The organism is Thalassospira sp. ABD4_177, from assembly GCF_056160125.1.
Genome location: NZ_JBSWWO010000003.1, coordinates 1 through 57671 on the forward strand (window position 1 = coordinate 1; position 57671 = coordinate 57671).

The 57671-nt window shown below is 56.1% G+C and carries 49 protein-coding genes and 1 tRNA gene (1 of these 50 running past the window's edge); 32 read left to right on the forward strand and 18 right to left on the reverse strand.

Translation table 11 applies throughout. The features are described 5' to 3' along the window. A partial coding sequence (locus tag ACXAF0_RS15995) for a molybdopterin-binding protein (protein ID WP_475346838.1) occupies positions 1 to 413 on the forward strand: 413 nt, incomplete at its 5' end. 70 nt (positions 414 to 483) lie between these two features. Next, a complete protein-coding gene (locus tag ACXAF0_RS16000; RefSeq protein ID WP_475346839.1) occupies positions 484 to 828 on the forward strand; it encodes a hypothetical protein in 345 nt (114 codons plus the stop codon). A 49-nt stretch (positions 829 to 877) separates the two neighbouring features. Here ACXAF0_RS16000 and ACXAF0_RS16005 read toward each other — a convergent pair whose 3' ends face one another. The 3 genes from ACXAF0_RS16005 to ACXAF0_RS16015 all read right to left on the reverse strand — a co-directional run bounded on the left by ACXAF0_RS16005 (position 878) and on the right by ACXAF0_RS16015 (position 3635). Then, complete coding sequence (locus ACXAF0_RS16005) at positions 878 to 1132, reverse strand: hypothetical protein (protein ID WP_475346840.1); 255 nt, start codon at positions 1130 to 1132, stop codon at positions 878 to 880. Between the two features lie 275 nt (positions 1133 to 1407). Next, complete coding sequence (bluB, locus tag ACXAF0_RS16010; protein WP_475346841.1) at positions 1408 to 2094, reverse strand: 5,6-dimethylbenzimidazole synthase; 687 nt, start codon at positions 2092 to 2094, stop codon at positions 1408 to 1410. A gap of 137 nt (positions 2095 to 2231) precedes the next feature. Next, positions 2232 to 3635: a hypothetical protein gene (locus ACXAF0_RS16015; protein ID WP_475346842.1), complete on the reverse strand. Its 1404-nt coding sequence runs from the start codon at positions 3633 to 3635 to the stop codon at positions 2232 to 2234. 211 nt (positions 3636 to 3846) lie between these two features. On the opposite strand from ACXAF0_RS16015, the gene ACXAF0_RS16020 reads away from it, so the two are divergent. The 4 genes from ACXAF0_RS16020 to ACXAF0_RS16035 all read left to right on the forward strand — a co-directional run bounded on the left by ACXAF0_RS16020 (position 3847) and on the right by ACXAF0_RS16035 (position 7736). Continuing rightward, a tRNA-Leu gene (locus tag ACXAF0_RS16020) sits at positions 3847 to 3933 on the forward strand. Between the two features lie 289 nt (positions 3934 to 4222). Continuing rightward, positions 4223 to 6964 carry a cation-transporting P-type ATPase gene (locus ACXAF0_RS16025; protein WP_475346843.1) on the forward strand — a complete coding sequence of 914 codons (2742 nt, stop codon included), beginning with the start codon at positions 4223 to 4225 and terminating at the stop codon, positions 6962 to 6964. Between the two features lie 75 nt (positions 6965 to 7039). Further along, positions 7040 to 7432 carry a hypothetical protein gene (locus ACXAF0_RS16030; protein WP_475346844.1) on the forward strand — a complete coding sequence of 131 codons (393 nt, stop codon included), beginning with the start codon at positions 7040 to 7042 and terminating at the stop codon, positions 7430 to 7432. Positions 7433 to 7460: 28 nt separating this feature from the next. Next, positions 7461 to 7736 (forward strand): DUF3572 domain-containing protein, encoded by a 276-nt coding sequence (locus tag ACXAF0_RS16035; RefSeq protein WP_475346845.1) that lies wholly within the window; start codon positions 7461 to 7463, stop codon positions 7734 to 7736. On the opposite strand, the gene ACXAF0_RS16040 is transcribed toward ACXAF0_RS16035, so the two are convergent. Continuing rightward, the gene (locus ACXAF0_RS16040; RefSeq protein WP_475346846.1) at positions 7733 to 8275 is read right to left on the reverse strand and encodes a GNAT family N-acetyltransferase; all 543 of its coding nucleotides are present in this window, start codon (positions 8273 to 8275) and stop codon (positions 7733 to 7735) included. The two genes, ACXAF0_RS16035 and ACXAF0_RS16040, sit on opposite strands and share 4 nt — an antisense overlap. Positions 8276 to 8318: 43 nt before the next feature. Further along, complete coding sequence (locus ACXAF0_RS16045; RefSeq protein WP_475346847.1) at positions 8319 to 9149, reverse strand: undecaprenyl-diphosphate phosphatase; 831 nt, start codon at positions 9147 to 9149, stop codon at positions 8319 to 8321. Positions 9150 to 9414: 265 nt separating this feature from the next. Here ACXAF0_RS16045 and ACXAF0_RS16050 point away from each other — a divergent pair, with 265 nt between their 5' ends. Beyond that, positions 9415 to 10845 (forward strand): NAD(P)-dependent oxidoreductase, encoded by a 1431-nt coding sequence (locus ACXAF0_RS16050; protein ID WP_475346848.1) that lies wholly within the window; start codon positions 9415 to 9417, stop codon positions 10843 to 10845. Between the two features lie 28 nt (positions 10846 to 10873). Further along, positions 10874 to 15424 carry a glutamate synthase large subunit gene (gene gltB, locus ACXAF0_RS16055; protein ID WP_475346849.1) on the forward strand — a complete coding sequence of 1517 codons (4551 nt, stop codon included), beginning with the start codon at positions 10874 to 10876 and terminating at the stop codon, positions 15422 to 15424. A gap of 113 nt (positions 15425 to 15537) precedes the next feature. On the opposite strand, the gene ACXAF0_RS16060 is transcribed toward gltB, so the two are convergent. The 4 genes from ACXAF0_RS16060 to ACXAF0_RS16075 all read right to left on the reverse strand — a co-directional run bounded on the left by ACXAF0_RS16060 (position 15538) and on the right by ACXAF0_RS16075 (position 20728). Then, complete coding sequence (locus tag ACXAF0_RS16060) at positions 15538 to 15765, reverse strand: hypothetical protein (RefSeq protein ID WP_475346850.1); 228 nt, start codon at positions 15763 to 15765, stop codon at positions 15538 to 15540. 159 nt (positions 15766 to 15924) lie between these two features. Then, complete coding sequence (locus ACXAF0_RS16065; protein ID WP_475346851.1) at positions 15925 to 16149, reverse strand: hypothetical protein; 225 nt, start codon at positions 16147 to 16149, stop codon at positions 15925 to 15927. A gap of 267 nt (positions 16150 to 16416) precedes the next feature. After that, on the reverse strand, positions 16417 to 18777 hold the full coding sequence (locus ACXAF0_RS16070; RefSeq protein WP_475346852.1) for an ATP-binding protein: 2361 nt from the start codon (positions 18775 to 18777) through the stop codon (positions 16417 to 16419). Between the two features lie 46 nt (positions 18778 to 18823). After that, positions 18824 to 20728, reverse strand: coding sequence for an ABC transporter substrate-binding protein (locus ACXAF0_RS16075; protein ID WP_475346853.1), 1905 nt, complete (start codon positions 20726 to 20728; stop codon positions 18824 to 18826). Between the two features lie 454 nt (positions 20729 to 21182). Between ACXAF0_RS16075 and ACXAF0_RS16080 the strand changes: the two genes are divergently transcribed. The 4 genes from ACXAF0_RS16080 to ACXAF0_RS16095 all read left to right on the forward strand — a co-directional run bounded on the left by ACXAF0_RS16080 (position 21183) and on the right by ACXAF0_RS16095 (position 24123). Further along, the gene (locus ACXAF0_RS16080; protein WP_475346854.1) at positions 21183 to 21482 is read left to right on the forward strand and encodes a hypothetical protein; all 300 of its coding nucleotides are present in this window, start codon (positions 21183 to 21185) and stop codon (positions 21480 to 21482) included. Positions 21483 to 21626: 144 nt separating this feature from the next. Beyond that, complete coding sequence (locus ACXAF0_RS16085; RefSeq protein ID WP_475346855.1) at positions 21627 to 22841, forward strand: hypothetical protein; 1215 nt, start codon at positions 21627 to 21629, stop codon at positions 22839 to 22841. A 99-nt stretch (positions 22842 to 22940) separates the two neighbouring features. After that, entirely contained in the window at positions 22941 to 23300 is a 360-nt protein-coding gene (locus ACXAF0_RS16090; protein ID WP_475346856.1) for a TraR/DksA family transcriptional regulator, read from the forward strand. A gap of 145 nt (positions 23301 to 23445) precedes the next feature. After that, a complete protein-coding gene (locus tag ACXAF0_RS16095) occupies positions 23446 to 24123 on the forward strand; it encodes a hypothetical protein (RefSeq protein WP_475346857.1) in 678 nt (225 codons plus the stop codon). Between the two features lie 27 nt (positions 24124 to 24150). Here ACXAF0_RS16095 and ACXAF0_RS16100 read toward each other — a convergent pair whose 3' ends face one another. The 3 genes from ACXAF0_RS16100 to ACXAF0_RS16110 all read right to left on the reverse strand — a co-directional run bounded on the left by ACXAF0_RS16100 (position 24151) and on the right by ACXAF0_RS16110 (position 27178). Beyond that, positions 24151 to 24810 (reverse strand): Crp/Fnr family transcriptional regulator, encoded by a 660-nt coding sequence (locus ACXAF0_RS16100; RefSeq protein ID WP_475346858.1) that lies wholly within the window; start codon positions 24808 to 24810, stop codon positions 24151 to 24153. A 244-nt stretch (positions 24811 to 25054) separates the two neighbouring features. Next, positions 25055 to 25735, reverse strand: a complete 681-nt coding sequence (locus ACXAF0_RS16105; protein ID WP_475346859.1) for a response regulator transcription factor — start codon at positions 25733 to 25735, stop codon at positions 25055 to 25057. Between the two features lie 39 nt (positions 25736 to 25774). Further along, complete coding sequence (locus tag ACXAF0_RS16110) at positions 25775 to 27178, reverse strand: cache domain-containing protein (protein WP_475346860.1); 1404 nt, start codon at positions 27176 to 27178, stop codon at positions 25775 to 25777. A gap of 433 nt (positions 27179 to 27611) precedes the next feature. On the opposite strand from ACXAF0_RS16110, the gene ACXAF0_RS16115 reads away from it, so the two are divergent. From ACXAF0_RS16115 to glcF, 4 genes are all read left to right on the forward strand, one after another. Next, positions 27612 to 31079, forward strand: coding sequence for a pyruvate carboxylase (locus ACXAF0_RS16115; RefSeq protein WP_475346861.1), 3468 nt, complete (start codon positions 27612 to 27614; stop codon positions 31077 to 31079). Between the two features lie 15 nt (positions 31080 to 31094). Further along, positions 31095 to 32579 carry an FAD-linked oxidase C-terminal domain-containing protein gene (locus ACXAF0_RS16120; RefSeq protein WP_475347192.1) on the forward strand — a complete coding sequence of 495 codons (1485 nt, stop codon included), beginning with the start codon at positions 31095 to 31097 and terminating at the stop codon, positions 32577 to 32579. A gap of 99 nt (positions 32580 to 32678) precedes the next feature. Next, positions 32679 to 33941 carry a glycolate oxidase subunit GlcE gene (gene glcE, locus ACXAF0_RS16125; protein WP_475346862.1) on the forward strand — a complete coding sequence of 421 codons (1263 nt, stop codon included), beginning with the start codon at positions 32679 to 32681 and terminating at the stop codon, positions 33939 to 33941. Further along, positions 33941 to 35266, forward strand: coding sequence for a glycolate oxidase subunit GlcF (gene glcF, locus ACXAF0_RS16130; protein WP_475346863.1), 1326 nt, complete (start codon positions 33941 to 33943; stop codon positions 35264 to 35266). The genes glcE and glcF overlap by 1 nt, the downstream gene beginning before the upstream one ends. A gap of 106 nt (positions 35267 to 35372) precedes the next feature. Here glcF and ACXAF0_RS16135 read toward each other — a convergent pair whose 3' ends face one another. Continuing rightward, the gene (locus ACXAF0_RS16135; RefSeq protein ID WP_475346864.1) at positions 35373 to 35672 is read right to left on the reverse strand and encodes a hypothetical protein; all 300 of its coding nucleotides are present in this window, start codon (positions 35670 to 35672) and stop codon (positions 35373 to 35375) included. A gap of 674 nt (positions 35673 to 36346) precedes the next feature. On the opposite strand from ACXAF0_RS16135, the gene ACXAF0_RS16140 reads away from it, so the two are divergent. The 6 genes from ACXAF0_RS16140 (at position 36347) to phoB (ending at position 42503) form a co-directional block, all read left to right on the forward strand. After that, positions 36347 to 37381, forward strand: coding sequence for a PstS family phosphate ABC transporter substrate-binding protein (locus tag ACXAF0_RS16140; RefSeq protein WP_475346865.1), 1035 nt, complete (start codon positions 36347 to 36349; stop codon positions 37379 to 37381). Positions 37382 to 37516: 135 nt separating this feature from the next. Beyond that, entirely contained in the window at positions 37517 to 38896 is a 1380-nt protein-coding gene (gene pstC / locus ACXAF0_RS16145) for a phosphate ABC transporter permease subunit PstC (protein WP_475346866.1), read from the forward strand. Further along, positions 38889 to 40238: a phosphate ABC transporter permease PstA gene (pstA, locus tag ACXAF0_RS16150; RefSeq protein ID WP_475346867.1), complete on the forward strand. Its 1350-nt coding sequence runs from the start codon at positions 38889 to 38891 to the stop codon at positions 40236 to 40238. Before pstC ends, pstA begins: the two co-directional genes overlap by 8 nt. A gap of 1 nt (position 40239) precedes the next feature. Further along, positions 40240 to 41043 (forward strand): phosphate ABC transporter ATP-binding protein PstB, encoded by an 804-nt coding sequence (gene pstB / locus ACXAF0_RS16155; protein ID WP_475346868.1) that lies wholly within the window; start codon positions 40240 to 40242, stop codon positions 41041 to 41043. A gap of 21 nt (positions 41044 to 41064) precedes the next feature. Next, complete coding sequence (phoU, locus tag ACXAF0_RS16160; protein WP_475346869.1) at positions 41065 to 41787, forward strand: phosphate signaling complex protein PhoU; 723 nt, start codon at positions 41065 to 41067, stop codon at positions 41785 to 41787. A 17-nt stretch (positions 41788 to 41804) separates the two neighbouring features. Further along, positions 41805 to 42503 carry a phosphate regulon transcriptional regulator PhoB gene (gene phoB / locus ACXAF0_RS16165; RefSeq protein ID WP_033067877.1) on the forward strand — a complete coding sequence of 233 codons (699 nt, stop codon included), beginning with the start codon at positions 41805 to 41807 and terminating at the stop codon, positions 42501 to 42503. Between the two features lie 79 nt (positions 42504 to 42582). Here phoB and ACXAF0_RS16170 read toward each other — a convergent pair whose 3' ends face one another. Beyond that, positions 42583 to 44331, reverse strand: coding sequence for a cation:proton antiporter domain-containing protein (locus tag ACXAF0_RS16170; protein WP_475346870.1), 1749 nt, complete (start codon positions 44329 to 44331; stop codon positions 42583 to 42585). Between the two features lie 272 nt (positions 44332 to 44603). On the opposite strand from ACXAF0_RS16170, the gene ACXAF0_RS16175 reads away from it, so the two are divergent. The 6 genes from ACXAF0_RS16175 (at position 44604) to moaE (ending at position 50846) form a co-directional block, all read left to right on the forward strand. After that, positions 44604 to 45566, forward strand: a complete 963-nt coding sequence (locus ACXAF0_RS16175; RefSeq protein ID WP_475346871.1) for a calcium/sodium antiporter — start codon at positions 44604 to 44606, stop codon at positions 45564 to 45566. 333 nt (positions 45567 to 45899) lie between these two features. After that, entirely contained in the window at positions 45900 to 46670 is a 771-nt protein-coding gene (locus ACXAF0_RS16180) for an SDR family oxidoreductase (RefSeq protein WP_475346872.1), read from the forward strand. Between the two features lie 99 nt (positions 46671 to 46769). Continuing rightward, on the forward strand, positions 46770 to 47195 hold the full coding sequence (folB, locus tag ACXAF0_RS16185) for a dihydroneopterin aldolase (RefSeq protein ID WP_475346873.1): 426 nt from the start codon (positions 46770 to 46772) through the stop codon (positions 47193 to 47195). A 477-nt stretch (positions 47196 to 47672) separates the two neighbouring features. Beyond that, entirely contained in the window at positions 47673 to 49610 is a 1938-nt protein-coding gene (gene uvrC, locus ACXAF0_RS16190) for an excinuclease ABC subunit UvrC (RefSeq protein WP_475346874.1), read from the forward strand. A 165-nt stretch (positions 49611 to 49775) separates the two neighbouring features. After that, positions 49776 to 50327: a CDP-diacylglycerol--glycerol-3-phosphate 3-phosphatidyltransferase gene (gene pgsA / locus ACXAF0_RS16195; RefSeq protein WP_475346875.1), complete on the forward strand. Its 552-nt coding sequence runs from the start codon at positions 49776 to 49778 to the stop codon at positions 50325 to 50327. Positions 50328 to 50390: 63 nt separating this feature from the next. Next, positions 50391 to 50846 (forward strand): molybdopterin synthase catalytic subunit MoaE, encoded by a 456-nt coding sequence (gene moaE / locus ACXAF0_RS16200; protein WP_475346876.1) that lies wholly within the window; start codon positions 50391 to 50393, stop codon positions 50844 to 50846. 19 nt (positions 50847 to 50865) lie between these two features. Here the strand turns inward: moaE and ACXAF0_RS16205 are convergent, their stop codons facing one another. The 4 genes from ACXAF0_RS16205 to metX form a co-directional block, all read right to left on the reverse strand. Continuing rightward, the gene (locus ACXAF0_RS16205) at positions 50866 to 51156 is read right to left on the reverse strand and encodes a hypothetical protein (protein ID WP_475346877.1); all 291 of its coding nucleotides are present in this window, start codon (positions 51154 to 51156) and stop codon (positions 50866 to 50868) included. A 14-nt stretch (positions 51157 to 51170) separates the two neighbouring features. Next, the gene (locus ACXAF0_RS16210) at positions 51171 to 52052 is read right to left on the reverse strand and encodes a hypothetical protein (RefSeq protein ID WP_475346878.1); all 882 of its coding nucleotides are present in this window, start codon (positions 52050 to 52052) and stop codon (positions 51171 to 51173) included. Between the two features lie 77 nt (positions 52053 to 52129). Beyond that, complete coding sequence (gene metW, locus ACXAF0_RS16215; RefSeq protein ID WP_475346879.1) at positions 52130 to 52777, reverse strand: methionine biosynthesis protein MetW; 648 nt, start codon at positions 52775 to 52777, stop codon at positions 52130 to 52132. A 2-nt stretch (positions 52778 to 52779) separates the two neighbouring features. Then, positions 52780 to 53940 carry a homoserine O-acetyltransferase MetX gene (gene metX / locus ACXAF0_RS16220; RefSeq protein ID WP_475346880.1) on the reverse strand — a complete coding sequence of 387 codons (1161 nt, stop codon included), beginning with the start codon at positions 53938 to 53940 and terminating at the stop codon, positions 52780 to 52782. Positions 53941 to 54149: 209 nt separating this feature from the next. Here metX and ACXAF0_RS16225 point away from each other — a divergent pair, with 209 nt between their 5' ends. From ACXAF0_RS16225 to ACXAF0_RS16240, 4 genes are all read left to right on the forward strand, one after another. Then, positions 54150 to 55022, forward strand: a complete 873-nt coding sequence (locus tag ACXAF0_RS16225; RefSeq protein ID WP_475346881.1) for a chorismate mutase — start codon at positions 54150 to 54152, stop codon at positions 55020 to 55022. Positions 55023 to 55073: 51 nt separating this feature from the next. Then, on the forward strand, positions 55074 to 56171 hold the full coding sequence (hisC, locus tag ACXAF0_RS16230) for a histidinol-phosphate transaminase (RefSeq protein WP_475346882.1): 1098 nt from the start codon (positions 55074 to 55076) through the stop codon (positions 56169 to 56171). A 1-nt stretch (position 56172) separates the two neighbouring features. After that, positions 56173 to 57138 (forward strand): prephenate/arogenate dehydrogenase family protein, encoded by a 966-nt coding sequence (locus ACXAF0_RS16235; protein WP_475346883.1) that lies wholly within the window; start codon positions 56173 to 56175, stop codon positions 57136 to 57138. A 352-nt stretch (positions 57139 to 57490) separates the two neighbouring features. Further along, on the forward strand, positions 57491 to 57671 hold the 5' end (the start) of the coding sequence (locus tag ACXAF0_RS16240) for a DMT family transporter (RefSeq protein ID WP_475346884.1). Its footprint extends 692 nt past the window's final position; 181 of the gene's 873 nt are visible here — the first part of the coding sequence; the start codon lies at positions 57491 to 57493; its stop codon lies beyond the right edge, outside the window.

Here is a 57671-nt window from a genome sequence, read left to right on the forward strand (position 1 = left end):
CCCGCCTGCGCATGGCGCGCATTCCAGTCGGGGCGGAGCTGATCCAAAACCCGATCTCCAAGGCACCAGGTTTTCGCATGGAAAACGTCTATGTCATGGCCGGTGTACCGATGATCATGCAGGCCATGTTCCAGGGCATCAAACATCAGTTGATCGGCGGCAAACCAATGGTGTCGCGCTCTGTCGGGGGCTATATCCCCGAAGGCACCATTGCCAAGGTGCTGGCTGAAATCCAGGATGATTTCCCTGCAACTGATATCGGGTCCTATCCGTTCCTGCGCGAAGGCAAGCTTGGTACGACATTGGTCGTCCGCGGCGAGGAGCCCAATGACGTCAATCAGGCATCAGATCGCATTCGCCTTGCCATCATTGAAGGCGGCAGGGAAGTGATCGAAGACACCGGCGCTGTTTGATTGCGTTTGGTCAAGGTAATCACCAATCGCTGTGTCTAGAATTGTTCTGACCTTGTGACGGGAAGAGAACATGACCGACCAGAACCGAGATCAGCATGAAGATCGCCGCAACAGTCAAGCCGCGCGCGAAGCACGCTCGATTGTCAAATTCATGATCGAACACACCGCTTATGGCGGGTTTGGTGCATTGGTGTTTGGCGCACTGGTTCTGTTTTTCGATATTGGCGGGATTTACAGCCTTGCGATGTCATCGCGTGATGCACCGATCTTCATTTTTCTGCTGTTTTTTGGCCTGTTCGTGACTTTTGGCGGCATCAGCCTGGGTATCGGGATCATGACAATGGGCGGCTTTTCGGATAATGACCGCTACCGTGACGAGCGAACGCGCAACCGCAATGACCATGACCGCAAATAGGAAAAGGCGCCGTAATTGGCGCGTTTGTCATTTGGGCAGATGCCCTTGATCAGGCTTGGTCTTCGGCTGATTTTTTGGCGATAACCCGGGCCACCAGCATGCCGATGATCCAGCCCGCCAGCGGGACGATAAAGATGTAATCAAACAGCGGGTGGTTTGAATCCCCACCCGATACGGCCAGAATGAACCCGACCCAACCAGCGGTCAGGATATAGCCGAGAATCTTGAAGTAAACACCACTCGACAGCCCCTTTTTCTGTGGGGACTGCTTGGGGTCGTTCGTCTTGTTTTCATCGCCAGACATGTCGTGTTCCTAGAGCGTGTTGCATCAAATTCTCCTCACTTTGCCGAGGACATCCTTCTGTCCGGCAAGGAAAGGTCCGCTGCGCGTAGCGGGGCTACGGTCAAGGACCTTGACGCTGCGGGGCGGAAGGATGTCGCGGCCCACAGGGTTTGTCTTTGGCGGCGTTTCGCGGCGTTACACCGTTTGACCGATGCGCCGCATCGCTCTGCTCGCTGTGCCTTGCCAAACCACACGCCAAAAACAAACAAAGCGAGGGGAATTTGATGCAACACGCTCTAGCGTTCAAGTGTCAGGGTGTCGGGGTCAATACGATCCTGCCAGCCTTCGCGCACCAGTTCGGGCACGACGTGATCCTGTTCCGGATAGCCGATGCAAAGATAGGCAATCAGGCGCCAATGATCGGGCACATCGAGCGTTTTGCCGACAACATCGGGCTCAAGGATCGATACCCAGCCAACCCCGATGCCCTTGACGCGCGCGGCCAGCCACAGCAACTGCACCGCTGCCACAGCTGAATAATCAAGCATCTCGGGCATGGTCTTGCGACCCAGCCCCATGCCCGCCTCCGTTTCTTCGTCGGCGAAGACCGCCAATTGCACCGGCGCCTGATCCATCCCCTGCAGCTTGAGTGACGCATAAAGCTTGGCACGCTCACCGTGATAGTCATTAAGCGCCTCGTTATTGGCGCGCTCGAAACTGTCGCGGATTGATTTGCGGCGATCGGGATCATTGACCTTCACAAAACGCCATGGCTGGCAATTGCCAACCGACGGGGCCAGGCAGGCTTCCTTGATCAGGTCGTCGATGTCTTCCTGTGGGATCGGATCGGTGCGAAAACGCCGGACATCACGCCGCCACAGCAACAAATCAATGAACTGCTTCTGGAAGGCTTTGTCGAAAACCGGCGGCGTCGGATCAATGTCCTCGGCACTGTTTTCGGCAATCTGATCTGGTTTGGTCATGGCGCGGGCCTGATGGAATTGCGGGGTAACTTTCAATTGTTTTGCACCCTACCTGCCAGCGCCGATCTCGCCAATAGCAAGATGATGACATCATGCGATTGCCCGCGCATTTTGCGCAAGCATGCGGTGGGTTGCCGTCAGAACGGCACATCTATGGTGAGAAGCCCGGTATAATCCCCATGCGCAACTTCATAGGTCAGTTTGCGCCGCAGCTCGAAACTGACACTGGCCGGGAAGCGGCCCCACTGTTGGGTAATGCCGCCGCCGGTATCAAGATAAAGATTGGTGCTTTCGACACTGACAAACGGTTCAAGCGTCATCGATGACCGCGCCACATCATGTACCAGCGAGAATTCAGATCGGATGCCGGTAATGTCCTCAGCCCCGGTGGCATGATCGCGAAAGCCCTGAATGCTGAGATCGAAGTTCAAGGGGTCATAGGCATATTCCGACCCGGCGTAATAGCGCGTCGATCCGCTGCGCCCGTAATTCTGATTGAGAAGCGAGATGGTTTCTTCCTGTCCGGCAAACGGGATGATCTCGTGATTGCCAAGGGCAAGGCGATAGCGCGCCTCGATCGAGGCATCAAAAAGCTGCGTGGTGGCAGTGCTTCCCGGCACCAGCCCGCCATTGGTGGCGCGTGCGGCATCGATATGTTCACGTGCGGTGATCATGTCGCCATCAAGCTGAATGCGCAGTGGCACGGCACCAAATTCATAATCGGTCCCGAACCCGATGCTGTTTGAAATGCTCGTGCTATCAAGCGTTTCCGCGTAGCGCACATGATCGGGTACTGTGCCAATCGGCGATTGGGCAATGGTGCTTTGACCCAGGCTGATGCTGCCACGCAGGTTAAACCAGTCCGTGACGCGCGACACAAAATAGGGCGACAGGGCCAGATTGTTCTCGCGGTAATGCAGCTGGCGCGTACCGGATTCTCCAACCGTACTGCCCCAGCCAATACCAAGACCAAGCACCAACCCGTCATCCACCAGATAATCAACCCCGCTATCAATCGAGATGGTGTCGCCACTAAGCCCCGGGTCATAGCCCGACCCGGTAATGCGGTTTTCAAGTTCTGAATGATTGCCCGCGAGCCAGATGCTGATCGGTGCGTGGGCACTGCGCGATTGGGCGGGGAAGGTACCCGCCGCACTGTCAAAATCAATCCTGCGTGCAAGTGATGACAGGGCAGTACGACCGGCCAAAATCTCGCTTGGCGTCGGTGTGCTAGCGCCAAATTGCAGATGCTCGGTCGCTTGTTGCGGTGGGGCAAGGAAGCTTTCAGACAGAAGCGGCGCGACCCGGCTGCCATAAAGATCCTCGTCCATCTTGTCGTAAAGGCGGTTCATGTGGCGGCGCTGGTTTTCGCTGCGCGTGGTGGTCTTGTTGCGCAAAACCGGCGCATCAGGGCGCGCACCATCGTCGCTGGCCAGGGCCGGCGCGATAATGGGCGGTTGGTTTGTCTCGCGGCGAACGACATAGGCGATGGCCGCCAGACAGACTGTGGCAACCACGGCAGTTTGAAAAGGCCTGTTCATCTGACGTTAAACATCTCTGTTCGGGTCAGTGATTGATCGTTGCAGACGAAAATGCAGGGAATGTGGAGAAAGACGGGCAGTTCTGCCCCATTGCTGTCCAAGCAGCCAAACCGGGCGCAAAGGTTGCGGTCCGGGCCAATAGAATGTTGCGTCAAAAACGAAGCCGCGCTAGAACGCTTTGCACCGGCCTTGGCCGGTTCCAACGCGCGTCGCGGGCGTGGCGAAATTGGTAAACGCAGCGGACTTAAAATCCGTCAGCCCTAAGGCTTTGCCGGTTCAAGTCCGGCCGCCCGCACCAGCGCACCGGTCGACCCATTCGCGGCCCCGGCATCAAATTGTCGAATTCCCGCCCTCAAATCCTCTGCTTTGCATTTCACCCTGTAATGCTCGATCCGCAGTCTTGCTGTGGATGTTTGGTTCATTGCGAACGCAGGAGAATGATGATGGTTCATCTGATTGCCTTTGGCGTCATTGCGGCTGCCGCACTCGTCGTAACCTGATGATCGGTTTGGGCTGCTTGTAAGTAATGTTGCAGTGCGATAGGATTTGTGATGTGCTGATCGCGCCATCAACAGGCCAGCATTGCCATGAACAAAGTCGTCGCCAAACCAGCCGAGATTTCCCAAAACCCGGTGCAAAAAGACCGGTCCTGGCACGCTTTGCCGGCCGAGCAGGCTCTGGAGGATTTCCAGACAAGCCCGCAAGGTCTTGATGCAGAGCAAGCATCATCGCGTCTGGAACAATATGGTCCCAACCGTCTGGACCCGCCACGTCGGCGCGGGCCACTGATCCGGTTTCTGGCGCAATTCAATAATGTGCTGATTTATGTCCTGCTGCTTGCGGCTGTCGTCACGGCGGCCTTGGCGCATTGGGTCGATACGTCCGTCATTCTGGCGGTGGTGGTGATCAATGCCATCATCGGATTTGTTCAGGAAGGCCGGGCGGAAAGCGCGCTTGAAGCGATCCGCAACATGCTGTCGCTGGCCGCCATCGTCGAACGCGGCGGGAACAAAACCGAAATCCCTGCCGAAAATGTCGTGCCCGGCGATATCGTCCATTTGCAATCGGGCGACAAGGTTCCGGCCGATTTGCGCCTGATCCGGGTCAAGGGCCTGCAAATTCAGGAAGCTATCCTGACCGGCGAATCTGTCCCCGTCGACAAGGCCGTCTCATCGGTGGCCGAGGACGCAGCCCTTGGTGATCGGTTTTCCATGGCCTATTCCGGCACCATGGTCACCCATGGGCAGGGCTGCGGCGTGGTTGTTGCCACGGGTGCGAAAACCGAAATTGGCCGCATCAGCGCGCTTCTGTCCGAGGTCAGTACGCTCACCACCCCGCTTTTGCGCCAAATGTCGACTTTTGGCCGCAAGCTCAGTGCCGCGATCATGGCGGTGGCCTTTGTCACCTTTACCATTGGTGTCTGGGTACATGGCCGTGGGGCGGCGGATATGTTCGTTGGCGCCGTCGCATTGGCAGTTGCCGCCATCCCCGAAGGTCTGCCTGCCATCATGACCATCGCGCTTGCGACGGGCGTGCAGCGCATGGCATCACGCCGTGCAATCATTCGCCGCCTGCCGGTGGTGGAGGCTTTGGGTTCGGTCAGTGTCATCTGCTCGGACAAGACCGGCACGCTGACGCGCAATGAAATGACGGTGCAGTCCCTTGCCACCGGCAAGCATTTGTATGCCGTGACCGGTACGGGTTATCGCCCCGAAGGCGGGTTTGAGCTGGATGGCAAACCGGTCACACTCGATGATCATCCGGGCCTGACCGAAATGGCGCGCGGGGCGTTGCTGTGCAGTGATGCCGGTCTGCATGAAGCGGATGGCCAATGGTCGGTCGATGGCGATCCGACCGAAGGCGCACTGGTCGCCCTTGCCATGAAGGCAGAACTGGAACCGGGGGCTGAAAACCGTCTGCTGCCGCGCCATGACGTCATCCCATTTGAATCCGAACACCGTTTCATGGCGACCCTGCATCACCATGCCGAAGGCCATGGCTTCATCTATGTCAAAGGCGCGCCGGAACGTATTCTGGGCATGTGCAGCTCGCAAGGCGGGCCGGAGTATCAGGAGGTCCTTGATCGTCCCTATTGGGAAGCCCGCATGCAGGAAATGGCCGAAAACGGTCAGCGGGTTCTCGCACTGGCCTACCGCCCGACCCATAACGGTCATCACCAATTGGTCTTTGATGACGTCAAACAGGATCTGGTGCTGATCGGTCTTTATGGCCTGGTTGATCCGCCACGCGAAGAAGCCATCGCCGCTGTTGCCAAATGCCGGGCCGCCGGGATCGCGGTGAAAATGATCACCGGTGATCATGCCATCACCGCAGGTGCGATTGCCCGCCAACTGGGCCTTGGGGATGGCGAACGGGTGGTGAGTGGTCATGAGCTTGACGGGCTTGATGATGGCGCCTTGCGTGACGTTGCCAGCAAATCCCATGTTTTTGCCCGCACCAGTCCCGAACATAAACTCCGTCTGGTCAAGGCCCTGCAGGCCGAAGGCCATGTCGTTGCCATGACGGGTGATGGCGTCAATGATGCCCCGGCACTCAAACGCGCCGATGTCGGCGTTGCCATGGGCCAGAAGGGCAACGAAGCCGCCAAGGAAGCCGCCGAGATGGTGCTGGTCGATGATAATTTCGCCTCCATCGCCGCCGCGGTGGAGGAAGGCCGCACGGTCTATGACAACCTCGTCAAATCGATCTTGTTCATCCTGCCCAGCAGCGGCGGGGAAGCCCTGACCATCGTCATGGCGCTGGCCCTGGGGCAGTTACTGCCGATTACCGCCCCGCAAATCCTGTGGGTCAATATGATCACGGCGGTGACGCTGGCCTTGGCCCTTGCGTTCGAACCGGCCGAAGACAACGTCATGAAGCGCCAACCACGTCGGCGGGATGCGCCGTTATTGTCGGGCTTTCTGATCTGGAGGACGGTTTTTGTCTCGCTCATTCTGGTGATCGGGGTTTTCGGGGTGTTCGTCTGGTTCCAGAACCGGGGTGCGGATCTGGAAGTTTCGCGCACGGTGGCGGTCAACACGCTTGTCATGTTTGAGCTGTTCTATCTGTTCAATGCCCGCTTCCTCACTGCATCGGCCGTCAACCGACAGGGCCTGATTGGCAGTCGGGCGGTGCTGGTCGCGGTGGCACTGGTGGTGATTTTCCAGCTGATCTACACCTATGCGCCGCCGATGCAGTATCTGTTTGAAAGTGTCGCCATCCCGCCGTTGGGCTGGGCCATGGCGGTGGGCGTCGGGTTTAGCGTCTTTGTCCTGGTCGAAATCGAAAAGGCGGTCTTGCGCCGCTGGCAGAACCGCACGTCACGGTGATGTTTACCGGATGTAAAGCACATGCCGCCTATCCATAACGCATTGCCGCAACCACGTGTCAGGTCAGGCCCCTTTATGCCGCTACCAGATGAAGAAGATGAAGGCCCGCGCAAGAAAGAACGAGTGGGCAAATATGTTGCCCCCGAAGAGCGCGCTGCCAATATCGTCAAACAGCTTGATGAATTTCTGCGCAAGGGACCGCGCAAGGGGCTGAAATATTCCCGCTGGCAGCAACTGGCCTGGTATGAGATCGTCGATGAAATCAAGCGCGCCGAAATGGCCCAGAAAAATCAGGATACCCTGACCAAATCCGCCTTCCTCAGCCTTGCGATTGGCTTTGGCACAGTCGGATTCTGGGGCTTGGTTCTGATGGCGGGCAATGGCTTGGGCGGGATTGCCGCTGGCGTCATTGTGATCGCAGGCCTGGTCATCTGGCGCGCCATGGCCAAGGCCCAATGGTTTAAATAGAAACACGCTTACGCAGGCAGTCAAAACCATGAACAAGGACGCAGCTGAAACGCTTGCCATTCGCGCCATCGCCCATATCGCGGGGGATGAAGAATTGCTGCAAGGATTGATCGCGCAAACCGGCATGGGGCTTGATGACCTCAAAGCCGGGATCGGATCAAATGAAGTCCAGTGTGGCGCTATTGAATTCCTGCTGTCGCACGAACCGTTCCTGATGCGCTTTGTCGAGGATTCGGATTACGCCCCCGAAGACCCGGCACGCGCCCAAATCGTCCTTTCCGGCGGCCCGATCTGGCAGGACTAGCCTCGGCCAAGCAATTCCGGCTTGTTGGCGATTTCAGGGCGGGGGTCGCTGCGCAGCAATCCGTAAATTACGGAATCGCGGATGCCGATATGGGTTTCCCATTCACCGCGCAAAATCCCCTCGCGGGTAAAGCCGAGTTTCTCGAATGTCTTTTGCGATGCGTGATTGTCCGGGTCGATATCGGCAAAGATGCGACGCGCCGATGTTTTGGCAAACAGATCTTCCATCGCGGCCGCCAATCCGCGTGCGGCATAATTCTGCCCACGCGCAGCCGGATGGATCATGCAGGCTGCTTCCCAGATATCGGCATCGCGACCCGTATTGTAAAAGGCAATCACCCCAAGGGCCGGTCCATCGGGTATTTCACAAACGACCCATGATGTATCGGCAAACCCGCCGTACCATTCCTTAAGCTTGGTGATGGTGGTTTCAATGTCCGGGGTGGCCGGTTCGGGCAGCCACAGGCAACAATCGTCATCACCAAAAATAACGTGCAGCTCCGGACCATCATTCACCGGATCAAGGGGGCGCAGATACATTTGAGGCACTTTGTTTGTGGACCAGAATGGCGTGGCGTGTGGTTTAGCTCATGAAGGGCAGGGGTGTGCCGCCATAGACGTAAATCCACACCAGAAGCCCACCGCCAAGCAAAATGCGATAGATCGCAAATGGGGTGAAGCTGGATCGTTTCAGCCAGCTCATCAAAAGGGCGATGGCAATGAGTGCGGTGATAAAGGACAGACCCGCTGCCAGCAGCACGTCCTGGGTCAGGTTGATATCACCGGCCTGATGCAGATCGATCCCCGCCAGCAACCCGGCACCGAGAATAACCGGGATCGACATTAGCATGGAAAATTGCGCGGCATCGGACCGCTCATAGCCCATGAAGCGCGCAGCTGTCATGGTGATGCCCGACCGGCTGGTGCCTGGCACAAGGGCCAGAACCTGTGCAAGGCCGATAAACAACGCACCGCCCCAACGCATATGTTCCAGACGGTTGATCGTCATGCCGACCTTATCGGCAATCCAAAGCAACACACCAAAGCCCAGCGTGGTCCATGCAATGATTTCGATCGAGCGCAGCTGTTCTTCGATCCCCGACACTTTGAAATAGAATCCGACGGCGATCACCGGGATGGTGGCCAGCACGATATGAATGGCAAGGCGGGCGCCAGCATTGATTCGCCCGGTAAACAGCCGGACGAATCCGCCGAGCATGGCGAACACATCACGCCAGAAATAGATCAAAACAGCGGCCAAAGTGCCAACATGCACTGCGACGTCTACCAACAAACCCTGATCCGCACTGCCGGTGATGGCAGGGGCCAGGACCAGATGGCCAGATGAGCTGATGGGGAGAAATTCGGTGATCCCCTGAACGATCGCCAGAAGAATGATGTGCTGTAGGGTCACGCCCGCCTCGGTGCCTGTTCGCTGCAAAAACTGATCGCTTATAGCAGTTTAGCCCATTTTGGCGAAATGCATAAATAGTACCATTATGGTACTATTGAAACAATCTTACGGTGATTTGATCACCGTTTCTCTGAAAGGCCGCAAAATTAATCCGGATATTTAAGTCAGCTTTATTGACCTAAATGGTATTTTGTGCTGGATTCTTGCCACCTCGACACGTATACAGAGCGAAACCCGCAACATAAAACCCTTCCAGAGGGCCGTCATGACAGAAAAGATGCTGAAGTTTGTTCATATTGAACAAAAATATCCGCACAAAAGAGAGGCGTCCGAGCGCCGCACGGATTTCAACGAAATTTATGAGCCGTTCGAGGACCAAAGTGCTGCGGACCAGTCCGCGCGCTGCTCGCAGTGTGGTGTGCCTTTCTGCCAGGCACATTGCCCACTTTATAATAACATTCCCGATTGGTTGCGCCTGACCACCGAAGGTCGCATGGAAGAGGCTTATGCCATCTCGGCTGCAACCAACAACATGCCCGAAGTCACCGGCCGCATTTGCCCGCAGGACCGCCTGTGCGAAGGAAATTGCGTGATCGAACAATCGACCCATGGTGCCGTCACCATTGGTTCGGTCGAAAAATACATCACCGATACCGCCTTTGCCAATGGTTGGGTCAAACCGCCGGTCCCGACCAAGGAAAACGGGATGTCGGTTGGGATTATCGGCGGTGGCCCCGGTGGCATGGCGGCAGCAGAACAGCTGCGTCTCAAAGGATATGAAGTGCATATCTATGACCGTTATGACCGCATGGGCGGGCTTCTGGTTTATGGTATTCCGGGCTTCAAGCTTGAAAAGGATGTGGTCGAACGCCGCGTGAAACTTCTCGAAGAAGGTGGCGTTGTCATGCACACCGAATTCGAAGTTGGCCGTGACGCCACCCTTGAAGACCTGCGCAAGAAACATGATAGCGTTCTGATCGCGACCGGTGTTTACAAGGCACGTGATCTGAAACTGCCGGGTGCCGGTCTGGAAAATGTCTATCCCGCCCTTGAATATCTGACCACGTCCAACCGCCACAGCCTCGGTGACAAGGTTCCGGCTTATGAAGACGGCACCCTTAATGCCAAGGACAAGAATGTCGTGGTGATCGGCGGTGGTGACACCGCCATGGACTGTGTCCGCACCGCGATCCGTCAGGGCGCAAAATCGGTCAAGTGTCTTTATCGTCGTGACCGGGCAAACATGCCGGGCTCGCAGCGCGAAGTTGCCAATGCCGAGGAAGAAGGTGTTGAATTCGTCTGGCTGACCAACCCGGAAGCTTTCGTCGGTGATGACAAGGTAACTGGTGTGCGCGCGGTCAAGATGCGCCTTGGTGCCCCGGATGCCGGCGGCCGTCAGAGCCCGGAAATCATCGAAGGCTCAAGCTACACCATGGATGCCGACATGGTTATCCTCGCACTTGGTTTTGAACCCGAAGATCTGCCGACCCTGTTTGATGCACCGGAACTCGGTGTTTCGCGTTGGGGCACGGTCAAAATCGACTTCCGCACCATGATGACCAATCTGGATGGCGTGTTTGCTGCTGGTGATATTGCCCGTGGTGCATCGCTTGTGGTCTGGGCAATTCGCGATGGCCGTGATGCGGCTGACCGGATTGATCAATATTTGCTGGCGCGCAAAGAAGCTGCCGCTTAATCCCGCTGCCGCATTAGGAGAGAGAGTTATGAACAAAATCGTTCACAGCAAGGGCGCCGCTGATATCGCCCGTTTTGAAAAGAACGCGGCTCATCTTGAAGCCAGCGGGATGTATGATCCGGCAGAAGAACACGCCAACTGTGGTGTGGGTCTGGTCGGGGCGATTGACGGCAAGCCGCGTCGCGAAGTTGTCGAAGCCGGGATTGAGGCGCTCAAGGCCATCTGGCACCGTGGCGCTGTTGATGCCGACGGCAAGACCGGCGATGGCGCGGGTATCCACCTTCAGATCCCGCAGGATTTCTTCAAGGCCTATCTTAAAGTCATCAACCAGGAAGCCCCCGACAGCCTGATCGCTGTTGGTCAGGTCTTCCTGCCGCGTATCGACATGGCCGCACAGGAACGTTGCCGTGCGATTGTCGAAACCGAAATCCTCAAACAGGGTTACGGTATTCTGGGCTGGCGTCAGGTGCCGGTCGATGTGTCGGTGATCGGTGAAAAAGCCAACCAGACCCGCCCGGAAATCGAGCAGGTCCTGATTGGCGTGCGCGAAGATGTCAGCGAAGAAAAGTTCGAGATCGACCTGTATGCGATCCGTCGCCGCATCGAGAAGGCCGTGCTTTCCGAGGCGATCAAGGATTTCTACATCTGCTCGATGTCGTGCCGTTCGGTGATCTACAAGGGCATGTTCCTCGCCGAGGACGTCGATACCTTCTATCCCGACCTGCGTGATGAGCGCTTCATCTCGAACTTCTGCGTCTATCACCAGCGTTATTCGACCAACACCTTCCCGAGCTGGCCGTTGGCACAGCCGTTCCGTGTGCTTGCCCATAACGGCGAAATCAACACGCTGCGCGGTAACGTCAACTGGATGAAAAGCCACGAAGCACGCATGGCACATGATGCCTATGCCGACAGCATCGATGACCTCAAACCGGTTATTCAGCCGGGCTCGTCTGACTCGGCAGCCCTTGATGCCGTGTTCGAGCTGATGGTGCGTGCTGGTCGCGACCTGCCGATGGTCAAAACCATGATGGTGCCGGAAGCCTGGTCGAAAAAGGCATCCACGCCCGACAGCTATAAAAACCTCTATGCCTATTGCAACGCCGTGATGGAACCGTGGGACGGTCCGGCGGCGCTTGCGGCCTATGGCGGCAAATGGCTGATGGGCGGTACCGACCGTAACGGTCTGCGTCCGCTGCGTTATGCGGTTACGGGCAATGGTCTTCTGATTGCCGGTTCCGAAGCCGGTATGGTCCATATTGACGAAGAAGCCTGCGTTGAAAAAGGCCGCCTCGGCCCGGGGCAGATGATTGCCGTCAACCTTGAAGAAGGCGTGCTTCTGCATGATGCCGAGCTCAAGGATCAGCTGGCAGCACGCCGTGACTGGTCGAAATGGGTTGGTCGCACCAAGGTGCTTGATGACCTGATTTCACCGGAACAGGCTGAACCGGCAAACCTGGAAAAAGAACGTCTTCTGCGCCTGCAGAAATCGATGGGCCTGACCCACGAAGACCTTGAACTGATCCTTCATCCGATGGGTGAAGACGGCAAGGAAGCCATTGGTTCGATGGGGGATGACACCCCGCTTGCGATCCTGTCGGACCGTTATCGTGGTTTGCATCACTTCTTCCGTCAGAACTTCTCGCAGGTGACCAACCCGCCGATCGACAGTCTTCGTGAAGCGCGCGTCATGAGCCTGAAGACCCGTCTGGGTAACTTGGGGAATGTCCTTGACGAGGATGAAAGCCAGTGTGATCTGTTGCAGCTCGAAAGCCCGGTTCTGACCAACGCCGAATATGACGCGATGCGCGGCTATATGGGCGACAGTGCGGTCGAAATCGACACCACCTTTGACATCAATGGTGGCAAGATGGCGCTGCGTGAAGCGATCTCGCGCATTCAGCGCGAAGCCGAGGAAGCTGTGCGCGGTGGTGCCCTGCACGTCATTCTGACCGACGAAGGCATTTCCGAAACCCGTGCGGCCATCCCGATGATCCTGGCCACCGGTGGCGTTCACAGTCACCTCGTCACGACGTCGCTTCGCACCTATATCTCGCTCAACGTCCGTTCGGCAGAATGCATGGATGTGCATTACTTCGCCGTTCTGATCGGTGTCGGCGCGACCACGGTGAACGCCTATCTCGCACAGGAAGGTCTGCTGGACCGTTATGCCCGTGGCCTGTTCCCGAATGTGAACAGCACGGCTGAAGTCATGCAGCGCTTCAAGGCCGCCATTGATGCCGGCTTGCTCAAGATCATGTCGAAAATGGGCATCTCGATCATCAGCTCCTATCGTGGTGGCTATAACTTCGAAAGCATCGGTCTGTCGCGATCCCTTGTGGCTGAATTCTTCCCGGGTATGCCGTCGCGCATTTCGGGTATCGGCCTTCAGGGGATCCAGCGCCGCACCATCGCCCAGCACAAGGAAGCCTTTAACGGCAATGTTGTGGTTCTGCCGGTCGGCGGTCTCTACAAATACCGCCGCAGTGGCGAACGCCATGTCTGGACCGGTCCGCTGATCCACACCCTGCAATCCGCTGTGACCACGGGCAGCTACCATTCCTTCAAGAAATTCTCGGATGGTCTGCGCTCGCGTGAACCGCTGCATCTGCGTGATCTGCTTGATTTCCGTTCTGACCGCGAAGGTGTGCGTCAGGATCAGGTCGAAAGCATCACCGAAATCCGCAAACGTTTCGTAACGCCGGGCATGTCGCATGGCGCGCTGTCGACCGAGGCGCACGAAGCGCTGGCGATTGCCATGAACCGTATCGGTGCGAAATCGAACTCCGGTGAAGGCGGGGAATCGCGTGAACGTTTCCGTCCACGTGCGAACGGCGACAATGCGCGTTCCTCGATCAAGCAGGTGGCATCGGGTCGTTTCGGTGTAACGGCCGAATACCTCAACAACTGCGAAGAAATCCAGATCAAGGTCGCCCAGGGTGCAAAACCGGGCGAAGGTGGTCAGCTGCCGGGCTTCAAGGTCACGGTGGAAATCGCCCAGCTGCGTCATGCAACGCCGGGTGTGACCCTGATTTCACCGCCGCCGCACCATGACATCTATTCGATCGAAGATCTGGCACAGCTGATCTATGACCTCAAGCAGATCAACCCGCGTTGCCGCGTCTGCGTGAAGCTGGTGTCGCGTTCGGGTGTCGGTACGATTGCGGCTGGTGTTGCCAAGGCAAAAGCCGACGTCATCCTGATTTCCGGGTATGACGGTGGTACGGGTGCAAGCCCGCAGACCTCGATCAAATATGCCGGTGTGCCGTGGGAAATGGGTCTGTCAGAAGTCAACCAGGTGCTGACGCTGAACAACCTGCGTGACAAGGTCAAACTGCGTGTTGATGGCGGTTTCAAAACCGGACGTGACATTGTCATGGGCGCGATGCTCGGTGCCGAGGAATTCGGTATCGGAACCGCATCCCTGATCGCGCTGGGCTGCATCATGGTCCGTCAGTGCCATTCCAACACCTGCCCGGTCGGTGTCTGTACCCAGGATCCGGCCCTGCGTGCCAAGTTCGTGGGCACCGCAGACAAACTGGTCAACCTGTTCACCTTCATGGCCGAGGAAGTCAAAGACGTTCTGGCCGAGCTTGGCTATACCCGTCTGGAAGAAGTCATTGGCCGATCGGACCTGCTTCAGCAGGTTCACCGTGGCGCCAAGGACCTTGTTGACCTTGACCTCAACCCGCTGCTGGCACAGGCCGATGCCGGTGATCATGCACGCTTCTGCACCATCGAAGGCCGCAACGAAGTCCCGGATACCCTTGATGCCCAGATGATCAAGGATGCCCGTCCGCTTCTTGAAGACGGCGAAAAGATGCAGCTGCAATACAACATCCAGAACACCCAGCGTGCGATTGGCACCCGGATGTCGTCCCTGATCACGCAGAAATACGGTATGACCGGCCTGAAACCGGGCCATCTCCATGTCCGTCTGCGCGGATCTGCCGGTCAGTCGCTTGGTGCCTTTGCAGTCCAGGGGCTTAAGATCGAAGTTCAGGGCGATGCCAACGACTATGTCGGCAAGGGTCTGTCGGGCGGGACGATTGTTTTGCGTCCGCGCCCAAGCAGCTCGCTTAAGACCAACGAAAACACCATCATCGGCAACACCATTCTTTATGGTGCGACCGCGGGCAAGCTATTTGCCGCAGGTCAGGCCGGTGAGCGTTTCTGTGTGCGTAACTCCGGTGCGACCGTTGTGGTTGAAGGTTGTGGCTCGAACGGTTGTGAATACATGACCGGTGGCACGGCCGTCATTCTTGGCTCCGTTGGTGAAAACTTCGGGGCGGGCATGACCGGTGGCATGGCGTTCATCTATGACACCGAAGGCACCTTTGCCGATGTCGTCAATGATGGCTCCATCCTGTATCAGCGCATTGAAACCCAGCATTGGGACGAACATTGCCGTTCCCTGATCGAGGAACATGTGAGCGAAACCGAAAGCGGTTTTGCCCGCACCATCCTCGATAACTGGGATCGTGAACGCGGCAACTTCTGGCAGATCGTGCCAAAAGAAATCGTCGACAAGCTGGAACACCCCATTCGCTCAGAGAGCGAAAACCAGGCAACTGCGTGATCCCTCACGCTTTTGCGCAAGCTCCCTTGTCCAACACACCTGGACAAATGAACTCGCCCCGTACTTCGGTACGGGGCTTTTTTCTTTGCGGGTATTGAAGGCAGATGCGCCGGTTACAGCAAGATGTTCAGATACGTCCCACGCCGGGCATTGTGGTCAATCTGATCGGTGGCGATCAGGTTGCGCAGGCGGGCAAGCTGGGATGCGATGAAGCTGTCAGAGGATGGCTGATCGGAATTGGCGCCGACCCGGCCGCGTGACACCAGGCCACCTTGCGGACGCGTGCGCGCATCCTGAAGGCCTGTTTGCGAGGAGCCTGTGCCAATTCTGTTGGTCGCCATGTGATCATCCACGTTTGAAAACGCGCCAATCCTATCACGTGGTCAGGCATTTGTCATGATCGCGCACGACCGGCCCGATTTACCAATTTTCCGGAATTCGCACAGAAAAAAGGGTGGTCATCAAAGACCACCCCGGAGGAAGCTAACGAGAGGGAAAAATCACGTTAGGATATTAACTTTGGTGCCACGGTTGCCGCTGGTTTCAAGCGGCTGGTGCTCGGTCACGATCGATCCGATAACCTTGGCCAGTCCGGTTGCCTTGTTGATCGCGCCTTCTGCGGCTGCGAAAGGCAGAGACGGCTCTGCACCACCATTGGGCGTAATTGCGTCATTTGCAGCCTTTGCTGCGGGACCAAGTCCTGAACCTTGAATTGAGTCGATCATCCTGACCTCATCACTTGTCCGGCGGGGCAATGCCCTCATCAACCGGGGTGGTTAAAATCTCTCTGAAACTCACGGTATGAGCTTGTGCTATTGATATAAGTGACGGTTGTCACACTATCCAGTGCCACAATAGGGTCGATGCTGCCAATGGCTTGGTTTGCAAGCATTTTGGCTAATATAGGCGGGTAAGATTTTTTTAACCAATCGGCGAAATGGGCGTCATTTCACGGTGGTCAGGGTTGGGGACTCGGGCTTTAATTTGGTTTGTCAGTCCGGTTTTGGCCGATCCGATGCCAGTTTCAGCGCATCCTGAATGGCTTTTTGCAATTGGCCCGGTCGGAACGGCTTTTTGACAAAGACGTAATTGCCCAGAAGATTATCAAGCTCCTTGCGCGACCGCGCCGGATAGCCCGACATGAAGACCACGCCATAGCGCGGATTTTGCCGCAGCGCTTCGATAATCAGCTGCGGGCCGCTGCGTCCGGGCAAGACAACATCAGTCAGAATGACGTCAAAGGGCGCGTCTTCGGCATTCTGCTCAAGGATCACCAGGGCATCTTCGGTGCTTTTGGCGGTTTCCGTCTTGTAGCCAGCATCATCAAGAATGATCTGGGCTGTGGTTCTGAGCGCCTGTTCATCATCGACAATCAGAACACGTTCGCCATTGCCCGGGAACTCGCCGATTTCATCGACGACATGGACGGGCTCGTTACCCGGTTCGGTGCGCGGCAAATAGATCGAAAAGGTCGTGCCTTCGCCCTCGACGCTTTCAAGATTAATAAAGCCGTGCGACTCCTCGACCCAGCTATGGACGATCGAAAGCCCAAGCCCCGTGCCCTTGCCCGGCTCCTTGGTCGAGAAGAAGGGCTCGAAAATATGGCTGATCACATCTTCGGGGATGCCGGTTCCGGTATCCTGCACGGTGATGACAACAAACTGCCCTTCGACCTCTGGCGGATAGATGTCTTCATCGTCATCGGTGTCGCGCTTGCCCGCTGGTGGGATGTCTGCACTGCGACATGAAATCTGCAATGTCCCGCCCTCGGGCATGGCATCGCGCGCATTGATGGCAAGGTTCAGGATGCTGGCCGACAGCTGGGTCGGATCGACCTTGGTATAAAGTTCAGGCTCATCGGACCAGATTTGCAGATCAATGCGATGTTCAAGCAACGTCACCAGAAGCTTTTCCATCTCGGCAAAGATGCTTTCCACCCGGACATTCTTGGGCTGGTCAATCCGGCGGCGCGAGAACATCAAAAGCTGATCAGCAACACCTGTGGCCCGCTCCCCAAGCGAAATGACGTGACCGATATATTCCTTGACCCGTTCGGGATCATCAATCTTGGCACGTGCGACTTCGGCAAAGCTCAGGATACCGGCAAGGCAGTTGTTGAATTCATGGGCAACGCCGCCGGCCATCTGGCCAACCGCCTCAAGTTTTTGCGATGTGGCAAGCTGTCTTTGCAGCGCATGCTGTTCTTCAGCGGCACGCTTTTGCTCGGTAATGTTGCTGCCCGTTCCGCGATAGCCATTAAAGCTGCCATCCAGCGCAAAGACCGGAACGCCATTGATGCGTCCGAACTGTTTTTCCCCGGTGCGCGATGTCCAGGAGAACTCGACGTTATAAAATGCCGTATGCTGATCGAGATGGCGCTGAAGGTGCTGCCAGCCCTCGGGATGTTCGGGATGCAGTCCAAGCTTGTCAAAGGTCTGACCCTGAGGCGACCCGTTGATTTCCTCGATCAGCTGGTAAAACTTGTAGGACGCAAACGCGATCTTGAGGTCGCTGCCCATCTCCCAGTACCAGTCGGCAGATGAAAGCGTAAAGTCGCGGAACCGTTCCTCACTGTCGCGCAACGCATCCTGTGCAGCCTGATGCTGCTGGGTGCGGCGCTCCAGGCTTTCGGCCATCGCGTTCAGGCCACGTTCCAGTGTTCCGATTTCATCCCGCCCCATCGGGATAAGTCGCGAGCTCAGCTTGCCAATCTGGATCTTGTTGACGAACTGGGCTGCCGTAATCAGGCGCCTGAGAACCGTATGCTGGGTGAAAAGAAAGATCAGCGCCGATGTCAAAAGCAGACAAAGCGCCGACCCGATCAAAAGCACCGACTGCATCTGGCGCTGGCTTTCCTCAAGCCCCTTGGTCGAAACCTTGAGATAGACATACATAAAGGGCTGGTTGGAATTCAGATTGAAGATCGGTGTGATGTTGACCATGCTTTCGCCGGTTTCGTCATCAACCGTCATCAGGGTCTGCTCGGTCATGTCCGCGCGCAGCTCATCCACCGGAAAGCCTTTTAGCGCATTGATCGACGCACCGATCATCAGCGGATCGGTCGAATGATAGATCGTGCCGTCAAATCCGATCGCCAAAGCCTGCTGAAGGTGCGGGCCCAGCAGAAGCTTCATCTGCTCGGGATCGCTCAGGACCGAGACCTTGAGTTGTTCATGCTGAATGAGCCGTCCGGGCGTGCTGATCTGTTCGGCAATCCGACGATCAATCTCGGCCCCGAAATACTGCACATAATAACCGCCAAACAGACCAAGAAGGATGGTTTCCACGACAATGATCGCAATTGCGATCTTGAAAACCAGACTGCCGATCAATCGGTCAAACAGCGTCCTCAAATGACTTCGGCTCCCCGTTCCGAATGGTGCTTATTGTGTGTGAACTTTACTCGGCCTGAATAAAGTACTGACTTGGGTTGGTCGGCGCCGGGGTTGCGTAACTCCAGGCAGCCGGCATCACCTTGGGAACGTTGTGGAAGTCCCGGGCGACGACACCTTTCCGGTTGAGCGGCAAGGCGATCCCCATAACGTAAAACTGATCTGCACTCATGTCGAGAATATCGCGCATCAGTTGATTCTGTTTTTCGCTATTTGCTGTCGCCTTGAGCTGATCATAAAGTGCCAACTGCTTTTGCACCGCATCGGGCGGTGTGATCGCATCCGGGCTTTCGGGATTAAGATACCAATGGGCCCAGCCGGTGGCGAACCAGGATGATTCGGACGACATGGGCAGATAGTTGATCGGGATCACCATGGCATCCAGGCCGCCATCCCCCCCCCAGGCACTGGCTTGATGATCATTGGTTTCGCGAAGCGCGACAAACTCGTCGCGCGGCAGATTGCGTGCGGTCACATCAACGCCAAGCTCGCGCCAATAGCGCGTGACAGCATTAAGCATCTCGAACCGTTCTGCCCCTTCTGTATCAATGGAAAACGAAAGCGGTTTGCCATCCGGGCGCATCAGGATGCCGTCATCATTGCGTTCCGTCAGCCCGGCCCTGATCAGATAGGTCTGCGCCAGATCGGTGTTATAGGCCATGAACTGGCGTGCCAGAACCGTATGATATTGCGGGCTTTCGGGGCGCGGGGCCGCCTGATGGGGCAATGCGCCGGGCACAAAGCGATCAATAATGGCTTCGCGATCAATTGCATATGACAGGGCAACGCGAAAATCCTTGTTCTGGAAGATTTTGCGCAGCACCGGGTCCTTGTCATTCAGGTTAAGCGACAAGGTCAGGACATTCATGTCGCTTTCCACCAGTGTGAACGGCAACAGATCCTTGTTCTTGGACAGGACGTCATCGGCATGTTTGCTGACATGGCGTTCCTGCATATTGACCTTGCCGGCAATCGCTGCCTCCCCGGCCGCACTTTTGGACGGCACAAGGGTCATGGAAACCTGATCAATATAAGGAAGCTGGCGGCCGGTCGGGTCAATCTTCCAGTAATACGGATTGCGTTTGGCAATCAGCGGATCATCTTCGCCGTAAACCCCATCCAGAACCCAGGAATTCAGGGTTGGCACATCCGGATTGTGCCAGCGTGACGGATCATCAATCGTTCCGGGTTGTCCGAACACATCGACAAAGCGTTCTTTCCAGCCCGCATAGCCCATCTGCTTGGCAATGGCATCGGCATTGGCATTATATTTCGGCAAAAGCGGTTTCAGAAAATGCGCCGGGTAACTTACCGGTTCGACCCCTTCCGGGCGCGCAAGTGCTGTTTGAAACAGTCCATAGGGTTCGCTGAACCGGAACGCGACGGTATGGGCGTCGATCGCATCGACCTGCACCTTGTTGCCGCCTGCCATCAACCATTCAGGAACCGCATCCCCGAATGCCGGATTGTTCAGGATATCCTCGTACCAGAAAACAATATCTTCGGCAGTAAACGGGGCACCATCCGACCAGCGCATGCCGGGGCGCAGACGGAAAAAGAACTCCGTTGCATCGCTGCTCGGCTGAAAGGACAGCGCGACATTGGGGATGGTTGATGACCATTGCGGCGTCCAGCGCAGCAATGGCTCATAACCGATATTTCGGATCAAAAGGGCATGGTCGCGCTTGTTGCGCTGGGCCATTTTCCACGTGCCGCCATAAGTGCCTGTGCGCTCGGTCGGCGAGACGATCATCGGCGTGGTCGGCAGGCGGTCCTTGACCGGTGGCAGGGTTCCGTTTTCAACCTGCTTGGCAAGCTCTGGTGACTCACCGAATTCGAACGCGTGCGTGCTGCCAATGCTTGTCAGCATCGCGGTCAGTGCAACAATCAGGATAAACGTATTATGCCTCACAAAAACCTTCGCCCCCGTGGGTTTGTGTGCCCATATCAAAAGTATTGCGACCGCTACCCGAAAGGGGTGGAGTCCAGATTCTTCCAACCTAGATATACATGACGCATTGTGGAAGTATAAATTTCACAATCATGAGTTTCTTGGATCGGTTCAATGCGCGCGGCACTTGCCGAAATGCGCTTTTTTGATAGCCCTTGAAAGGTTTCGTCGGGGCGATAATTCGATCAAAAACAAGACATATGATTGATCCATGGACGGCCTCCACCCTAATTATTTTAATTAGTTAAAAGAAAAGGTAGCACCTGAAACGCCCGGAAATCAAAGTTTCTTTCACTCTTATATAAGGACATTGCGGAATTGTGGGCGTCTATTTCTGCCGGGATGGGGGATTAGTCGTCAGTGGTTTTGCGACGATATGTTAAACTGCGCAAAGCATAGGACGAAAGTTGTGCCCATGACGCAAACTGATAACCCCGATAAGATGGCAGACGGACCATCCTTTTTGCCCGGTCCAAAGCCTGCTGCGCCGATTCCACGTTACGAATCGGGAACGGATGTGCGTTTGCGCGAAAGATTGCAGGGAACAGCAACAGATGTCTCAACCCTCCCGGCGACGGATCATGCGGATGGTTTCAGTGTTGCCGGGATCGAGGGCATGATTGATCGCAAAAAGGCCAATGTTGCCGCAAGAATTGTCGAAACAGATCCGGATCAGGCGCTGCGTGTGATCCGCAACTGGCTGCTCGAAGACTAGTTTCCAAAACCCTTATCGTCACATCGCGCCATCCGAATTCAGTGCAGTCGCCCAAACGCCCTGTCGATAATGCTTTGGATATGCTCCGGTTTTTGTCATTGTTTTGCGCAGGCATAACAGGGACACGCATCAGGGGGCCGGGCTTTGACAGATTTCACCAAGTTGATCACAGAACAGTTTTGCACGTTTGATCCCGACTATATCGCGCAGCAAAAGGCCTTTGCGGCAAAGCTGGCACCCTTGCAGGAAAAACTGATCAAAGCCCAGAAAACCGGTAACAGCATGGCGGCATCTGATCAGCAAATGATCGAATGCAAATGGTTGCTGCAATATACCGCCGACTGGAAAACACTCGGAAGCAAGCTTGATGGTTTTGCCAGCTCGCTTGAAAACCCGGATCAGGCATGGGCCGAAAAACAGGTCGCAAGCGATGGCTCCTGGGGGCCGTGCTACGATCAATGGTTCCTGAAAGTCGATGCGATGATTGATGCGGTCAATACCTTGGCCGACGAAGGGCAGGCGCCCGAATATCCGTTCGCATTTATGGCACCAATTGCAACACCCGACAAAATGATTGCCTGGCTTGATGGTCACAAAACATCCCGCATTTTTGCCGATGGTCTTGATCGCCGTGATGCGCTGGGGGCTGTGACCGCAGCACTGTCTCAGATGTGCTTTAAAAGCGAAATCCGCGACTACTTCAAAGCCAATGTGAAGGGCTTTGATCTGAGCGATGATTATATCAACGCCTATAAAACATGGCTTGATGACTGGCAGGACAAGGACAGCGGCTATTGGGGCGGGTGGTTTGATACCGCTGATCAGGGCGTTCTTGAAAGCAACGATCTCAGCCTGACCTTCCACAATATTTCCTATCAGCACGGCAAGGTCGATCTGTGGACGCAGATTTTCAACACCACGCTTGCGATCCGCGATGATGCCTATCCGTTTGGCTGGCAGCACAATGGTGATTTCAACAACCATAACAATTACGACGTCACCAAGATTTTTGATCTTGGCTGGACAAAGGTGGATGCCGATACCCAAAATGCCGCGTCCAAAGACATCGCATTGGTGCTTGATTGGTGTCTGACCAAATCCATGACACCCGATGGAGGCTTTATTGATGATCCGACCTTTTATAACTCGGTCGGGGCGGCCTATTATTACGGGGTCTCGTTCCTCGATCAGGCCGGATATTTTGCTACGACTGCCCCGTTCTGGACCGACAAGCCCTTCCCGGACGGCCCGGCCCTGTGCTGTAAAATCCAGAAAAAGATCAAATCCGAAGGCCTTGATGATGACGAGGCCAAGGCAGCACTTGAAAAGCTCGTCGATGCCTGCGGCAATTGCACGTGATGGGCACTTTTTTGAATTATTTGACCTATATATTGGCGAAGAAGGCCCCTGTGCCCCCATATTAAAGGGTAAGAACAACAACACATAACGAGGTTTCGGATGACAGATCGAAAGGACATTGATCTTGCGAAATTGCGCACCCGGTTGGAGGAACGCCGGGCGGAAATTCTGTCGCATTCCACGCATTCAGAAGACTATCGCAAGCCGGTCGAACTTGATCAGCAGGCCGTTGGTCGTCTGTCACGTATGGATGCCCTGCAAAATCAGGAAATGCATCTTGAACAGGAACGTCGCCGCACGGTCGAGTTGGAGCGGATCGAAAAGACCCTCAAACGCATGGATGACGACGAATATGGGCATTGCCACAATTGCGGCGAGCTGATCGAAGCCAAGCGTCTTGAGTTTGATCCGACCACGCCGCTTTGTGTCGACTGTGCCGACCATGTGAGCCACGTCTGACATTCCACCGTAAAGACAGATCCATTAACGCTGCGTGCAGGTGTTCTGCGCGCAGCATTTTCATTAAAGGCAGGAGCAACGTTTGCCAGGGTTCGGGCAGAAGACGACAGGACAGATTTCAAAAAGCGGCATCCTGTGTGCTGTTTTGACCTGTCTGACCATGTTGCTCCTGGTTCCCGGCGCCGTCCGCGCGCAGGGCAGTTGTGCGCCGATCAGCGCGCCAAAGGCCTTCCTCGAATTTAATCGCTTAGACCCGATGCTTGATCGCTATCGCTCCATTCGCTGGCTCAATAGCCGTGCCGGGGGTGATTCGCGTTATCTCGTCACCGGACTGACCGAATACGAGGTCAACGCATCTTTTGATATGCGCTTTGAACCACGCGAAGTCAGTCCCGGGCGTTATTGTCTTGATCCCGTTTTAGTCAATCCGAAGGTCGATGTGGTCAAGCATCTGGTCTATATACCGGCCGAATTGGAACGTGGTACCTGTGAATATGATGTCGTCTACGCCCACGAAGGTGAACACGTCAAAATCAATCAGGGTATGGAAGATGATATTCGCGTGGCCCTGGACGATTTGGTCAACGATATCGTCGGTAAGGTCGAGGCGATGTTCCCCATGCCCGCTGACAATGTGCCCGGTGCCATGCGTCGGCTTCATTCGGAATATGGACGCGATTTCAAAAGACGGCTGAATGACATTCGCCGTCGTAGTCGCGAACAGCACAGGAAAATAGATACCCCGCAGGAGTATGAAAGACTTTCAAAGGCTTGCGGACCGAATTCTGCTTTTCAAACCGACCTGCAGGATGCGCTTAGATAGCCTATTGGCAATTCTGCGAACAACTGCTTAGTCTTCAAAGCGATCTGAACCGGTGGTGTCCTCAATCCCGGCTACAGCGCGAAGTCCGGCAAGGTTGAGCCCAAAGACATTGCGCGATTTGAATTCCAGCATGTCATGACGTCTGAAATCGGCAATGATCCGGCTGGCCGTTTCGGTGGTGATGCCAAGCATCGCGCCAATATCCTCGCGCCCCGGCAAGGTGCAGGTATCGGTCACGTCATCATGCAAAAACAGGCACAGGCGGGCGACGCGTTCGCGCGCGGTCCCGGTCGACATCTGGGTCAGCCAGTTATCCGATTCCATCACCGCCTGATGCCAGCGGTTCAGCACCTGTTTGTGCAAACGCGGGCTTTCGCTATCAAGCTTTTCAATCACGGCAATGGGAATACGGCACAGCTTGCTGTCCTGAAGCGCCTCGGCGTGATGGGTGAAACAATCACTGACCAGAGCTTCAAGCCCGATGGTGCCGCCGGGCTTCACCAGGCGAACAACACGCTGATTGCCATCTGGCAGGTAATGCACAAGTTTGATCAGGCCGGACCGCAGGGTATAGATCGATTGCGCCTGATCGCCAGCATTATAAAGCGTGTCACGTTTGGGCAACGTGATGTCTTCAACCGGCATATGGACGAGTTTGAAATCCTCGTCCGTCAGGTTGTTGAACAAAGCAAATTTCCGCACGCCGCATTCGCGGCACCGCGCAAGTTCGGGTCGGAATGTATAGCTTGCTGTGTGGTTCACGCTTTTTACCCATGACGTCGGGCTGATCTGGATGGCGGGACCAATCCCGGCAACGGTTGGATCGGAAAGCTGTAATTCCTCCAATCCACAGCCTAATGTACCGTACCAGAATGTGAAATCAATGCATAGTCATGCTGATCTGATCGCGACTGTGATCCAGATTGTGATTTCAGTTGGTGGAAGCAAGGGTTACCAGACCCTTTTCAATGGCATAGCGCACAAGACCCGCCGAACTGTCGATATCAAGCTTGCGCTTGATGTTGCGCCGGTGGGTTTCAACGGTCCGGACACTGATGTCCAATTCACGCGCCACATGCTTGTTGCTGGCCCCCTTGGCCAGAAGCCGCAAGACCGTGCGTTCACGCGATGTCAGCGGCACACCATCGCTTTCGATGTCTTCACCATCGGTAATGCGATCGAATGTGGAGCTATAGGCTTCGCCGCCATTGGCGACGGTTTCAATCGCACGCACCATGTCGTTCGATGACACGTCTTTAAGGATAAAGCCCTTGGCCCCGGCCTGTTGGGCGGTGCGCAGATATTCCGGGTTTTCATGCATCGACAGGATGACGACCTTGGTATCGGGCAGGGTTTCGCGGAACTTTTCGGCCGCTTCAAGGCCGTTCATCACCGGCATTGAAATATCCATCAGCACGATGTCTGGCTGCAGATCGCCTGCCATGGTCAGTGCCTCGGCCCCGTTGCCTGCTTCGCCGACAATATTGATATGTTCAAAGCATTCCAGACGCGACCGGATGCCGTCCATGACAAGCGCGTGATCGTCGCACAGCAAAATCCGCAATGGCCGATCGGTGGAATAGGTTTCTTTGACAATGGTGGCGTTGGTCATGGATCGAACGGGGTCCTGTCGGGTTGTGCTTTGGCCAGATTAACCGCTGATTGCATCATCGGGTAGGGCATTCTGGCTGTTGGCGGGAATAAATGCAGTGATTTTCGTACCATCATCGGGTTCGGAGCGCACGGCAAGCCCGCCGCCATGGAATTCCATGCGTTCGCGCATGTTGCGCAAACCAATGCCGGCACGCGGATCGCGGTTACGGATATAGCGGTTGGTTTCAAACCCCACACCATTATCGGCAATGCGCATGATGATGCTTTGGCCTTCGCGTTTGATCGAGATTTTCACCACCGTCGCATCGGCATGGCGTTCGATATTGGTCAGTGTTTCCTGCAACACACGATACAGCGTCGTCTTCTTGCCGATATCAAGCTTCGCGTCGATGTTTTCACACTTCACTTCGATCAGGATGCCCGACCGGTCTTGCAGTTCCGCACACATGCTCTCAATCGCGGGTTTGAGGCCAAGGTCATCAAGCACCGCCGGGCGCAGATCGCGTGAAATGCGCCGCACCTCATGGATGGCGTCCTGCAATCGTTTGGCCGCCTTTTCCATCGGTTCCATGGCGTTGTCACGTTTTTGCGTGATGCGCGCAATCGCGGTTTCGACCGCATATTTGACCGAAACAAGGATCTGGCTGATGCCGTCATGCAGTTCGCGCGACACCCGAAGCCGTTCCTGTTCCTGTACATCAACCACCCGGTGGGTGAGTTCCTTAAGCTTTGAGTCGGCCAGTTTGCGTTCCGAAAGCGTGACAACCGTGCCGGAAATCCCCACCAGCAGAACGGCCAGAATGGTCACCCCGATGATCGAAATGGTGGTTTCGCGGATATGGGTGGAAACCTCTGCCTCGATCTCGGTAACCTGTTGGGAAATATCGTCGATATAAATCCCCGTACCGATCATCCAGTCCCACTTATCAAGCATCAGGGAATAGCTGATCTTTTCGGTCGGCTCGCCGGTTGATGGCTTTTCCCAGACGTGGCGCATGAAATCGCCACCCTTTTCGGCATTGAAAATCAGACCCTGGATAACCGAGTTGCCATTGATGTCGCGCAGGTTCCAGTATGTCCGCCCCAAGCGCCAGGGTTCTGGCGGGTCAACGAGGGCCGTGCCATCGCGGTCATAGATAAAGAAATAGCCATCCTCACCATAGCTGAGGTCCTCGATGATCGCCTTGACCCGTTCCTTGGACACCGCATCCAGCGGACTTGCCACCGAATAGATGTGATCGATCGAGGCCATCGCGAGCTCGAGATAGCTTTTAAGCTCGTCCTTTCGGGCCTGCAGGATGTTGCGTTCAAAGGTCCTGATCTCGGCCTCGGCCAGACGTTCGGCCTGGGCAAAGACCAGCCAGGAGATCGCAGAAGCTGCAAGAACCAGCGGCAGGATCGAGAGCAGCAAAAACTTTAGTCGAAGATTGAGCTTCGGCATGGGCGTAACCGTTTCGGGATTTTCAGTTTTTCTGACGGCGGACAATAGCATATTCGCGCCAAAAGTCGCTGAAAGATCGCGGTTTTCCGGTAGCCCGGGTTGAGAAGGGGTCCATGACCTGTTCCGTATGGTGAAAAGAAACTGGTCGCGATATCCGAAAATTGGTATTACCAATTCATGAGATCATGCTTTGACAGGGAGAGGGCAATGCGCATATACCAGAACCGTCGCCTGCCCACCGGGCGCCGAAAGCTCTGGATGCATTGCACAAGATCTCCGCGTGCCGCATCCCGTATCGCCACAAAAGGTATGGCGTTGCAGGCATCCCCGCACCGCAACGCATTCAAGGACCATATCGTGGCGTTTCACTTGGTTTTGGCAGGCGCGCACAGGCACGTTCCTGCCGGGAAAATGTGGTAGGAGCCCGGTGTCCATGACGCGTTCAGCACCAAAGCGTATCCGTAAACTTCTGGTCGCCAACCGTGGCGAAATTGCGATTCGTGTTCTGCGAGCCGCCAACGAACTTGGCATTCGCACAGTTGCGATTTTCTCTGACGAGGACCGTTTCGCCCTTCACCGTTTCAAGGCTGATGAAAGCTATACGGTGGGTAAGGGCAACAAACCCATTCGCGCCTATCTTGATATCGAAGACATCCTGCGTGTCGCGCGCGATGCCGATGTTGATGCCATCCATCCGGGCTATGGCTTCCTGTCGGAAAATCCCGAATTTGCCGATGCCTGTGCCGAGGCCGGCATTCAGTTTATCGGTCCGGACTCTGATGTCATGCGTACCCTTGGTAACAAGGTTTCCGCACGCAATCTGGCCGAAACGGCCGGTGTGCCGGTTATGCCGGCTTCAAGTGCGCTGCCCGAAGACATGGCAGAAGTCACCCGCATTGCCGAGGATATCGGCTATCCCCTGATGCTCAAAGCAAGCTGGGGCGGCGGTGGCCGTGGTATGCGCGTTATTGAAAATGGCAAGGATCTGGCCGGGCAGGTGCTCGCGGCCCGACGTGAGGCCGAGGCCGCCTTTGGCAATGGCGAGGTCTATTTTGAAAAGCTGATCCGCCGCGCCCGTCATGTCGAAGTCCAGCTGCTCGGTGATACCCACGGAACGCTTGTGCATCTGTATGAACGCGACTGTTCCGTTCAGCGCCGTAACCAAAAGGTCGTTGAACGCGCACCGGCCCCCTATCTTGATGAAGACCAGCGCAAGGAAATCTGTGACGCGGCCATTCGTCTGGGTAAGGCCGCCAATTACGTCAATGCCGGCACGGTCGAATTCCTGATGGATGTCGACACGTCCAAATTCTATTTCATCGAGGTCAACCCGCGCATTCAGGTCGAACACACCGTCACCGAATGCGTGACAGGCTTTGATCTGGTCAAGGCGCAGATCCTGATTGCCCAGGGCGGGCGCATCGGCTTCCCGTCCGAAACCGGTATCCCCTGGCAGGACAAGATCAAGCTGCGCGATCACGCGCTGCAATGTCGTATTACCACCGAAAACCCGGAAAACAACTTTGTCCCCGATTACGGGATCATCAAGGTTTACCGTGGGGCCAACGGGTTTGGCATCCGTCTGGATGGCGGCACGGCCTATTCCGGGGCGGTGATCACGCCGTTCTATGACAGCATGCTTGAAAAGGTCACCGCATGGGGCAGCACCCCGCGCGAAGCGGTGGACCGCATGGACCGCGCATTGCGCGAATTCCGAATTCGCGGTGTTGCCACCAACCTGGCCTTCCTTGAAAACCTGATCAATCACCCGAAATTCCGCGCTGGTGAATACACCACCCGCTTCATTGATGAAACGCCCGACCTGTTCAAGTTCGTGCGCCGTCGTGACCGCGCGACCCGCCTGCTGCGCTTCATCGGGGAAGTCGCGGTCAATGGCAACCCCGAAGTCGAAGGCCGGGTGGTGCCGACCAATCTGCATGACCCGGTGATGCCAAAATCAATTGATCTTGGCGAAATCCGCCCGGGTACCAAGCAGAAGCTTGATCAGTTGGGGCCCGAAGGCTTCTCACGCTGGATGAAGGATCAGGAACGCGTCCTGATGACCGACACAACCATGCGTGATGCCCACCAATCCCTTCTGGCAACCCGCATGCGCACCTATGACATGCTCGAAATTGCGCCCTATTACGCGCATGGTCTGCCGGAACTGTTTTCGATTGAATGCTGGGGTGGGGCGACCTTTGACGTTGCCATGCGCTTCCTCAAGGAAGATCCATGGGATCGTCTGGTCAAACTGCGCGAACATGTGCCCAATATCCTGACGCAGATGCTTTTGCGCGCGTCTAACGCGGTTGGCTATACGAACTATCCCGATAATGCGGTGGATTACTTCGTCAAGCAGGCCGCCGAACACGGCATGGATGTCTTCCGCGTGTTTGATAGCCTCAACTGGGTTGAAAACATGAAGGTCGCGATGGAATCGGTTCTGAAAACCGACAAGCTCTGCGAAGCGACCATCTGTTACACCGGCGATATCTATGACAAGGACCGCCCGAAATATAACCTTGATTACTATGTGAATATGGCCCGCGAGCTTGAATCCTCCGGCGCGCATATTCTCGGTCTCAAGGATATGGCGGGTGTGCTGCGTCCAGCGGCGGCGACCGAACTGGTCACGGCGCTTAAGGACACGGTCAATATCCCGATTCATTTCCACACCCATGACACCAGCGGTATCTCGGCGGCAACCGTGATTGCCGCCATTGATGCCGGTGTTGATGCGGTCGATGCGGCGATGGATTCCATGTCGGGTCTGACATCGCAGCCCAACCTTGGATCAATCGCCAACAACTATATCGGTCAGCCGCGCGATCCGGGGCTTAAGACCGAGGCGCTCAAGGAAGTCTCGACCTATTGGGAACAGATCCGCCGATACTATGCCGGGTTTGAAAGCGACATCCGCAGCGGCACGTCAGACGTTTATGTCCATGAAATGCCGGGCGGCCAATATACCAACCTGCGTCAACAGGCCCGTGCATTGGGGATCGAGGATCGCTGGCCCGAAGTCTCCAAGGCCTATGCTGCGGTTAACAAGATGTTTGGCGATGTCGTCAAGGTCACGCCAAGTTCTAAGGTCGTTGGTGACATGGCGCTGATGATGGTGACATCGGGTTTGTCTGAGGAAGACGTTCTTGATCCCAAAAAGGACATTACCTTCCCCGACAGTGTCATTTCCTTCTTCCGCGGTGAAATCGGTCAGCCGGTTGGCGGCTTCCCGCCCGCCCTTCAGCGCAAGGTGCTCAAAGGCGGCGAGGCGCTCACAGATCGTCCGGGCAAGTCATTGCCGCCGATTGATTTCGAAGCCACCCGCAAGGAAATCGAGAAAAAGACCCATCGCAACATCAGCGATGCCGAGGTTGCATCCTATGTGATGTATCCCAAGGTGTTTCTTGATTACGCCGAACATCGCAGCCACAACGCCGACGTTTCGGTTCTGCCGACCCCGGTCTTCTTCTACGGGATGAACCAGAACGATGAAATCTCGGTCGATCTGGAAAAAGGCAAAACCCTTGTCATCCGCTACCTGACAACATCAGAAGCCGGCGACGAGGAAGGCAACCGCACCGTGTTCTTCGAACTCAACGGTCAGCCCCGTACCGTCAAGGTCGCCGACAAAACGCTGGCCGGTTCGGGCAAGGCACGACCAAAGGCCGAGGATGGCAACAAACTGCATATCGCAGCCCCGATGCCGGGTCTTGTGGTCGAAGTTCACGTTTCCGAAGGGCAGAAGGTCACGGCGGGCGATGTCATGTGCTCGCTCGAAGCCATGAAAATGGAAACCGCGGTTCACGCGGAAAAGGACGGCACCGTGGCCACAATCCACGCGCCTGCCGGTACACAGGTCGAAGCCAAGGACTTGCTGGTCGAATTGGAGGAGTAACCACCGATGCTTAGGATGCCTGAGCCTGATCAGAACACACTTGCCCGTCGCAAGGACATTATTGCGGCCATGCGCGATATCATCCCGTCACCGGGCGGGGTTATTGTCGATGATGATCAGCTCAGGCCCTATGAATGCGACGGGCTGATGGCGTATCGCCAACTGCCGATGATTGTTGTGTTGCCTGAAAACACACAACAGGTCGCAGACATCCTGAAATATTGTCATACCAATAAAGTCCGTGTCGTTCCGCGCGGTGCAGGCACCGGTTTGTCCGGTGGCGCATTGCCCATGGCCGATGCGATTACCATTAGTATGATGAAATTCAATCGCGTGCTTGATATCGATTGGGACAACCGGGCGGCCGTCGTGCAGCCCGGTGTCACCAACCTCGGCATCACGCGCGCGGTCGAACACGAAGGGTTCTATTACGCCCCCGATCCCTCAAGCCAGATTGCGTGTTCGATCGGTGGCAACATCGCCGAGAACTCCGGCGGGGTGCATTGCCTGAAATATGGCCTTACCACGAACAATGTGCTCGGTGTCGAGATGGTCACCATCGAAGGTGACATCCTGCGCATCGGCGGCAAGGGCCTTGATCAGGCGGGTTATGACCTGCTGGGCATCGTCACCGGATCCGAAGGACTGCTTGGCATCGTGACCGAGGTCACCGTGCGCATCCTGCGCAAACCCGAAACCGCACGTGCATTGTTGCTCGGTTTCAATTCATCCGAAGAAGGCGGTAATTGCGTTGCGGCCATCATTGCCGCCGGGATCATTCCGGGTGGCCTTGAAATGATGGATGCCCCGGCAATCAAGGCGACCGAAGAGTTCGTTCAGGCCGGCTATCCGCTGGATGTCGAGGCCCTCCTTTTGGTCGAACTGGATGGCCCGCAGGTCGAAGTCGATTACCTGATTGATCGGGTTGGCAAGATTGCCAAGGATTGCGGTGCGGTCTATTCCCGCATCTCCGAGAACGAGGAAGAACGCCTGCTATTCTGGTCAGGCCGCAAAAATGCCTTCCCGGCGATTGGCCGCATTTCACCCGATTACATGTGCATGGATGGCACCATCCCGCGTGGTCGCCTGTCCGAAGTGCTGACCGGCATGCAAAACCTCTCGAAACAGCATGGGCTGGGCGTTGCCAACGTTTTCCATGCCGGCGATGGCAACTTGCATCCGCTGATCATGTTTGATGCCAACAAACCCGGCGACCTTGAAAAGGCCGAGGCGTTCGGGGCCGATATCCTCAAACTCTGTGTCGAGGTTGGCGGCGTTCTGTCGGGTGAACATGGCATCGGCGTCGAAAAGCGCGACCTGATGGGCGAGATGTTCTCAACCGATGACATGAAGCATCAGGAACGCATCAAGATGGCCTTTGACGAGGACCAGTTGCTTAACCCCGGCAAGGTATTCCCGACCTTGCATGGCTGTGGGGAACTTAAAACCCTGCATGCCAAGGCGGTGGCCGACAAGTTCCCGGACATCCCGCGCTTCTAAACGTATTCGGACAAGACCCAAACAAGACAAAACAAAAGGCCTGCCAACCGGCTCCCGCAAATCCGATTGGTCCGGCTCAGGAGAGGAAAAGAGAGAATTATGGTGGACGTACTTTCCCCCACCACGCCGGACCAGCTGCGCGATGCAGTCAGTTGGGCGCTTGGATCAGAGACCCCACTTGAAATCATCGGATCGGGCAGCAAACGCGCCTATGGCCATAGTGTTCAGACCAATGCGGTGCTGGATTGCTCCAAACTGTCGGGCATTCTGTTTTATCAGCCCGAAGAACTGGTGATTTCTGCGCGCGCCGGAACGCCGCTTGCTGAAATCAAGGCGGCCCTGGCCGAGAAAAATCAGCAATTCCATTTCGAACCGGGCAACTTCCCTGCCTTGCTGGACGGCGCTGCCCGTGCTGACGCCGGAACCATCGGCGGGCTGGTGGCTTGCAACATTGCCGGGCCACGTCGCATCAAGGTTGGCTCTGCCCGCGATCATGTATTGGGCTTCGAAGCGGTGTCCGGCCGGGCAGAGGATTTCAAATCCGGCGGTCGCGTGATGAAAAACGTGACGGGCTTTGATCTGTCCAAACTGATGTCGGGATCGTTCGGCACCCTTGGTGTCATGCACACCGTGACGCTCAAGGTCATGCCAAATGACGAAACATCCGCCACCGTCATTGTCGCCTGCAGCGATCCGCGCGCGGCGGGCAAGGCCATGACACTGGCCATGCGCAGTGAAAACGAAGTTTCGGCTGCCGCGTGGATCGCGCCCGAAGACGCGCCACATCTTGATGTGCCGCTTGCGGGTGAATATGGCAGCGGCCTTGTGGCGCTTCGTATCGAAGGGCCGCAGCCTTCGGTTGCCTGGCGGGCCGATGCGCTGTGTCGGGCGCTGGCCGGTTTTGGTGAATGTCACGAAGTCCCGGAAAGTCACAGCCATAATATCTGGAAGGTTGTCGCCGACGTTGCCCCCTTCGCGGCAGCTGATAACAAAGACAGCATGCTTTGGCGCGTCTCGGTCCCACCGGCAAGCGGGGGTGATGTCTGTGCCCAGCTGATGGAAAAGACCGGCGGACGGGCAATGATGGATTGGGCCGGTGGCCGGGTCTGGTTGCAGATTTCCGCATCGGACGCTTCTGAGGCGACTGCCATTCGCGACATCGCCGCATCCGCCGGCGGGCAGGCCGATCTGGTGCGGGCCCCGGGTGAGTTGCGCAAAACCATCCCGGTCTTCCATCCTGAAAACCCCGCACTTGCGCGCATCAATGCCAAGATCAAGGAAAACTTCGATCCGCATGGCATCCTCAATCCCGGGCGGATTGCGCCGTCATCCGCGCTGTCACACAACGGGGAGGGCGCGTAATGCAAACCAACTTCACAGCAGAGCAGCTTGAAAACCCGGCGATTGCCGAAAGCGAACAGATCCTGCGCAAATGCGTGCATTGCGGTTTCTGTACCGCGACCTGCCCGACCTTTGTGGCACTGGGTGACGAACTCGACAGCCCGCGTGGGCGCATCTATCTGATCAAGGACATGCTGGAAAATGACAAACCGGCAACCGAAAAGGTGGTCAAACACCTTGATCGCTGCTTGTCCTGTCTGTCCTGCACCAGCACCTGTCCGTCCGGTGTTGATTACATGCACCTGATCGACAATGCGCGCGCCCATATCGAAGAAAACTATGAACGCCCGCTGGGCGATCGTTTGCTGCGCAAGCTGCTGTCGATTGTCGTGCCCAATCCGACCCTGTTTCGCATGTCGCTGATCGGCGCGAAGTTTGCAGCCCCGTTCGCGCGTTTGATGCCCGGCCGGCTCAAGGGCATGGTCAAGATGGGCGCGCGTCAGATGCATCCGCCAAGTTGGGTCGACAAACCCCAGGTGATCCCGGCCATTGGCGAACGCAAAGGCCGCGTTGCCATCCTGATTGGCTGTGCCCAGCAGGTGCTGGAAACCGAAATCAACGAATCGACAGTTCGTCTACTCACCCGCCTCGGGATTGAGGTGGTGGTTGCCAAGGGCGCTGGTTGTTGCGGATCGCTTGTCCATCACATGGGCAAGGAAGAGCAATCGCATGCCCAGGCCAAGGGCAACATTGATGCCTGGACCGCCGAACTTGCGGGTGACGGGCTTGATGCCATCGTCATCACCGCATCGGGCTGTGGCACGACGATCAAGGATTACGGCCATATGCTGCGCCATGACCCGGCCTATGCCGACAAGGCCGCAACCGTCTCCGGGCTTGCCAAGGATATCACCGAATATCTCGCTGGCCTTGATATTGACGGCGCTGTCTTTGCCGGGGCGACGCATGGGAATCCACGAGTGGCCTATCATTCCGCCTGTTCGATGCAGCATGGTCAGAAGATCACCCGACCGCCGCGCGATCTTCTCAAGCAGGCTGGCTTTGAGGTCGCTGAAATCGCCGAAGGCCATCTGTGCTGTGGTTCGGCCGGGGTCTATAACTTGCTCCAGCCGGAAATCGCCGGCCAGCTTCAGGAACGCAAACGCGGTAATATCCGGGCGACCGAGCCCGATCTGGTGGCGACGGGCAATATCGGCTGCATGGTGCAGATCGAAACCGATGAGCTCAAGGTGCTCCATACCGTTCAGCTGCTTGATTGGGCGGCGGGCGGTCCGGTGCCCGAAAAACTGCGCGACCGCATGAAGGCGACCGAATTGGCGGGCTAGGCCACCGTCGCTTCAAACAGCTAAAACAAAAAGGACGGCAGGGGATAACCTCTGCCGTCCTTTTGATTCCTGACCATCCTTTTCGGATGGTGCGCCAGATGGCGGCTTATTCTTCGTTGCCAAGCAGGCTTTTCACAATGCCCTCAGCGGCCGAGCTTTCGCTGCTGTCTTCAGCATAGGCCGCGGTCTTGTCGCGAATCCACTGAACGGCTGCGGCCTCATCGATATCAACTTTCTGCGCGACCTGGGTCAGAACCGCTTCGATGGCGAGAACGTGGGATGCCACATTGTTCACCGCGACATGAAGATCATCAATATGGCGCGATGCGGCTTCGGACATGTCGCCCAGTTCGCCAGACAGCTTTTGGATCAGTTCCTGAATCTCGTCGAGTGAGGCGTTGCTCATATCTTGCTCCTGTTTTGCCTGCGCGAGAATTTGGCGCGGCGTTTTTTGGTCCCTCTGGGGTCTAAACTCATTCACATAATCGTCCCGGTCTCCCGGATTTGTGCGGATATGCGGAGCGAAACCACAGGAAGATTTATATCTTTCAAGGTTTTGCGACAAAGTAGCCCGTGCAAATCCGGGTGATCCGAAGGACAACTGATATGAGAGAAAGCCTCTGCGTCAAATCCCTTGACCGGGGATCACCCCGCTCTGCGGGCTTTTCCTAGCTTTTTCTCTCATATCAGTTGCCGGGCCGGTCATGTGAATGAGTTTGGACCCCAAGCAACAGTTGCGTGGAATGGCGCTTATGTAAAGTACTTGCTGGGAAATATCGCCAATTCACGGCATTCAGCAGGCCCAAAATGGCCCGATCGGGCAATTGTTACAGTTTTTGTGACAGTCCGACGTAACAGTGGGCCGAATTTGCGTGTTGGAATGAAAATTCAGTGTTTTCAGGTGCGCATGAAAAACGGCTAAGTCATTGATTTTACATAGACGAAACAGCGGTTTTTACTGCTCTGATACGTTGTCACATAACGTTAACAAAAGCGACACAATACCGTAAGCACCCAGCGGTAGAGTCCGCCTCGCAGATCGTTGCACCGTTCCGAAGTGGAACAACCATTGGGGAATTTATGATGAAGAAGACTCTTGCTGTTGCGGCGCTTATGAGCGTTGCCGTTGCTGGCGCTGCCGAAGCACGCGACCAGATTCGTATCGTTGGTTCGTCCACCGTCTTCCCGTTTGCAACCGCAGTTGCAGAAGAATTCGGTAAAACCACCTCTTTCAAAACGCCGGTTATTGAATCGACCGGTTCTGGCGGTGGTCTGAAGCTGTTCTGCGCCGGTGTAGGCGAACAGCATCCGGACATCACCAACGCTTCGCGTCGCATCAAGAAGTCCGAAGTTGAAAAATGTGCTGCTAACGGCATTTCGGAAGTTACCGAAGTTAAAGTTGGTTACGACGGTATCGTTCTGTCGAACTCCAACGCTGCCCCGCAGCTCGACCTGACCAAAGAGCAGATCTTCCTTGCTCTCGCTAAAACCGTTCCGTCCAAAGACGGCCAGTCGCTGATCGACAACCCGTACAGCACCTGGGCAGAAATCGATCCGAGCCTGCCGGATGTTAAAATCGAAGTTCTCGGCCCGCCGCCGACCTCCGGTACCCGTGATGCCTTCACCGAGCTGGTACTCGAAGAAGCTTGCGAAAGCTTCCCGGTTATCGCTGCTCTTGAAGAAACCAACGAAGACCAGTTCGACGCAGTTTGCGCTGGCGTTCGTGAAGACGGTGGCTACGTTGAGGCTGGCGAGAACGACAACCTGATCGTTCAGAAACTCGAAGCCAACCACGATGCGCTTGGCATCTTCGGCTTCTCCTTCCTTGACCAGAATGGTGACAAGCTCCAGGGCTCCATGATTGCTGGTGTTGCTCCGACCTTCGAAGCAATCTCTGCTGGCGATTACCCGGTTTCCCGTTCGCTGTACTTCTACGTGAAGAACGCGCACGTTGGCACCATCCCGGGCATCAAAGAATACCTGGCTGAATTCACCGCCGAGAAAGCATTTGGTGACGAAGGTTACCTTGCTGACCGTGGCCTCATCCCGATGGATGCAGCTGAGCGTGAAGCAGTCCGCAATGCAGCGATGAACCTTTCGCCGCTGAGCATGTAACGCGATCTTTCAACCGGTGGCAGAGCGTTCTGCCACCGGTTTCTTTGTTTTCTGCCTTGGTTTATATATAGTTTCTGTCCTATTGGCCTCACGAACTGATTTCTGCAGGCTCATCTGGCGAACGGATCTAACATAATGTCCCTGTCTTTCCTGTTGCTCGCGATTGCCGCACTTTGTGCGCTGTCCTTTTATTTTGGGCGCCAGCGGGCTGTCGCCATCTCGGGCGGCCGACACAGCAATCTTCACTCGTTGCCGGCACATTACGGGGCGTACACAGCAGCATGGTGCGGACTTCCCGCGCTGTTTCTGCTTTTGATCTGGTACATGTTCCAGGGCTCGGTGATCGAAGCGCTGATCGTTTCCGACCTGCCTGCTGAAATTCTCAATGACTCCGGACGTCTGTCGCTCGCACTGAACAGTATTTCACTGATTGCTGCGGGCAATGGCCAGCATTTGTCTGTTTCGCCGGAAATCGTCGACGCCGGTCGTCGGCTTGGCAACCTGCAGACGATCGCCAATGCGGCACTTGTTGTTCTGGTCCTTTCGGCGGCGACCCTGGGTCTTGCGATGTCGTATCGCAAGATCGAAAAGGAAATGCGCGCGCGTAACAATATTGAACGCATCGCGCGCTGGATGATGATTGCCTGCTCGGCGATTGCCATCCTCTCAACGGTTGGTATCGTTTTCTCGCTTCTGTTCGAAGCGCTGCATTTCTTCACCAAGGTCAATCCGCTCGAATTTATCTTTGGTCTGGAATGGAGCCCGCAAACCGCGATCCGCGCCGACCAGGTTGCATCCGAAGGCGCCTTTGGGGCGATCCCGCTCTTTGTCGGTACTTTGCTGATCACCCTGATCGCGATGTGTGTTGCCGTGCCGATCGGCCTGTTCTCGGCGATCTATATGGGCGAATATGCCTCCCCGAAATTCCGTGCGGTGGCCAAACCTGCACTTGAAATTCTGGCCGGTGTGCCGACCGTTGTGTACGGCTTCTTCGCAGCCCTGACCGTTGCACCCTTCCTGCGCGACAATGGCGCGCTGCTTGGTCTTGATGTCAGCTCGGAAAGTGCGTTGGCAGCGGGCCTCGTCATGGGTGTCATGATCATTCCGTTCGTCTCCTCGCTGTCTGATGACGTGATGTCGCAGGTGCCGAAATCCTTGCGCGATGGCTCTTATGGGCTGGGCGCAACCAAATCCGAAACCATTCGTAACGTGATCTTCCCGGCGGCTTTGCCCGGGATTGTCGGCGCAGTTCTGCTCGCGGTGTCGCGTGCGATTGGTGAAACCATGATTGTTGTGATGGCGGCCGGTCTTGCGGCGAACATGACGGCAAACCCGCTTCAGGCTGTAACAACCGTAACCGTGCAGATCGTGACCCTTCTGGTCGGTGACCAGGAGTTTGACAGTGCCAAAACCCTCTCGGCCTTTGCGTTGGGGCTGGTTCTTTTCCTTGTCACCTTGGGCTTGAACGTATTTGCCCTTAAGGTTGTTCAGAAGTATCGCGAGAAATATGACTGATATGGCATCTCTTATGGAAGACAGAGCTGCGGCCAAGGTGATCTCTGACAATCTGCGCAAGCCGGTTGACTGGGACAGCCCGAAAATCGCCCGCAACATCAAAAAACGCTACGCTGCTGAACGCCGCTTTAAAATGTATGGCCTTGCTGCGATCGGTATCGCGCTTCTGGCCCTGTTCGTTCTGGCATTCTCGATCGGCTCGAAAGGCTACAGCGCCTTTTACCAGACCTATGTCCAGCTCGAAGTCACCTTCGACCCGGCCGTGATCGACCCGGACGGGACCGGCGATCCGGACGTGATCGGGCGGGCAAACTTTGACGGTCTGATCAAACAGTCCCTGCGCGAACGCTTCCCGGACGTGACGTCTCGCAGCGAGAAACGCAACCTGTATGGCATCGTTTCGGGTGGTGCCTCTTATGATCTGCGTGAACGGGTTCTCGAAAATCCGAGCCTGATCGGGCAGACGCGCACCATCTGGCTGATCTCGGGTGATGATTTCGATATGCTCAACAAGGGCTATATCGATCCGACCGTCGATGAAGGCGACCGTCGCCTCAACGATCAGGAAGTCGGCTGGTATAACGAACTGGTCGAAGCCGGTGCGGTGGAAAAACAGTTCCACACCCGCTTCTTCACCAGTGGTGACTCCCGCGAGCCGGAACTGGCTGGCATCTGGGGGGCGGCTGTTGGCTCGTTCTATACCCTGCTTGTCACCCTGGCATTGTCCTTCCCGATTGGGGTTCTTGCTGCGGTTTACCTGGAAGAGTTCGCACCGAAGAACCGCTTCACCCAGATTGTTGAAGTCAACATCAACAACCTGGCCGCTGTCCCGTCCATCGTCTTTGGTCTGCTCGGTCTTGAGGTGTACCTTAATGTCATGCATCTGCCGCGTTCGGCGCCGGTTGTTGGTGGTTTGACGCTGGCCCTGATGACGCTTCCGACGATCATTATTGCCTCGCGGGCTGCGATCAAGGCGGTGCCGCCGTCGATCCGCCAGGCCGCCCTTGGCTTGGGCGCATCCCCGGTTCAGACCGTGACCCATCATGTTTTGCCGCTGGCAATGCCGGGCATTCTGACCGGCACGATCATTGGCATGGCCCAGGCACTGGGTGAAACCGCACCGCTTCTGATGATCGGGATGGTCGCCTTTATTGTTGATATCCCGGGCGGGGCACTTGACCCGGCAACGGTTCTGCCGGTCCAGATCTATCTGTGGGCGGACAGCCCGGAACGTGCCTTTGTCGAGAAAACCTCGGCAGCGATTATGGTGTTGCTGGCATTCCTTGTCCTGATGAATGGACTGGCTGTGTATCTGCGCAAAAAATTTGAACGGAAGTGGTAAAATGGCTGCTGTATCCCAGAGCGCAATGACGGCAGAGCCGTCGGTCGAAAAACCGAAAATGACCGCGCGTAACCTTGATCTTTTCTATAGCGATAATCAGGCTCTCTATGAGGTCAACCTTGATATTGCCGAAAAGCAGGTTACCTCGCTGATTGGCCCGTCGGGCTGTGGTAAATCCACCTTCCTGCGCTGCCTGAACCGCATGAATGACACCATCGACGGTGTCACCATCAAAGGCGAAGTCACCCTTGATGGCCGCGACATTTATGACAAGCGCATCGACGTGGTTCAGCTGCGCGCGCGCATCGGCATGGTGTTCCAGAAACCGAACCCGTTCCCGAAATCGATCTATGACAACGTGGCCTATGGCCCGCGCATTCATGGTCTGGTCAATTCGCGTGACGAGCTTGACGAAATCGTCATGACCTCGCTTGAACGTGCCGGCCTTCTCAAGGAAGTCAAAGATCGCCTGCAGTCGCCGGCAACCGGTCTTTCCGGTGGTCAGCAGCAGCGCCTGTGCATCGCCCGTGCGGTTGCCGTCAGCCCGGAAGTCATCCTGATGGATGAGCCGTGCTCGGCGCTTGATCCGATCGCGACCGCCAAGGTCGAGGAACTGATTGACGAGCTGCGCTCGAACTACACGATCGTGATCGTGACCCACTCCATGCAGCAGGCTGCCCGTGTGTCACAGCGCACCGCGTTCTTCCACCTGGGCAAGCTGGTCGAAGTCGGCGAAACCGATCAAATCTTTACCAACCCGAAGGACGAACGCACCAAGGGTTACATTACCGGCCGCTTCGGTTAAGTGAGCCAGGAGTACGCATAAATGGCTGAAGATCATACCCATATCGTAAGTTCGTTCGACGAGGAACTGACCCGTCTGAACAACATCATCTCGCAAATGGGCGGGCTTGCCGAAAGCCAGCTTATTTCGTCGATCCGCTCGATCGTCAAACGCGATTCCGAGCTGGCCGAAAAAGTCATCCTGTCCGATCAGCGCATCGACGTTCTCGAACAGGAAGTCCAGGACTTTGCCGTTCGTCTGCTGGCGCTCCGTCAGCCGATGGCAGATGACCTGCGTCAGGTCGTGACCGCGCTCAAGCTGTCGAACGATCTCGAACGCATTGGTGATTTGGCCAAAAACATCGCCAAACGCGCCCAGGTCCTGAACCAGATCCCGCCGATCCGCCCGGTTCAGGCGATCCCGAACATGGCCAAGCTGGCCCAGGAAATCATCAAGGATGTCCTGGACGCCTATATCGAAGGCGATGCCGACAAGGCCCACCGTGTCTGGGAACGCGATCAGGAAGTGGACGATATGTACAATTCGCTGTTCCGCGAATTGCTGACCTACATGATGGAAGATCCGCGCAACATCACCGCGTCGACCCATCTGTTGTTCATTGCCAAGAACATCGAACGTATTGGCGACCACGCCACCAACATCGCCGAAACGATCTATTACCGGATCAAGGGCGAGGACCTGCCGGGTGTTGACCGGCCAAAAAACGACGCAGCGAACTTCGCTGTTGTCGAACCGAATGAGTGACACTGGAGCATAGGAAGATGGACCCAACGGTTCTTATCGTCGAGGACGAAGCTGCAATCGTAACCATGTTGCGCTACAACCTCGAACGCGAGGGGATGCAGGTCGTCGAAGCCGGAGACGGTGACGAAGCGTTGAAAATCATGGCAGAAACCCATGTCGATCTGGTTTTGCTCGACTGGATGTTGCCCGTCATGTCGGGGATCGAGGTCTGCCGCCAGATCCGCCGCAAGCCCGAAAGCCGGGATCTTCCGGTGATCATGGTCACCGCACGCGGCGAAGAAGGCGACCGTATTCGCGGCCTTGATACCGGCGCGGATGACTATGTCACCAAACCGTTTGCCATTGGCGAGCTGCTGGCCCGTATCCGGGCGCTTCTGCGTCGGTCCGGTCCGGCGCAACCACAGGGGCAGTTGATCTATTCCGACATCGAAATGGATCTCGCCGCTCACCGTGTCAGCCGCAATGGCAAGGCGATCCATCTTGGCCCGACGGAATTCCGTCTGCTGCGCTATTTCCTTGAACATCCGGGACGGGTTTTCTCGCGCGAACAGTTGCTGAATGCGGTCTGGGGCCCGAACATCTATGTCGAAACCCGCACTGTTGACGTTCATATCCGTCGCCTGCGCAAGGCACTCAATGACGTCAAAGGCACCCGCGATATCATCCGCACCGTCCGTGCGGCCGGTTATGCGCTGGATTCCGAAACCGCGGCCTAAGCCGTTTTGACACGCGATCCAATGAAAAACCCCCGTTGCGATGCGCAGCGGGGGTTTTTGTTTTAAATCCGGAATGGCTTTACGGGGTGTCCTCGGCCGGTTTGTCGGTTTCCTCGGAACTTCTCTGTTTTCGCTGTGTGCGCGGCGCCAGTTCGTTCATCAACAGCATATCGGCCCGGCGGAATTTGGCGATTTCGGCATCGATATCTTCCTGCGGCACCTCGCAGGCGGCCAGAACGTGATCCGATAACCGCAAGCCGGTTTCAAGTACCTCCGGGATGGCGGCATCCGCGCCATGGCGTGACAGCGGCCCGATATGGGTGATGTCCTGCGCACGGGCAAAAATCTTCAGATGCGGATAATGCTGGCGCAACAGCGCAACCGTCTTCTCCGTCGCATGCGGGTTCCCCATGGCAACAACCGCAATTTTTGCTTCGTCGGTATGTGCCGCCCGGAAGGTTTCCGGTCTTGACCCGTCGGCAAAGTAAACTGGTAGGCCTTCGGCCCGGCCACGCGAAACCTGCTGGGCGTCACTATCAAGCACCAGGAACGGGATGTTCCGGGTTTTAAGCAACCGCGCCAGAACCCGGCCAACGCGCCCGCTGCCGATCACCAGAACATGCTGCTGAATGCCCTCGGACTCTTCGGCGATCTTGCCAAGCTGGTCTTCTTCCTTGGGATGGAGCTTTTCCTCGATCTTGTGACCAAGGCTGATCAGGGTCGGGGTCAGGGCCATGGAAATCGCCACCACCGGGATCAGCATCGCCGCAATATCAAGCGGCACCGCCCCGTTCTGGGCCGCCAGGGCAAACATCACAAAGGCAAATTCACCACCCGCCGCGAGGCTCATCGCGACCCGGATCGCGAGACCGGTTTCAAACCGCATGGCACGCGCCAGTCCGAACAGAACCGCCGTCTTGATGGCGAGCAACAAGACAAGCCACATGACGATGGTGCCGAACTGGTTATAAACCACGTCGGCATTGACCGACATGCCCACCGACATGAAGAACAGCGACAGGAACACCCCACGGAACGGCGAGATATCGGCTTCGATCTGATGGCGGAATTCGGTTTCGGCCAGCATCACGCCTGCAATGAAGGCCCCCAGCGCCATCGAAAGACCGGAAACTTCGGTAAGGGTGCTGGCCGCCAGCACGACAAACAATGTGCCAATGGCAAACAGTTCCGGGTTTTTAAGCGACGCGATATAGCGAAACAGTCGCGGCAAGACATAACGCCCAACCAGCAACAGCAACGCAACCGACCCGAAACCAAGCAGTATGCTCATCCACGGGCTGGTTTCCGTTCCGGCATTGCCTGCCGCCTGCACCATGATCAGGAACGGGCCAACCGCCACGTCTTGTAGCAACAGGATGGCAAGGGCGGCACGGCCAAACCGGGTATTGAGCTGCCGGTCGTCAGAAAGCTGTTTTAGGATGATCGCAGTCGATGAAAGCGCAAGCGCACCGGCAATGACAAGCGCCGTGGGCAGCGCATACTCCATCGCCACCAGAAGCCCCAAAAGGGCTGCCATCGACACCACAATCTGCAAAACACCAAGCCCGGCAAAGCGTCCGCCAATAACCCGCAGGCGATCACGCGAAAGCTCCAACCCGATCATGAACAGCAGGAAGACAACGCCAAGTTCGGCAACAGTTGAAATGTCTTCGCGTTCGGAAATCAGGCCAAAGCCGAACGGTCCGATAAAGAAACCACCAATCAGAAATCCGATAATCGAATTCGCACGAAGCTTGTGCGCAATCGGAACCGCAATGATCGCGGCAGTCAGAATAAGGAACAGCTCGAACAGAACGCTGTGATGCATGGCGAAAATCGATCCGGCAGGCGGTTAAATATCTGAAAATAACGAGATTAACAGGATAACGAAAATAACCCTGCCAGTCGTGGGTAAATTTGACGCATGTGAAAAATTCACACCCCTGTCGCAGCATCCGGTTCTGGCGCGCCGTGATGTGCTTAAACGTTTGCGTGCGCACAATGTCACATCCTGATGACTTGCCATTCGGCTTGCCAAATGCCATCTTCCGCGGGCCTGACAAAAGGCCGGTTTAATCGCTTTTCAAACGAGCAGACATTTTGGAACAACTTATCCCCTATCTTCAGATCATCGCAGGTCTTGTTTTACTGACAGCAGGTGGTGAATTCATCGTAAGGGGGGCGGTTGGTCTCGCACTTTTGCTCGGCGTTTCCAAAGTCATTGTCGGTCTGACAATTGTCGCCGCCGGGACATCGGCGCCGGAATTTGTCGTTTCGCTGAATGCGTCCCTTAAGGGCACGGCCGATATCGCCATGGGCAACGTTGTTGGCTCCAACATTGCCAATATCCTGCTTATTCTCGGGGCGGTCGCATTGCTCAAACCTGTCGCGGCGTCGCGTGTGACGGTTGTGCGCGACGGGGGCACCATGTTGCTTGGCACTTTGCTGTTCATTGGTTTGTGCATGTTTGGTGTGATCGAACGCTGGGCTGGGGCGATCATGCTCTGTGTGTTGGCCGCGATCTGGTACTTCACCTACAAGCATGACAAAAATTCACCCAGCGAAGCCAGCCACCTGCATGAAGAAGAAGTCGATGAAATCGGTGAAAAGCCCAAAGGCTGGACCAAGCCGATCATTGCGACCGTGATCGGCATTGTCGGTCTGATGCTTGGTGCGGACTGGCTGGTTGAAGGCGGGGTAACGGTGGCCCGTCAATTTGGCGTCTCCGAGGCGGTCATTGGCCTCACCCTTGTGGCGTTCGGCACCTCCTTGCCCGAACTGGCTGCATCGGTGGTTGCTGCTTTCCGCGGGCATTCCGATGTTGCGCTGGGCAACGTATTTGGCTCAAACCTTTTGAACCTGCTGGTGATCATTGGTGGTGTTTCACTGATCGCGCCGATCCCGGTGCCAGAGCAGATCATGAATTCCGATATCTGGATCATGCTGGCTGTAACGGTGGGTTTGCTGGGCGTTGCCTATGCCCTGCGCAAGATTTCGCGCATCACCGGTGTGGCATTCGTGATTGCTTATCTGGTCTATGTCTTCCAACTTGTCGTAGCATAAAGCATATTGCGTCTAATCTGCCCCATTTTGCCGGAGAGAACCTTCTGTCCGGCGAGGAAAGGACCGCAGTACGTAGCGGGGCTACGTGCAAGGAGCTTGACGCTGCGGGGCGGAAGGTTCTCCCGGCCCGAAGGGTTTGTTTTTGGCGGCGTTTCGCGGCGTTACACCGTTTGACCGATGCACCGCATCGCTCTGCACGCTGTGCCTTGCCAAACGACACGCCAAAAACAAACACAATGGAGCAGATTAGACGCAATATGCTTTAATCAGTTCAATCAGGTTCCGGCGAAGCCGTTATAAGACCGGGACCACATGACAAGGATCGAGGCAGCGATGACAGCTCAGTCTCCAAAGTCGGTTTTGATTACTGGTGCTGCAAAACGCATCGGCCGGGCGGTCACCCTTGATCTTGCGCGTGATGGCTATGACATCGCCCTTCATTGCAATAATTCGCGCAGCGACGCCGAAGCCCTGGCAGGCGAGGTGCGCGATCTTGGCCGGCGCGCTTGTGTTGTTTCCGCCGATCTGACCAACGAAGAAGACGCCCATCGTCTGCTGGCCGATGCCAAAGACCAGCTTGGCCCGATCGGGGTTCTGATCAATAACGCCTCGACCTTTGAATATGATGATGTGAAGACTGCGACCCGCGAAAGCTGGGATCTGCATATGGAAACCAATCTGCGTGCGCCCTTTGTCCTGTCGCAAGAGTTCGCCAAACACCTGCCAGACGATTGCAAGGGGGCAATCATTAACCTGATTGATCAGCGCGTTTGGAATCTGACCCCGCATTTCATGACCTATACATTGTCAAAAGCCGGGCTTTGGACCCTGACCCAGACACTTTCCTTGGCATTGGCGCCAAAAATTCGGGTCAATGCCATCGGTCCGGGGCCGGCACTGCCTAGTAGCCGACAAACACAGGAAGATTTCGACGCGCAATGCGCGAAAACACCCCTGAAAATAGGGACAAACCCGCAAGAGATTTGCGACGCGGTTCGATTTTTCCTTGCCGCGCCGGCCATCACCGGGCAAATGTTAGCCCTTGACGGCGGGCAGCACCTTGATTGGGCGCCCAGTGGCGAAGACGATGCCCCCAACGAATGATGCCCGGTCGTGATGGGATAAATCACTGCCAAACATCGGGCCGGACGTGCGTGGTGATGCTGGAACCGCGCAAGAAAGCAGCACAAGGAAGACCGGAATATGACCGCAGGCCTTAAAAAGGATGCCAAAATTACGACACTGCCCTTTGCCGACTTGGCGGGCAGCCTGCGCCGTGTCTTTGTGCGTGACATGATCATTCACACCTCGATCGGGGTGTATGAACACGAAAAGGAAGCCCCGCAACGCGTTCGGATCAATCTTGATCTCGAAGTGCTCGAAGGCGACGGTGTTCAGAATGACGACATCACCACCGTGCTCAGCTACGAAGATCTGGTTGTCGGCACCCGTCGCATTTGCCAGGACGGTCACACCAATCTTGTGGAAACCCTTGGGGAAAAACTCGCCGATATGTGCCTTGCCGATCCGCGCGTTCGCAAGGTGATCGTCAGAGTTGAAAAGCTCGACGTTTTTGAAGACGTCACGGCAGTTGGTGTTGAAATCGAACGCCACAATAACGCGCGCTGATTACAGCAAACGATCCCGAAAAAATTTACTTTTCCGAGCCGGCAATCGAAGGGACTCTATGATTCCTCTAGGCCGAATCGCGATTGTGCTTATTCACAAGCATCTGGCGAATGTGAATCAAAGGAAAATATTCGATTTTTACGACTGTATTACCGAATGATTTCATGTTGACAGTATTTTTATTGAAGTAAATCAACAACTTAACTGTTTTGCTCAATAAATGGGCACTTCACAGAACGTTAAGACTCTCAAGGGGTGCAGGAAGTCACCCCCCTATTACCCACATAGTTATCCACAGACTTGGTGGACATCTTTTTTGGCATGGCGATTCCCCGAGATGCAGTTGCGATGTTAATCTTTTCCGCTATGTTCCAAAGCGTGTTTGCCAGTGACGATCGTCACAACTTTGGATGTATTTTAGAGTCCGTTGCTGCCCTGTTGAACAGCGCCATATTTACGTGATCGCGGAGTGCCTTGATGAAGCCACCAGTTTCCCCCGAAAACCCGACCGGGGATGATGCCCCGAAACGGGAAATCGGTTTGTCCCTTGATGGTGACAAAACCGAAGGCGGGGCGGCAAGGGGTGTCGAGGCGATCAAGCATGCGCTGAAAACCATGCCGGGGTCGCCTGGCGTCTATCGCATGATCGATGACAAGGATCGTGTGCTCTATGTCGGCAAGGCCAAGAACCTTAAAAAACGCGTGGTGTCCTATACCCGCATCATGCAGTTGCCGATCCGCATTGCCCGCATGGTGGCCCAGACGGTGCGGATGGAAATCATCACCACCCATACAGAGGCCGAAGCCCTTCTTCTTGAATCCAACCTGATCAAGAAGCTCAAACCGCGCTACAACATCCTGCTGCGTGATGATAAAAGCTTTCCCTATATCCTGATCACCGAGGATCACGACTATCCGCGCATCGTCAAACATCGTGGCGCACGCGCCAAGGATGGCAGTTGCTTTGGTCCCTTTGCCTCGGCCTGGGCGGTCAACAATACGATTAACCATCTACAACGTGCCTTTTTGCTGCGTTCGTGCACCGATGGTGTGTTTGCCAACCGTTCGCGCCCGTGCCTGCTGTATCAAATCAAACGCTGTGCTGCCCCCTGTGTCGATCGGATTTCCAAGTCCGAGTATGACGGGCTTGTTGATATTTGCCGGGACTTCCTGACCGGGCGCAGCCAGAAAATCCTCAAGCAGCTTGAAGCAGACATGATGGATGCGTCGGAAAAGATGGAGTTCGAACAGGCCGCGATGTATCGCGACCGTATCCGTGCGCTCAGCCAGATCCGCTCGCATCAGGACATCAACCTCGAAGGTGTCGAAGAGGCCGATGTGATTGCGCTCCATCAGGAAGGCGGCCAAAGCTGCGTGCAGGTGTTCTTCTTCCGCTCGGGCTCGAACTATGGCAACCGGTCCTACTTCCCGCGCCATGAACAGTCGGCCGAAATCCCGGAAATCCTCTCGGCCTTTGTCGGACAGTTCTATGCCGACAAACCTGCCCCCAAGCAGGTCTTTCTCTCGCACGAGATCGAAGGCCAGGAACTGGTCGAAACAGCACTTGGCGTAAATAACAATCGCAAGATCGAATTGCTTGTGCCCAAGCGCGGCGGCAAGCGCAAGCTGGTCGAACATGCCCTAACCAATGCCAAGGATGCCCTGGGGCGCCGACTGGCCGAAAGTGCTACCCAGCGCAAGCTGCTTGAAGATCTGGCCGACAAGCTTGATCTCGAAAGCACGCCCGAACGGATCGAGGTATACGATAACTCCCACACCCAAGGCACCAATATGGTCGGCGGCATGATTGTCGCTGGGGCTGAGGGCTTCATGAAAAACGCCTATCGCAAATTCAACATCAAGGGCGATATCGCACCGGGTGATGACTTTGCCATGATGCGCGAAGTCTTAACGCGTCGCTTTGCCCGCGCGCAAAAAGAAGACCCGGACCGTGAAAACGGCACCTGGCCGGATCTGTGCCTGATTGACGGGGGTCTGGGTCAGCTCGGTGTGGCGCGCGAAGTGCTCGAAGATCTCGGCATCGAAGACGTCATGCTGGTCGGTGTCGCCAAGGGGGTGGATCGAAATGCCGGCAAGGAAGTCCTGCACATTCCCGGCAAGGCGCCGGTGCGTCTCGATATGAAGGATCCGGTGCTTTACTTCATTCAGCGCCTGCGTGATGAAGCCCACCGTTGGGCAATTGGCACCCATCGCGCCAAACGCGCCAAGCAGATCGGCAAAAGCGTTCTGGATTCGGTACCCGGTGTCGGCGGTGCGCGCAAAAAGGCGCTTTTGCATCACTTCGGCTCGGCCCGCGGGGTGGCGGATGCCGGTCTGGCCGACCTTGAAGCCGTCGATGGCATCAGTGCTGCGCTCGCTCGAAAGATTTATGATCATTTCCACGAAGGAAAGTGATCACTTTCGCGCCTGAATGTTGCGATAGCGAACAATGGGAAAGCAGCCCTTGTGGTATATGCCTCAAGCCTTTAATAATTGCGCGGCTTTGGGCGGTGATGTGCCCGGGGCCGTGACGACAACCGTGACGCCATCGCAATAAAATCCGTCAAACAGGCCCCGTTTATGAAGAACCAGATTCCCAATCTGCTGACCATGTCGCGCATATTCGTAATTCCGGCGCTGATTGCGTCGTTTTACATCAATGGTCCGGTTGGCAACTGGATCGGCTTTGCCCTGTTTGCTTTTGCCGGGGTGACGGACTTCTTTGACGGCTATCTGGCGCGCAGCATGAATGTGGTCTCCCCGCTTGGTCGTTTTCTTGATCCGATTGCCGACAAGCTGCTGGTGGCGGCGGCCCTGATGATGATGGTGGCATTTGAACGCATTTCCGGTTTTGCGGTATTGCCCGCGGTGATCATCATGTGCCGCGAAATCATGGTTTCGGGCCTGCGCGAACATCTGGCCGAGATCAAGGTGCCGCTGCCGGTCACGGTGCTTGCCAAATGGAAAACCACGGCACAGATTCTGGCCATCGGCTTCCTTCTGGTTGGCGATGCGTCGCCCGAAATGATCCCCTCGATCCTGATTGGTGATATCCTGCTGTGGATTGCCGGGATCGTCACGGTTCAGACCGGCTATATTTATCTGCGCACCGGCCTCAAGCATCTCGACTAGGGCCGGATCCCAAGGTGGGACCCAAGGGCAGAACCCCATTTCACGCAATCCGGGACGGCGACAATGTCACGCGTTTCTGTTCAGCAACATGATTTTGACCCAGGTGCCGAACTTTCGGCTCTGGCCGATGGCCGTACCGATATCGGGGCGGCGGTCAGTTTTGTCGGGTTGGTGCGTGATATTCACGGTGGGGATAATGTCTCTGCCCTGACGCTGGATCACTATCCGGGCATGACCGAACGCGAACTGGAAAAGATCGCCGATGAGGCCGCGGCGCGCTGGCCGCTTGATGACATCCGCATCGTCCATCGCTTTGGCCGCATGTTGCCCGGCGAACGTATTGTTCTGGTGATTGTTCTGTCCGCCCATCGCCGGGCTGCGTTCGAGGCCTGCGACTTCATCATGGATTTCCTGAAAACCCGCGCCCCATTCTGGAAACGTGAAGAAACCCCGGATGGCGGTGATAAATGGGTCGAGGCAAAGGCATCCGATGATGCCGATGCCGACCGCTGGAAATAGCCGCTTCCGACCCGGGTTGTCAGATAAACTTCGCCAGGATCGATACCAGTTTCTCAAGCCCCTGCTGCAGGGCTGCGGCATCATTGACTTGCTGGCGCAGTTTCGCCATTTCCGCCATATCGATATCATCAACTTCCATCGCGTTACTGAGCTGCGCTGTCTGGAGGGTGGCAAGGTGGCTGGCGGCCTTGTCCAGGTGGGGTTTGGATTTGACCTGTTCGTTGATCGACGCCCCCTGATAGGTGACAGCGGCATCTGTGTAGGCCTGCTGCGCATCTGCAAGCAGCTGTCCGAATGTCTGGCTCATCATGATCTCCCTGTTTCCTAGTTGGTCGCGGTTTCAAGCAACCCGGTGCCGTGTGTTACAAGTTCTGCCGGGCTGAGGCTGCCGATCTGATCGGAAAGCTTGATGCCGTCTTCGACCGCACTGATCAGGGAAGCCATATCAAGCTTGGCGTAATTGTCGATCTGACCTTGCAGCTTGTTGCCAAGCGCCGAGGCGGTGACAAAGGCACGCAGGGTATCGGCCTGCATGGTGCTTTCATTTGCGATCAGGTTTTCCCAACGCTGCCACCAGGCCTCGACAAGCAGTTTCTCGGCTTCGGGGTTGTTGTGCTCCTGGCTTTTGATCTGATTAAGCTCGGCAATCAGGGTGCTGCGCCGGGTGATGAATTGCGGCGGGGTGCGGGCGAAATCACTGCTGATGGTCGCCAGTTGCTTGCGCAGTTTTTCAAGGATCGGACCCGATTGCGTCACCGCCGACGCGCCCAAGGCTGATCCGGCTTCGATATTGTCAAAGATCGCGACAAACTGCTGATACTGGCTTCGCAGATCCTTGAGCGTGCTCTGCCATTTGCGCGCGACATCCGGGTCAATCTTTACTGCGTCGGGATCAAGCAGGGTGTCGATATTGGCGGCTGTGACCTTGCCGGTAAATGCCTCGATATTGGCAACGAATTGGCTGCGTTTGGCGCTATCGGATTTCGGGAAGGGCGCGAACTGGGTGCTATAGGCCGCGTCATAGTGATCGAACGCCTGCTCGGTGGCGCTGCCAAATTGTGTGACCGACAGTTTCAGCGTTTCGGCCTTCTGGCTGCAGGCGGCAAGCAGGGTGATCGCGCCGATCAGAAAGCTACGGCGGATAAATGGTATGAGGATTGAAATGGTCATATCGGCCCCGTCTGATGATTTTGCCCGATCGGGCATCAGGTTTCAGACGGGGACGGGATCAGTTTGTGATCTGCGCAGGCTGATTGTTTGATGAAAACGAATAATCGTGCTGATTATTTGCTCAGCATGAAAAGCGCCTGATTGCCAAAGAAGTTGGAAAATCGGGTCTGACTGCCAAGGCTGAGTTTTGAGCCCGCTTCATTCAAAACCATCATGCAATCGATCGTCAGATTCATTTCTTCACACAGCCCAACGAAGTCCAGAACTGTGCAGAAATGGATGTTTGGCGTCTCATACCACATGATCGGCAGGTTGGGGTTTTGCGGCATGCGGCCGCGGAACATCAGATCAAACCGCGCGCGCCAATGTCCGAAATTCGGGAAGGACACAATCGCCTGCTTGCCGATGCGAAGCAACTCCGACAGGACTTCTTTCGGGCGCTGGGTTGCCTGCAAAGTCTGGCTGAGAATGGCATAGTCAAAGGCGCCATCCGGGTAGTCGCCGAGATCCCGGTCGGCATCGCCCTGCATCACCGGCAAGCCTTGCGCGACGCAATTGCGCACTCCTTCGTTCGATAGCTCAAGCCCGCGGCCATCAACCTTCTTGGTGCGGGTGAGATAGCCCAGTAGTTCGCCGTCGGCGCACCCGATATCAAGCACGCGCGTGCCCGGATCGATCATGTCGGCGATCAGCTGCAGGTCGACGCGGATACGGTCGCTGTGCGCCGGGATGTCCGTGGCGTTTGAAATCGTTTCTTCCATGATTATTTAAGCCCCCGGCCTTCGGCAGCGCCTTCGATAAAGCCGCTCAGAACCATGTGGAAATCCGGCTCATCAAGCAGGAATGCGTCATGGCCCTTGTCACTTTCAATTTCGACACAGCTGACATTGCAAGACGCCGCGTTTAGTGCATGCGCAACAATGCGGCTTTCGGCGGTGGTAAAGCACCAGTCACTGGAAAACGAGACAACACAGAACCGGGTTTTGCAGCCCCGGAACGCCTCGGCCAGACGGCCATCATATTCCAGTGACAGATCAAAATAATCCATCGCACGCGTGATATAGAGATAGCTGTTGGCATCAAACCGGTCGACGAAGCTTTTGCCCTGATGGCGCAGATAGCTTTCGATCTGGAAATCATTGTCGAAGCTATAAGTGATCGCCCCACGGTTCTGCAGCTTACGGCCGAATTTGCGATGCAGGGCCGGTTGCGACAGATAGGTGATGTGCGCAGTCATGCGCGCGACAGCCAACCCGCGCGAGGGCTTCTTACCTTCAAGCAGATAGTTCCCCCCACACCAGTCCGGATCGGCCATGACGGCCTGACGCCCGACTTCGTGAAAGGCGATGTTTTGCGCCGAATGGCGGAACGAGGTCGCAATCGGGGCGGCGGCGTAAACGCGCTCCGGATAGCTTTTGCACCATTCAAGAACCTGCATGCCGCCCATCGACCCGCCAATAACGGCAAACAGCATGTCGATGCCCAACGCGTCAATCAGCATGGTCTGGGCGCGCACCATATCGGCAATGGTGATGACCGGGAAATCAAGGCCCCACGGCTTGCCGGTTTCGGGATTGATTTCCTTGGGGCCGGTACTGCCAAGGCAGCCGCCAATCACATTGCTGCAGATGACAAAATACTTGTCGGTATCAATAATCTTGCCGGGTCCGACAATCTCGGACCACCAGCCTTCCTTGCCGGTGATCGGATGGACGTCATCGGCAACATATTGATCACCTGTCAGGGCATGGCAGACCAGAATCGCATTGGATTTATCGGCATTGAGTTCGCCATAGGTCTGATATGCCAGCGTGAAGGGGCCAAATTCCACACCGCTGTCCAGGCGCAGCTTTTCCGTCTCGCCGAGCACCATGTGGTGACCGGGAAGTGGGGGGCGCTTTTCTGTGTCGGTTGCGGTGGGCATGAATGGCTGTTTCCTTGTTTATTAGATGATTTTTCGCACAAACTGGCGCTCCGCTGTCGAGCAGATGGCACGTTTGCTGAAAATTCGCTTGTCCTAGCTATGAAGCAGAGCCGGGGTTAGTCAATCTTTTCTTTGCATTTCTGCGGCCCTGTCCTAATACTGTGCGCCGTTTTACAAAAGAGTGAAAAATGGCGTGCGAAGACGAAAATTTGGCAAATCTTGACCTGGATGGGCTGCGCGGAGAGATCGACGAGATCGATCAGGCGCTGCAATCCCTGATCATTCGCCGGACCAAGGTTGTGCAGGCTGTCGGAGCCTATAAGGACCGCGTGATCGCAGCCGGTGGCAAGGTCAAGGTTCCTTATCGTCCGGCCCGCGAAGCGCGGATCATGCGCACCCTTGTTGATCGTCATGAAGGTGCCTTCCCGACAACTGCCCTGATCCAGATCTGGCGCGAAATGATCGCCGCCGGCACGCGCCTTGAGGCGCCTTATACCGTTGCGCTTTGCCGCAATGCTGAGGGTGTGGATTGCTGGGAACTGGCGCGGCTTAATTTCGGTTGCCTGAACGAGATTGTCGAGTTTGAGACCCCGCGCGAAGCATTTGGTGCGCTGGAAGAAGGCCGCGCTGCGGTGGGGGTCTTCCCGAAGCCCGAGCTGGGCGAAGCCATGCCGTGGTGGACCCACCTGACAGAGCAAAGTGCGGTGCGCGTTGTTTCCAAGCTGCCGTTTGGCGGCCGTCCGGTCGGACGCGGGGAAACGACCGAAGGTTTCGTCCTGGCCGCGATTGAGCTTGAAGACAGTGGGGATGACCGGACTCTGTTTGTTGTCAGCCTGTCAAAAGAGATTTCGATGGATACCGTGCGCAAAAAAATTGCGGATGGTATCGACGGATCGGTAATCCTTGGCTTTTCTGACGATCCTGATGCAGATCGGCGTTTTGTTCTTGTTGATGTGCCGGGATTCTTTTGTAATCGCGCCGATGCGTTTCAGGCGACCCTGGATGCGCAAGGCCTTCGCCCCGAAAGTTTGCGGGTTGTCGGTGCCTATGCCGTGCCGATCGCCGAAGACGCACTGAGTTAACTATGCCTTGCTGGTCATGAATGGCCACTGTTTCCCTTGGGAGAATAATTGATGTCTGCGCCCACCCCACGCCCCGGAATTCTTGATATTGCGCCCTATAAAGGCGGCAAATCCAGTGCTGACAGTGCTCAGCGCGTGATCAAGCTGTCGTCAAACGAAGGCGCGCTTGGCCCGAGCCCGAAGGCCATGGAAGCGCTTCGCAAGTCGGCGGAACGCCTGCATCGTTATCCGGATGGTGGGTGTGACGTGCTGCGTCACAAGCTGGCAGATAAATACGGCCTGGAATTTGATCAGCTGATCTGTGGCAACGGGTCTGATGAAATCCTGACGCTTTTGATCCGTGCCTATGCCGGTCCGGGTGATGAAGTTCTGTATTCCGAACATGGTTTCCTGATGTATCCGATTGCGTCCATGGGCGTTGGGGCGACCCCGGTTACGGCCAAAGAAACCAACATGACCACCGATGTTGATGCACTTCTGGCGGCGGTTACCGACAAAACCAAAATCGTCTTTGTCGCCAACCCGAACAACCCGACGGGCACCTATATTTCGGATGCGGAAATGAAGCGCCTGCGTGATGGTCTGCGTGACGACATCGTTCTGGTGGTTGATGCGGCCTATGCCGAATTCATGACCGGTCAGGAAGATTATTCCGCAGGTGAAGCGCTTGTGAAAGCGGGCAACAACACCGTGATGACCCGGACATTTTCCAAGATTTATGGTCTGGGTGGTATTCGTCTGGGCTGGTGCTATGCGCCGCCGGCGATTGCCGATGTGCTGCACCGTCTGCGCAACCCGTTCAACGTGCCGCTGCCGACCCAGGAAGCTGGGGCCGCTGCCCTTGATGACGATGATTTCGTCAATGATTGCGTGCGCCACAATGCCGAAACGCTGTCCTGGTTCCGCGATGAGGTCAATGCCATCGCGGGCCTTAAGGCACATCCGAGCTACGGCAACTTCGTTCTGGTCGAATTCCCGACCGAAGACGGCAAGAATGCCGATGCCGCCAATGATTTCATGATGGCCCGTGGCGTGATCCCGCGCAAAATCGGTGCCTATGGCCTGCCGCAGATGCTTCGTATCTCTATCGGTACGAAGGAAGAAATGGAAATCTGCCTTCAGGCCATCAAAGACTTTGTGAACGCTTAAAATGACCCATACTGCATCCCAACCGTTGTTTGAAACCGTCGCCTTTATCGGCATGGGCCTGATCGGCTCGTCCATGGCACGTCGCATCCAGCGCGACGGCCTTGCCAACAAAATCACCTGTGCGGTCCGCTCGGAAGCGACCCGTGAGCGGGTGCTTGAACTTGGTATTGCCGATGAAGCCTATTGCGACATCAAGGACGCGGTTGGTGATGCGGATCTGGTTATGGTGTGTGCGCCGGTTGGTGCCAATGAAACCATTGGCGCGCAACTGACCGGGGCGCTGAAGAAAGGTGCGATTGTTTCCGACGTCGGGTCGGTCAAGCAGTCGGTGATCCGCGATATTGCGCCGCACCTGGATGAAGGTGTGCATTTCGTTCCGGGCCACCCGTTGGCCGGGACCGAGCATTCCGGGCCGGATTCCGGTTTTCCGGAACTGTTTGAACAACGCTGGTGCATCCTGACCCCGGTTCCGGGCGAGAACGAGGATGCGGTGGCGAAGGTTCGCGCGCTTTGGGAAGCCTGCGGCATGCATGTCGAATGCATGGATGCCGATCATCATGATCGTATTCTTGGCATTACATCGCATCTGCCGCACCTGATTGCCTACACGATTGTCGGGACCGCGACCGATCTTGAAGATGCGCTGCGTCAGGAAGTGATCAAGTTTTCCGCGACCGGTTTCCGTGACTTTACCCGTATCGCGGCATCTGATCCGACCATGTGGCGCGACGTGTTTTTGAACAACCGCGAAGCCGTTCTTGATGTGCTGGGTCGTTTTCAGGAAGACCTGATGGCGCTGCAACGTGCCATTCGCTGGGGCGAGGGTGACAAGCTGTTTGATCTGTTTACCCGCACCCGTGAAATTCGTCGTGGCATTGTCGATGCCGGACAGGACTTCACCAACTTCTCGGCCGAGGGTGAAGACCGCCAAAGCGATGAAAACGCCAAGAAGAAGCCTGCCGAATAGTACCATGATGCCCGATTATCCGGGATAAACCGACGGACAACAGCCCCACATGTTGCACCGTCCGGTCCAAGGGGATTGAAATGTCTGCCACCAATCATCCAGAGCATTATCCATCAAATATGCACCATTCTGCCGAGAGCAGTCTTCTACCCAGCAAGAAGAGGCATGCAGGACTCAGTGGGGCTAAGTTCAATTGCCTCGACGCTGCGGGGTCGAAGACTGCTCCGGCCCGAAGGGTTTGCATTTGGCGAGGTTTGGCTGCGTTACATCACTTGACCGATGTGGCGCATCGCTCTTCGTGCTGTGCCTTGCCAAACCGTTCGCCAAATGCAAACAGAACGGTACATATTTGATGGATAATGCTCTCTTCGCCCGGATCATGCCGTTTGTCTTTGTGTTCCTGTGGAGCACGGGCTTTGTGGGCGCCAAATTTGGCCTGCCCTATGCAGATCCGTTCGTTTTCCTGTTTGTCCGATTTGTCATCGTTCTCGTCCTGATGATCCCGGTCATCTTTTTGATGGGGGCGAAATGGC

Excerpts from the sequence above, each read along its gene's own strand:
- pgsA (WP_475346875.1), top strand. The coding sequence starts at position 49,776 with ATGAAGAACCAGATTCCCAATCTGCTGACCATGTCGCGCATATTCGTA.
- ACXAF0_RS16040 (WP_475346846.1), bottom strand. The coding sequence starts at position 8,275 with ATGTATCTGCGCCCCCTTGATCCGGTGAATGATGGTCCGGAGCTGCAC.
- ACXAF0_RS16065 (WP_475346851.1), bottom strand. The coding sequence starts at position 16,149 with ATGATCGACTCAATTCAAGGTTCAGGACTTGGTCCCGCAGCAAAGGCT.
- folB (WP_475346873.1), top strand. The coding sequence starts at position 46,770 with ATGACCGCAGGCCTTAAAAAGGATGCCAAAATTACGACACTGCCCTTT.
- ACXAF0_RS16060 (WP_475346850.1), bottom strand. The coding sequence starts at position 15,765 with ATGGCGACCAACAGAATTGGCACAGGCTCCTCGCAAACAGGCCTTCAG.
- uvrC (WP_475346874.1), top strand. The coding sequence starts at position 47,673 with ATGAAGCCACCAGTTTCCCCCGAAAACCCGACCGGGGATGATGCCCCG.
- glcE (WP_475346862.1), top strand. The coding sequence starts at position 32,679 with ATGGTGGACGTACTTTCCCCCACCACGCCGGACCAGCTGCGCGATGCA.
- ACXAF0_RS16050 (WP_475346848.1), top strand. The coding sequence starts at position 9,415 with ATGACAGAAAAGATGCTGAAGTTTGTTCATATTGAACAAAAATATCCG.
- ACXAF0_RS16105 (WP_475346859.1), bottom strand. The coding sequence starts at position 25,735 with ATGACCAACGCCACCATTGTCAAAGAAACCTATTCCACCGATCGGCCA.
- ACXAF0_RS16005 (WP_475346840.1), bottom strand. The coding sequence starts at position 1,132 with ATGTCTGGCGATGAAAACAAGACGAACGACCCCAAGCAGTCCCCACAG.
- ACXAF0_RS16120 (WP_475347192.1), top strand. The coding sequence starts at position 31,095 with ATGCCTGAGCCTGATCAGAACACACTTGCCCGTCGCAAGGACATTATT.
- ACXAF0_RS16000 (WP_475346839.1), top strand. The coding sequence starts at position 484 with ATGACCGACCAGAACCGAGATCAGCATGAAGATCGCCGCAACAGTCAA.
- ACXAF0_RS16025 (WP_475346843.1), top strand. The coding sequence starts at position 4,223 with ATGAACAAAGTCGTCGCCAAACCAGCCGAGATTTCCCAAAACCCGGTG.
- ACXAF0_RS16140 (WP_475346865.1), top strand. The coding sequence starts at position 36,347 with ATGATGAAGAAGACTCTTGCTGTTGCGGCGCTTATGAGCGTTGCCGTT.
- ACXAF0_RS16115 (WP_475346861.1), top strand. The coding sequence starts at position 27,612 with ATGACGCGTTCAGCACCAAAGCGTATCCGTAAACTTCTGGTCGCCAAC.
- pstA (WP_475346867.1), top strand. The coding sequence starts at position 38,889 with ATGACTGATATGGCATCTCTTATGGAAGACAGAGCTGCGGCCAAGGTG.
- ACXAF0_RS16235 (WP_475346883.1), top strand. The coding sequence starts at position 56,173 with ATGACCCATACTGCATCCCAACCGTTGTTTGAAACCGTCGCCTTTATC.
- ACXAF0_RS16080 (WP_475346854.1), top strand. The coding sequence starts at position 21,183 with ATGACGCAAACTGATAACCCCGATAAGATGGCAGACGGACCATCCTTT.
- ACXAF0_RS16180 (WP_475346872.1), top strand. The coding sequence starts at position 45,900 with ATGACAGCTCAGTCTCCAAAGTCGGTTTTGATTACTGGTGCTGCAAAA.
- ACXAF0_RS16110 (WP_475346860.1), bottom strand. The coding sequence starts at position 27,178 with ATGCCGAAGCTCAATCTTCGACTAAAGTTTTTGCTGCTCTCGATCCTG.
- metX (WP_475346880.1), bottom strand. The coding sequence starts at position 53,940 with ATGCCCACCGCAACCGACACAGAAAAGCGCCCCCCACTTCCCGGTCAC.
- pstC (WP_475346866.1), top strand. The coding sequence starts at position 37,517 with ATGTCCCTGTCTTTCCTGTTGCTCGCGATTGCCGCACTTTGTGCGCTG.
- metW (WP_475346879.1), bottom strand. The coding sequence starts at position 52,777 with ATGGAAGAAACGATTTCAAACGCCACGGACATCCCGGCGCACAGCGAC.
- glcF (WP_475346863.1), top strand. The coding sequence starts at position 33,941 with ATGCAAACCAACTTCACAGCAGAGCAGCTTGAAAACCCGGCGATTGCC.
- pstB (WP_475346868.1), top strand. The coding sequence starts at position 40,240 with ATGGCTGCTGTATCCCAGAGCGCAATGACGGCAGAGCCGTCGGTCGAA.
- ACXAF0_RS16090 (WP_475346856.1), top strand. The coding sequence starts at position 22,941 with ATGACAGATCGAAAGGACATTGATCTTGCGAAATTGCGCACCCGGTTG.
- moaE (WP_475346876.1), top strand. The coding sequence starts at position 50,391 with ATGTCACGCGTTTCTGTTCAGCAACATGATTTTGACCCAGGTGCCGAA.
- hisC (WP_475346882.1), top strand. The coding sequence starts at position 55,074 with ATGTCTGCGCCCACCCCACGCCCCGGAATTCTTGATATTGCGCCCTAT.
- ACXAF0_RS16035 (WP_475346845.1), top strand. The coding sequence starts at position 7,461 with ATGAACAAGGACGCAGCTGAAACGCTTGCCATTCGCGCCATCGCCCAT.
- ACXAF0_RS16205 (WP_475346877.1), bottom strand. The coding sequence starts at position 51,156 with ATGATGAGCCAGACATTCGGACAGCTGCTTGCAGATGCGCAGCAGGCC.
- ACXAF0_RS16015 (WP_475346842.1), bottom strand. The coding sequence starts at position 3,635 with ATGAACAGGCCTTTTCAAACTGCCGTGGTTGCCACAGTCTGTCTGGCG.
- phoU (WP_475346869.1), top strand. The coding sequence starts at position 41,065 with ATGGCTGAAGATCATACCCATATCGTAAGTTCGTTCGACGAGGAACTG.
- bluB (WP_475346841.1), bottom strand. The coding sequence starts at position 2,094 with ATGACCAAACCAGATCAGATTGCCGAAAACAGTGCCGAGGACATTGAT.
- gltB (WP_475346849.1), top strand. The coding sequence starts at position 10,874 with ATGAACAAAATCGTTCACAGCAAGGGCGCCGCTGATATCGCCCGTTTT.
- ACXAF0_RS16210 (WP_475346878.1), bottom strand. The coding sequence starts at position 52,052 with ATGCCCGATCGGGCAAAATCATCAGACGGGGCCGATATGACCATTTCA.
- ACXAF0_RS16135 (WP_475346864.1), bottom strand. The coding sequence starts at position 35,672 with ATGAGCAACGCCTCACTCGACGAGATTCAGGAACTGATCCAAAAGCTG.
- ACXAF0_RS16170 (WP_475346870.1), bottom strand. The coding sequence starts at position 44,331 with ATGCATCACAGCGTTCTGTTCGAGCTGTTCCTTATTCTGACTGCCGCG.
- phoB (WP_033067877.1), top strand. The coding sequence starts at position 41,805 with ATGGACCCAACGGTTCTTATCGTCGAGGACGAAGCTGCAATCGTAACC.
- ACXAF0_RS16030 (WP_475346844.1), top strand. The coding sequence starts at position 7,040 with ATGCCGCTACCAGATGAAGAAGATGAAGGCCCGCGCAAGAAAGAACGA.